The sequence below is a fragment of the Pseudomonas sp. 1L-C-7-B-C1 genome (assembly GCF_057291635.1).
The window spans coordinates 111327-168272 of the sequence record NZ_JBXAWH010000003.1 but is presented as its reverse complement, the minus strand read 5'-3'; the positions used below and the strand labels follow the sequence as shown (position 1 = coordinate 168272).

Sequence of the window (56946 nt, the reverse complement as noted above, 5' to 3'; positions counted from 1 at the left end):
CGAAACATGAACTTGTCGTTAAAAACCCTGATACGAATTAGCCTGAGAAGGGAGTGACACTATGTTCCTGCACAATAAGCGTCTTCAATACACCGTTCGCGTCGCGGAGCCTAATCCGGGTCTGGCCAATTTGCTCCTGGAGCAGTTTGGCGGCGCCCAGGGCGAGCTGGCCGCGGCCACCCGTTACTTCACCCAAGCGTTGGCCGAAGAAGATCCAGGTCGTAAGGATCTGTTGCTGGACATCGCGACCGAGGAGCTGAGCCACCTTGAGATTATTGGCTCGATCATCGTGATGCTCAACAAAGGCGCCAAGGGCAAACTGGCCGAAGGCGTGCAAGCCGAAGGCGAGTTGTACCGTGACATCAACGGTGCCGGCAATGATTCACACATCACCAGCCTGCTTTACGGCGGCGGTGCGCCGCTGGTCAACTCCGCCGGTGTGCCATGGACTGCGGCCTACATCGACACCATCGGTGAACCGACGGCGGACTTCCGTTCGAACATCGCTGCTGAAGCACGGGCGAAGATTGTCTACGAGCGCCTGATGAACGTGACCACCGATCCAGGCATCAAGGACGCGCTGGGCTTCCTGATGACCCGTGAAATCGCGCATCAGATTTCCTTCGAGAAAGCGCTGCACTCGATCCAGCCTAACTTCCCGCAAGGCAAGCTGCCAGGCATGCCAGAGTTCTCCCGGACTTACTTCAGTATGTCCAACGGCGAGCCGAACGTACGCGGGCCGTGGAACAGCGACGCTGATTTCGAATACGTCGAGAATCCCAAGCCGGCAGTAGACGGTGGTGATGGCACCGCTTCGGTCACGTTGAGCGAAGACGATTCGGTCACCCTGACTATGATGAAGGAGCGCCTGAAGTCTGACCTGGACGCTGACCCGATGACCGGTGCTGATCTCGGATCAGGTCTGGCACAGGGCAAAGCTGAGTAAACCTTGAGGGTAGGGCCGGTGCACAGCCGGCCCTCCGGTCTACGTGATCACAACCGCGTACAGCATGGAGAATTCTAATGAGCCGTTTATTAGAAGATTCGACGCTCAATGGAGTCAGCGAATTGTTCAGCGATAAAGCCCAGCCGGATTTCACTTCATGTTTGGTTCGCTTTGAAGCGGAAGCAGCGACGCTGGGGCGTGGATTCAGAACGGCGTTGTTCGTTCAGCAATTCAAAGCCGGACTCTTGCCGAAATCCGTGAAAGGGGTAGACAGACTTCATTGAGCCCCGGCGTTTCTGTGGCTATTTCACAGCAGCGCTTGCGGGCTGGACTGCTTCATCCCCTATGACTCCATCGGTTTTGCCCGCGAAAGCGGGCTTTTTTTGTGCCTGTCGAGGGCGCGGAACGGGATCCCGAATCAGCAGCGGCACCTCCCGCAATCGGCCGCATTGCGACACGCTGGACTGATCCGCGATTACCCGCCACTGTATCGGCCTTCGCGCGTGAGCAATGCGTATTTTCAGGCCTGATGCACATCGGGAAAGGGAGCGGATTTGAATCAGCTAAAACGCCTTGAAAGCGGGATCAAGGGCTTCGACGCACTGCTCAAAGGAGGCCTCGTTGCCGGCGCCTCGTACATCATTCAAGGGCGCCCGGGGTCGGGCAAGACAATCCTTGCCAACCAGTTGGGGTTCAACCATGTCAGGCAAAACGGCCGCGTGCTGTTCGCAACGTTGCTCGCCGAACCCCATGACCGCCTGTTTCACTTCCTCTCCACCCTGAGCTTCTTTGATCGCGCGGCGGTGGGCCAGAGCATCCAGTTCGTCAGCGCGTTCGACACCCTTGAGAACGATGGTCTGGACGAAGTCGTGAAGTTGCTGCGCCGCGAGATCACCCGCCAGCATTCCAGTCTGTTGATTCTGGACGGTCTGCTCAACGCGCGCTCCAGGGCAGAAACGCCTCTGGACACCAAACAATTCATCTCCGAGCTGCAGGGGCACGCCGCCTTCGCCGGCTGCACGGTGCTGTTCCTGACCAGCTCGCAACTGGACGATGGCAGTCCCGAGCACACCATGGTCGACGGCGTGATCGAGATGGGCGAAGACACGATCGGGTCGAGCACGGTACGTCGGATCAAGATGCGCAAGACGCGGGGCAGCGGCGCGATCCCGGGCGCTCATGAATTCGAAATCAACGAGCAGGGCATTTCCATTTACCCGCGTCTCGAATGCATGCTGACCCGACGCGACGCCATGCCCGAATACCCCCACGCCATTCTGAGCAGCGGCATCAAGGGGCTGGACGCCCACATCGGGGGCGGTCTGGTCCGGTCTTCGGTCACGCTGATCATGGGGCCTTCAGGGGCCGGCAAGACTTCACTGGGCATCCAGTTTCTGGGCGGCTGTTGCGCAGAGGAACCAGGGCTTTACTTGGGTTTTCACGAGTCGCCGCAACGGGCGATGAGCAAAGCGCGTTCTCTCGGCGTGGACTTCGCGGCACGGCAAGCGTCGGACGCGGTGCACATCGTCTGGTCCCCGGCCTCGGCAGGTCTGATTGATCGCGTCTGTTACGACTTGCTCGACAGGGTAGAGCGACTACAGATCAAGCGCGTGTTCATCGACAGCCTCAACGCCCTGGGCCGGGCGGCCGCCGATCAGAGTCGGGTGCCAGACGTGCTTGACGCCTTGCTCAGCGAACTTCGCGCCCGCGGCGTGACGGTGATGGCGTCCTGGGAAGCGCAGCGATGGTTCGACCACCCCGTGAGCCTTTCTGCACCAGACATCTCCGGCGTGGTGGATAACCTGCTGCTCGTCCAGTTCGTACAGCATCGGACTGAACTTCAACGGCAGGTTTCGATTCTGAAGATCAGAGACAATGCCTACGATCCCTCGCCACTTGAAGTCGTGATGAGCAACGCTGGAATCACCATGAAGAAGGTCTGAGATATGCGATTCGCAACGTGGGGGTGGTCACTACCAGTGAGTTGTTCACGCAGGCGCCTGACCCTCGCGACAGTGTGGGACGTGCTCATCTGATGCCGACCATTCTGATCATTGATGACGAATACCTGATTGCCGATATCCTCAGCTTCGCACTGGAGGACGAGGGCTTTCAGACGGTGGTGGCCGGCAGCGGGCACAAGGCGCTGGACATTCTCGACCGCGAGCGGCCCGACCTGATAATCACCGATTTCATGATGCCGGGCATGACCGGTCTGGAACTCGCCGAGAGCATCAAGGCCCGCGAGATGCACACGTCGACGCCTATCATGCTCATGAGTGGCGCTCAGGCTTACATGGGGGCCGAGCGGCCAGACCTGTTTGACGAAGTGATTGAAAAGCCATTTGATATCGACCAGGTCATCGACAAGATCCACGCCCTGTTTCAAGCTCGCCTGTGACGTTCTCCCAGTCCATCGTCATTGCCGTTGAACGAATCGATTCAGCCCAGGGTCGATACTGATAACGCTTACGAGATGGGCAGTGCAATGAATACCTGGTACAGCAGATCGTTGGGCGAAGGCACCGTTGTCTACCGCCGCTTGCGCGTGTTGAACGAACTTCGTCATCACGTCTGTCCGGATGTCCCCTGTCCGTACTCGCTGTATATGGATGCGGACAGCGGAGAAACCATTGTGCTGTTTGACCCCGAGCAGATTGTGCTGGCCACGGCATTTGGCGCATTGCCGCGTGAGCAGCCCCTGATCAACGGCGTTCGCCTGATCGATCTTGAGTATCGCCCGCTGCCTGTCACTGTTCACAGTGCACAGATGTTTAGCGCGTCACCGATACACCCTCAATCTCGGTCGTACGCTGAACACCGTGCGTGATGAGCGGCGTCCTTGAACCATAAAGCTGATAGTAGATGTGAAGGGGTTCCCGCGTGAGCGGGTCTGATTGCTGTCAGTATTGCTTACAGGAGAATCATAATGGCTGTGGCCGTTGTCAGACTGGAAGGTGAAGATATTCCGCTCGAACATCGGCAGTCGGGTGCGACTGCTGTCTTCCGCGTCAAAGATGATCAGGGCGCCGAACTGTATTTTGAGGATGAAGTTGAAGCGGCCAAGTCGGCCGTTGAGTTAAGCGACGCCGAGCAGTCCTGAATCACCAGACGTTCGGGCTAGCTGTACTCATTCTTTGATAAGCAGGCTTAATATCGCATCGGTAAATTCTGCCGGCGCTTCTTGCGGCACATTGTGGCCCACTCCCGCTATCACCAGCCGTCGTACTGGCCCTGCAAAGCCCTTCAGCGCAGAACGTTCATCGCGTTTCGATGAGACCCCATCGTCTGCCCCCGCCAAAATCACGGTTGGCACTGTGATCTGTGGCTTTTGCGCAAGCCGCTCCTGAATAAAGCTATAGCCGGGATCGCTCGGTGCCAGTCCATAGCGATGGCGATAGGAGTGCACCACGACGTCAACAAAGTCTGGGTTTTCGAACGACTGCGCGGTATGCGTGAAAGTGGATTCTGCGAATGGCCAAGTCGGAGACCAGAGCTTCCACAGCAACCGACAGAACTCGGCCCGATTGGCCGCAAGGCCCGCGCGGCCGCGTTCACCGTGGAGGTAAAACTGGTACCACAGGCGTCGCTCGGTTTCGGGCGATGCCGGGGTGTTTGCCGAGGCAATGTCTTGAATGTTGTAGCCAGGGTCGCAACTGACCAGCCCCGTCACCCGTTCCGGCCACAGCGCGGCTACCACACACGCGGCGCGCCCGCCCCAGTCATAACCGGCAAGAATCGCTTTCGGGATATTCAACGCATCCAGCAGCGCCAGCAGGTCTGCCCCCAGTGCCGCCTGTTCGCCCGAACGGGGCGTGGCTGCATCGAGAAAGCGGGTTGGGCCGTACCCCCTCAGGTAAGGCACGATGCAGCGACAGCCCGCCTGGACAAGCCGCGCCGACACTTCGTTGTATGCGTGAATGTCATAGGGAAATCCGTGGAGCAATACGACTACAGGGCCATCGCCAGGGCCCATGTCGCGATAGGAAACATTCAGCACGCCAGCCACTATGTTCTTCACGGGAGTACTCCAGCAGACAGTACACGCGAAGCCCTGGCGAATGCCGGGCTTATATATGAGGTGTATAGGTTCGAACGATTCAATTGCGCGATTGGCAATTGCAGACTAACGAGAGTGCGATCATCCAGTCACCGATGCCGCGCAACGGGCGCGAGCATCGGGAGAGCAACGGAGCGACGGTTTATATCCCGTTCCCCGTTGACAGGCCGATCAGGAAACCCAGGATTCGACCGTGTCGGAACCGTGTTCGGCTTTCCATTCTTTCAAGGTTTTGTGATTGCCACCTTTGGTCTCGACGACTTCACCGGTGTGCGGGTTTTTGTAGACTTTAACGGCGCGGGCTTTGCGAGTGGTCTTCTCGGGCGCGCTGGTGTGCTTGCCCTGCTTGGATCCGGTTGGGTGATCCAGGATCGAAATAATGTCTTTCAGGCTCTTGTTGTATTCGCCGAGCAGCGTACGCAATTTGCCTTCGAATTCGATTTCCTGTTCCAGGCCTTTATCACCTTTCATGGCTTCGAGGGCAGCGAGCTGGTCGGCAAGGTGACGTTCAAGCTGGCGGTATTCAGCAAGTTTTGACATTGGAACTCCATGTTTCGGTTTGTTGATACTGACGTGCGGCGTTAGCACTGGCGAACATTGGAGCGCACGGTGGTTACTGGTGTAACCGTAGACACTGTAGTGCGAGTGGGCGCATGGATGCCAGCACTAACAGCAAACTTTTCTGACTTAACTCCAGGGTTGTCGACGGCTGGGCCTCAGGTTGCTTTAAAACATGTGAGCCGATCAGAGTTGAGCCAGCGCTGCAGGCTGCACGGCCGGGTTCAATGCGGGTTTCAATGCCAGTCCGCCAAACGAGGTGGTGGGGTCTACATACCGCAAGGCCGACTTAATGTCTTTCCAGCCGACGTAATTCATCAGGCTTTTAATATCCCAGCCGTTGCCAGACGCCCAAGTTGCAAATCCTCGGCGCATGGAGTGGCTGCTGTAAAGGTCGTCGGGCAAACCGGCGTCTTTGAAGATGCGCCCCAACATCGGCACCAGGCTGTGTGAATTGATTGCCTCTACGGACAAGTTGCCCCAGCGGTCGATCCGCCGGAACACTGGCCCCTGAGTCAGGCCGGCCACGGTGATCCAGTTGATATAGGCATTGACCGGGCAGAGTGTCTTCAGCGCCGGGGTGCGGAACGTGGCGCCCTCATGCTGGCGATCACCTTTGCTGTACGGCAGGTAAAAGCTGATGCCTTCGCCGGCCTGCGCCTGGGTGTTGCCGATGTCCAGCCTGGCCAGCTCATCGCCGCGAAACCCTCGCCAGAAACCGATCAACACCAGGGCGATGGAGCGTCGATGGCGCATCAGCGTCTTGTGATCGCCGCGCTGCCAGGCGGCGTCGGCCTCGTTCTCCAGCCAGGCGACCGCTTGCTCAAGGTGGCGCAACAGCAACGGTGCCGCCTGTTTGGCCTGCGCCGGATGCACGACGCGGATGCCTTTGAGCAGTTGCCGTACGGTGGGCGTTTTGGTCGGGTCCGGGAATCCCTGGGTGACGTGCCATTGGGCGAGGGCCGCCAGACGCTGCTTCAGCGTGCTGATGGCGTGCTTGTCCGCGTACTCGGCGAGATAACGCACGATGCCATCGCCCGTGGTGGGCAGGTAACCGCCCCAGGCCACTTCGAAATGCTCGATCGCGGCCCGATAGCTGCGACGTGTGTTGGCTCGGGTGCCTGCTGACAGGTATCGATCTGCTTTTTCCATATATCCCTCGATCGGCGTGACACAGGCGCTTTGCTGGCTTTGGTCGCCGCTTAAACGTATGAGAGGCGATAAAGTACTATTATCGGCTGTTGGAAGAAACATTTCCACACAACGTTTTAGCTGATAACGTGGCCTGTAATAACGTGTTACGTAACACGGTACGAAACTGTAGGAGTGGAAATGGCACGCGGAGGCATCAACAAGGCGGTGGTAGAGCGCGCGCGACAGGCGTTGCTGAGCAAGGGCGCTTACCCGAGCATCGACGCAGTACGGGTGGAACTGGGTAACACCGGGTCGAAAACCACCATTGCCCGGTACTTGAAGGAACTGGACGTCCAGGCGCCGGCCGAGGTGTCGTCGCGGGAGCGCATGAGTGGGGAGCTGAAGGCGCTGGTTGAAAGCGTGCTTGACCGGCTGACGCAGGAGGGCGCGGAGGTCGTTGCCCAGGCGCAAGCTGACTTTGATCGCCAGCGGGAGGCCTGGGAAGCTCGACTGGAAACCCTTGAGTCGGAGCTGAGGTCAGCCCGCCACCAGTGCGAATCACAGCACTCCGCGTTGACCGAACAGGGCGCCCAACTGCACACCACGCACTCCTCCTGGCAATCGGAACTGACGCGAAATGCCGGTCTCAGTCAGCAGTGCCAGGACCTTGAGGTGCGGATACGGGACAGGGACGTGCAAATTCAGTCCCTCGAAGAAAAGCATGTGCACGCCCGGGCGGCGCTGGAGCACTACCGCGAGGCCATCAAGGAACAGCGCGAGCAGGATCAGCGTCGTCACGACGCCCAGCTTCAGCAGATTCAGCTTGAGCAACGAAAACTCCAGGAGACGCTGATCATCAAGCAGGATGAATCCACGCGCCTGAACCGCGACAACGAGCGCCTGCTCGGCGAGTTGCGCCAACAGGCGCGGGTGCTCACGGATCAGCAAGACCAGGCGCAGCGCCTCGCTGCGGAACTTCGCACTGCCCAAATGGCCACCGCGAAAGCCGACGGCGCCCGTGAGCAGCTGCAAGAGCAACTGGCGGCCATAAAAGCGGAAAGTAAATCCCTGGCGAAAGCGCTGGCATTGGCCAATGAGCAATGGGCGCAGGCCAATCAACGGCTTGCGGTTTTGAGCGAGGACAACGACAGCCTGCGCGCTCAGGTGCAGCTCAACATTGCCACACCGCCGCCGATACAGCCGTAAGCAGCCCACCGGTCTTCAGTTTGCGGAAATCCATGTCCTATCAGCCCAACCCCGATGTCATCAAGCCCGCCACGCCCTCTACCGTGGCCTTGGCGCGGGGCTCGTTGTTCAAGTTTGTGTTCCTGCTGGCAGGCGTGTTTCTGCTGGCCGCTTACTTGTTGATGTTCCTCGCCCATGACCTTGATCACACCGAGGAACTCGAAAGCGCGTTCTATACCGAAAAAGCGATGCGCTCCCTGCAGAAAACCCTGACCGTCACGGTCAAGGACTACGCCTTCTGGGGCGATGCCTACCGCTATCTGCATCTGAAGGTCGACCCCGACTGGGCATTTGTCCGTCAGAACATCGGATCGACGCTGTACAGCGATTTCGGGTTTCAAGGCGTGTTTGTCATTAATGACGCCGATCGCACGGTGTATGCCGTGGTTGAAGGCGAACTGGAAAAGGCCGATGCCGAGCCGTGGCTGGGCCCTGCCAAGGACCTGCTGCTGGCCAGGGCTCGGGAGGGTGCCGAGACAGAAACCCCGTTCACCGCTTTCATCGACCTGAACGGTACACCCGCGCTCGTCGCCGCAGCCGCCATCACGCCCGGCACCGACCCAAGCGTCAGCGCGGACGACCGGGTGCACTCGGTGTTGATCTTTGTCGACGTGCTGGACGACGCCAAGCTGGCCGTTCTGGGCAAGGAGTACGGCGTGGAGGGGCTGCACGTCGCCACGCCGGACGAGCGCCAGCAAGTGTCGATCTTCCCGCTGGGTGAAGGCGGGGCTGCGGGTGCTTTGCACTGGACGCCGCCCGCGCCGGGGCAGCGGTTGCTGGCCCTCGGTCTGCCACTGATCGGGCTGGCCGCCGCGCTGGTGTGCCTGATGACCTGGGCGATTTTGCGACGCACCACTGCTGCCGCGCTGTCCCTTGACGACAGCTATGCGTCCCTGCAGAAAAGCGAGAGCGCGCTCGCCACCAGTGAAGCGCGCTTTCGTGACGTGGTGGAGGCCAGTTCGGACTGGGTCTGGGAAATCGACAGCGAAGGCCGGTTCACTTACCTCTCTGACCGCTTCGAAAGCGTGACTGGCCTGCACCGTACACAGTAGATCGGTGCCCTGATGGACGACCTGCTGCAAACCGAACTCGGTCAGGTGTCCCAGTGGCTGGCGATCCCTAACCGTCGCCCTGACATCACCATCCAGTGCCGCTATCTGGAGACCTGCGGCCGCGAACGCATCAGCCGTCTCTCGGCGCGGGCTATGGTCGCAGGAGGCTTCCGCGGCACCGCAACCGATGTCACTGAGGAAGTGGAAGCCCGTCGACGCATCGAATTTCTCTCCCAGCACGACTCCCTGACCGGGCTGCCCAATCGGGTCCGGTTGCAGGAGTTTCTCGATGGCAAACTGAAAGCGCTGCCGACACTCGACTCGCCACTGGTGATGCTGAGCATCGACCTTGACCGCTTCAAGCCGGTGAATGACCTGCTCGGCCACGCCGCCGGCGATCGGGTGCTCAATGACGTGTCCAGTCGGCTGTCTGATTGCGTACGCCATGGCGATCTGGTCGCGCGGGTCGGCGGTGACGAATTCGTGCTGATCCTCAGCGAGGCCCAGACTCAGGACGAAGTCGAATCACTGTGCCGGCGGCTGATCGAGTCCATCGAACGCCCGGTGCTGATCGACGACCAGGAGATTTTCGTCAGCGCCAGCATTGGTATCGCCATGGCGCCCACCGATGCCCGCGAAGCTGCCGAACTGCTGCGGTACGCGGACATCGCGCTGTATGAGGCCAAGGCCGGCGGCCGTGGCACCTGGCGGTTCTACGCAGGCGACATGAACGCCAGGATCATCGAACGCCGCCGTCTTGAGAGCGACTTGCGCTACGCGATCAAACACAACGAGCTGCGTCTGCATTTCCAGCCACGCTTTCGCATTGCCGATGGCGAAATGGTCGGCGCCGAAGCGCTGGTGCGTTGGCAGCACCCGCAGCGCGGCCTGATTCCGCCGGACACCTTCATTCCCATCGCCGAAGAAAGCGGATTGATCATCCCCCTCAGCGACTGGGTCATGACCCAGGCATGCAGCGAAGCCGCGCGCTGGCCGAAACAGCTGTTCATTTCCATCAACCTGTCGCCTGCCGAGTTCAAGCGCGGCAACCTGCCGGCGCGGATTCAGTTCGCCCTCAAGGCCACCGGCATCGAACCGTCGCGGGTCGAACTGGAAATCACCGAAGGGGTGATGATCGAGGACGCTGTCGGCGCGCTGGACGTCATGCGGACGCTGAAGCAGCTGGGGGTGCGCATCGCCATGGATGACTTCGGCACCGGGTATTCGTCGTTGAGTTACCTGCGTACGTTCCCCTTCGACGGGCTGAAAATCGACCGCAGCTTCCTGACCCGGCTCAGCGAAAGCGAAGGCGACCGCTCCATCGTGCAGGCCATCGTTGGGCTGGGGCGCGCGCTCTCCCTCACGGTCACGGCCGAGGGCATTGAAACCGCCGAGCATGTGCAGTTGCTCAAGGAGGTGGAGTGTGAGGAGGGTCAGGGCTATTTCCTCAGTCGCCCGCTGACCACCTCGGACTTCCACGCGCTGTTGGCAGCGAGAAATACGGCGGCGCTGGGCACAAACGTATAAAGTGCGCGCGCTGTCCTCGCAGCGCTTGCATCACACCTGCTGCCGCACCCGGCCACTGTTTATTTCTGGAGTGTTCATGACCCGACCGCGCGCTGTTTTCACCGAAGGCTCGGTGGCCCGGCACGTGTTGGTGATGTCGAGCACCAGTGCGTTGAGCCTGCTCGCGGTGTTCCTGGTGGACATCTTCACGCTGCTCTATGTCTCGATGCTCCACGATCCGTTGCTGCTCGCCGCGACAGGGGTGGCGAAGGTGTTGATCTTCCTTAACAGCGCGGTGTCCAGCGGACTGATCATTGCCGCGGCGACGGTGCTGTCCGAGCGGATCGGCCATCGCGCCTCGAAAGCGTCATCCCGACTGATCACGCACTTGATGCTAATGGTGGTGATCGCGGCGGGCGCGGCGGCGGCGTTGCAACTGGCGCTGCTGGTGCCGCTGACCCATTGGCTCGGCGCGGACGCCAGTACCTACGAAGCCGCGCGAATTTTTATCTGGCTGACCCTGCCGTTCAGCGTGTTGCAGTCTGCCATGCAGATGTCGGCGCAGATCCTGCGCACCGCCGGCGACAGTCGCCGCGCCCTGTGCGTCGTATTGTCAGGCGCGGCAACCCTGGCCCTGGCGGACCCGCTGTTCATTTTCGGTTTTGGCCTCGGGCTTGAGGGCGCGGGAATTTCCTATGCGCTGTCGGCCCTGGTGTCCCTCGGACTAGGCATCTACTGGTTGCGCGCCCAACTGGCGATGCCGTTTTCCCTCCGCTGGCGGCTGCTACGCCTGCACACGCGCAAGGTCATGCAGGTCGGCTTGCCGGCGATGGTCGGTAATCTGGCCACGCCCGTGGGGCTGACCTATCTGGTCTCGTCCATAGGCGCCTACGGCACCTCGGCGCTTGCGGCCATGTCGGTGATGGACCGGGTCATGCAGTTCGCCTACTGCGTGTTCTTTTCCCTGCCCAGCGCACTGGCGCCGGTGCTGGGGCAGAACATCGGCGCCCAGCGCAACGCTCGCGTTGCCTCGGCCATCGGTTTCAGCCGCAAGCTGGTCATCGTCTATGGCCTGCTGGTCTGGGGCGTGCTGCTGCTGGCGGCCAATCCACTGGCCGACACCTACGAAATGGAAGGGGTCGGGCGAGCAATCTTTCTGGCGTTCTGCCACGTCGGTGGCGGGCTGTGGGCGCTGATCGGGCTGGACTTTGTCGCCATTGCGATGTTCGTCACCCTGGGCCGGCCATGGCTGGTGGCGCTGTTCGCCTGGCTGCGGGCGACGCTGGGCACCGTGCCGTTCGTGCTCGGCGGGATTCATCTGTTCGGCGCGGCCGGTGCGTTCCCGGCCATGCTGACCGGTAACGCATTGATCGCCGTGACTTCGATTACAATCGCGTCCCTGACCGCCAGACGGTTTTTCCAGCGCCGGGGCGACGCCCCGGCAGTGGCGTGAGCAGGCCATTGCCGCGCTCGGTCAGGCTTTATCCGAATTAACGAGACAAGGTGTTATGACAGACGACGAATCAGGGAATGACTCGCCCGAGGTGGCCTCGCCGAAACGGCGTCGTGCGCCCAAAGGTGAAATGCGTCGTGCCGCCTTGCTCGACGCGGCGACAGTGATCTTCGCCCGCAACGGTTATTCCAGCGCGTCGATGAAGGATGTCGCGCAGCTCGCCGGCATCACCACCGTCGGCCTGCTGCATCACTTTCCGAACAAGGAAGCGTTGCTCAATGCCCTTCTGGAGCGCAGGGATCAGCGGGTGGTGTCGCGGTTCAGTGAACTGACCATGGAGATGACGCTGGAGGGGTTCGTGCGCTTTCTGAAGCAAAGCATGAGCTTCAGTGTGGAGAGTGCCGGGGAGTGCCAGGCAGCGATGGTGCTGAACACGGAGAGCCTGTCGAATCTGCACCCTGCATTCAACTGGTACAAAGAGCGCTTTCACATCACTCATCATCACGCTCAGGGCCACCTGAAGGCGTTGATCGAGGCGAAAGAAATTCGTGAGGACATTGAGGTGAGCGCGCTGGCTCAGGAGATTTTCTCGGTGATGGATGGCTTGCAGATCCAGTGGCTGCGGGCGCCCGATGAAGTGGATGTAATGGCCGTGTTCGATATCTATCTACGGCGCCTGAAAGCGGATATTCAAGCTCGTCCCTGAGCTTGAATGGTGCGGCTTAGTAGGTCTGGGCGGTGCTGACCTGCACTGCTTTGCGCAGTGGTGACGGCAGCGGGTTGCTGTCGCGGGTGGTCAGGTGTTCCGGAAACAGCGTGATCAAGGTGCGATCCAGCGGCAGGTCCTCGGAATCAGGCCCTACGAGGATCTTGAACTTGCCGGCGTCGACATCCCAGCTGTCGGTTTTCTCGACGTAGTACGCCAGGGAGCGCGAATCGATCGGGATGCTCACGGTCTTGCTTTCGCCCGGTTGCAGGTAAACCTTGGTGAAGCCCTTCAACTCTTTCTCAGGACGGTCAACCGCAGGGTTTGCAGGGTGAACGTACAGCTGCGCGACCTCGAAACCGGCCTGGGAACCGCTGTTGGTGACGGTGAATTTCACGTCAATCGTGCTGCCCGGCGCCATCACGTTGGTCGACAGCTTTAGGTTGCTGTAGTCGAACGTGGTGTAGGACAGACCGTAGCCGAACGGATACAGCGGCTTGGCGTGCTTCTTGTCATAACCGCGATAGCCCAGGTAGATGCCTTCGCTGTAGTTCATCTCGGTCAGCGCGTTGTCACCCAGGTACTGCTTGGGATCGGAGTACGACGGGTAGCTCGGGTTGTCCTCGATCTTCTTGTCGATGGTGATCGGCAATTTGCCCGACGGGTTGACCTTGCCATAGAGAATCTCGGCCAGAGCCTGACCGCCTTGCTGACCCGGGAACCAGGCGTGCAGGCTGGCGCCCACTTTGTTCGCCCACGGCTGCATGTCCAGCGCGCCGCCGCTGTGCAAGACCACCACGGTGTTGGGGTTGGCCTTGGTGGCGTAGGTGATCAGGTCGGACTGGTACTCAGGCAACGCATAGTCGTGGTCGTTGGACTCGCCTTCGTACTCGAAATTGGTACCGGCAGCGATCACCACAGCATCGTACTTGGACAGGTCCTTCGGTGGACGCAGAGACGCCCAGCTCATTTGAACGCCCGCCATGCCGCCCAATACCGGCGTGAAGTTGCCTTGCAGGCGACGGTATTCCAGCTTGACCGTGTATTCCTTGCCCGCTTGCAGTCGCGTGGTTTTGCCGGAGGTGACCAGTGCGTTGATCAGGTCGAAAGACTTCTGGGTGCCGTCGTTTTCCAGCACCAGTTCGTCGTTGACCCACAACTTGAACGCACCGTCGGCACGCACTTTGAAGACCTGCTCGCCGGAAATGCTCGGTTTGATCTTCGAGGTGAAGCGTGCAGAGAACGCGCCTGGCGTGGTGTTGAAGCCAGACACCGCAGTGACGCCGCTATCGGTGGTGTTGGTGTTGGTGGTCCAGCTCAGATTGACGCCCGGCTCGACGCGGGTCGCGGCAGGAGAACCGGCCAGCTCGGTGTTGGAGAAGTATTCGGCCTTCACACCAGTGTTGCTGATGCCGTTCTGCCCGGTGCTCGGCTGATACCAGACGGATGCTTTGGGATTGAGGCTCATCTCGCGCAGGTACTCGACGTTCGCGCCCTTCGAGGCCAACTGCTGCAGGCCGCTAAGTTCGGTGACGTAGGTGTTCGGTGGCGAGTTGGGCGTGCCGAATGGCGAAGTCGGCGGCTGCAGGGCCAGGTCGCCGATCACGGCAATCTTCGCATCGCGTGCCAGCGGCAGCAGGGGCTTGCCCGCCGAGGTCTTCTCGTTGCGCAGCAGGACAATGGATTCGCGCGCCATGTTCAGCGCCGCACGTTGACCGTATTCCGGATGATCAAGTGTCTGGGCCTTGTTCAGTTGCTTGTCGAAACCGTAGCTCACCAGCGCGCGCAGGTTGCGCTTGACCTTGTCGTCGATGACGTTCTGGGTCAGCTGACCGCTCCACAGGTAAGGCAGCAGCTTGGCTTCGGTGAATTGCAGGCCTGACGGCATGTCGATGTCAGTCCCGGCCCAGGCGCCTTTGAACGCATCCTGCACCGAGTTGAAGTCGCTCATTACGTTGCCTTGATAGCCCCATTCACCCTTGAGCACTTCGGTCAGGAAATGATGGTTTTCACAGGCGTAATCGCCGTTGATCTTGTTATAGCCGCACATGATCGACGCGACGTTGGCGTTCTTGACCAGCGATTCGAAACCCGGCAGATACAGCTCGCGCAAGGTGCGCTCGTCGGCCTTGATGTTCACGTAGTGACGGTTGGCTTCCTGCTCGTTGGCCAGGAAATGCTTGCCCGCTGCCTGAATGCCCTGGGCCTGGATGCCGTTGGCAATGGCCGGGCCCATGACGGCGCCAAGGAACGGGTCCTCGCCACTGACGTATTCGGCGGAGCGACCGCCAAACGGTGTGCGGTACAGGTTAACGCCCGGGGAGAGCATTTGCTGACCGCCGGAGATCCGCGTTTCGTAACCGATTGCCAGACCGAATTCCTTGGCGCGGTTGATGCTCCAGGTCGCGGCCAGGGCAGACTGCGCCGGGTATTGCGCGCCGAACGTGGCGTTGTTGACGTGCACGCCCATCGACGAGTCGTAGGCGATGGTGCCTTCCATGCCCCACTTGGGCAGGCGGGGGATCATGTGGCCGTCGTCAACCCGGGTGAAGTTGATCTTCTCCGAGATGTTCATGTTGTCGAGCACCGCGCCAACGCGGGCTTCAACCTCGTTGCCCGTCATCGGCGTGGCGGCGTGAACGAGGGTGGCCTGGGCGACGCTGATGGCCAGCAGGCTCAACGCCATGGTCTGTTTGAAAGCTGACAAGGGCAACGTCCTCGTGGGCGGGTGGCAGTTCGTGATGTCGTGGCGGTCGGTCATGGCTTTTGCACCAGTACCGGCGCATCACCGGTGTCGACGGGAGCATCAAGCACCGCAGAGGAGGTCTTGGTGGTCGGCACGGCTACCTTGTCGACGCCAGAAAGCTGGTCGCGCTGTTTTTCAACCTGGGCGCGAACGGTTTCTGCAGAAGTTGCGTTTTGACTGGACGTAGAGTCCGCCGCAACAGCAGCAAAACTGCAGGCGCCGAAAAGCACGACGCTGCAAACAGACAGCAGGGGTCTATTCATCGATTGTTTCTCGATTGATGGGGTGTGGAAATTAAATAAACGTGAAAACCCGTCCAGAGGGGAACAGGACGAACGTTAAGTCCGGGGAATCTACTGATTAGTTCAGCGTTTGCAAGATTATTTTTTAATTAGACGACCGGTGATCGAAAAGGCACGTGTAGCGCGGCCTTGTAGCGGTGATTGGTGTTGAGGGGTGAGCGGATAGATGCTGTTTAACGCAATAAACAACCAATAAGACCGCCGTTGATGGCGGAAAACGCCTATGAAAAGGAGTCTTCATGTATTTTAATTGCAATCTCAAAAACCTAATTGCTATTAGGTTTAGCTTGCTGGTAAGCTCTCTCCGCGCTGAGGAATCCTCGACCAATCAGACGACTGCATAGCCGCCTTAGTTGTCGACGCACACTCGCCAACTTTGGCGGCTAATTGCAATCCGTGGTCCGCTAATAAGTCGTTAGATGCACTAAAGTTCAACGTCGCCTGTATGACAGCCGTGGGATTAATTGCTCACGGCCTATAACGCGTGGGCGCTATTAAACAGTCCGACTCCGTTATTAATTAGTCAACGCCGTACACCGTTATCCATCCAAGCCTTATCCATCCAGACCTCTAGCCACCATGCCGCTCAACCCGCTCGACGCCAGACAACTGAAGATTCCGGACGCCGAGCAGGTCTGCGCGTGGCTGTCGACGAACGCCGGGCTGAAGGCTGCTGATCTGGAGCGGGCGCGGCGCCTGATGGCCGAATCCGAAGGGTCCAGTCTGCTGGCCTTGCTGACCCGCCTGGGGCTGGTCTCGGAAACCGAGATGGCCCGGGCCTGGGCAGCGCTGCTGCAGACGCCACTGCTGGCCCTCGACGCTGCGGCCGACATGCTCGATCCGTTGCCGGCGTTGACCGAGCGCTTCATGCGGCATTTCCAGGTCGTGCCCCTGGCGTGGCGCGAAGACGGTCTGCACGTGGTGTCGGCCAACCCCTGCGAGCCCTATGCGTTTGAAGCCACTGCCTATTGCTGTCAGGTGCCGGTGTGGCTGTCGATCGGTTCGCGCAATGACGTCGACACGCTGATCGAGCGCTATTACGGCCAGGGCCGCAGCGCCATCGGCACGCTGATCGAATCCCTCGACGACCACAACGGCTCGCCCGAAGACATCGAACACCTGAAGGACCTGGCCTCGGAAGCACCGGTGATACGCCTGGTCAACCTGATCCTGCAGCGGGCCGTCGAGCAGCGCGCCTCGGACATTCACATCGAGCCCTTCGAGAGCCAGCTGAAAGTGCGTTATCGCATCGACGGCGTGCTCCACGAAGCCGAAGCGCCGCCGTCCAGTTCTTCGGCAGCGGTGATCTCCCGGCTGAAAATCATGGCGCGCCTCGACATCGCCGAGCGGCGCTTGCCCCAGGATGGCCGGATCATGCTGCGTATTCAGGGCAAGGAGCTGGACCTGCGGGTGAGCACCGTCCCCACCAGTTTTGGCGAGTCGGTGGTCATGCGTCTGCTGGATCGGCAAACCATCAATTTCGACTTCCCCAGCCTGGGTTTCGACGGCGAGCGCCTCGATGCCTTTCTGGCGGTGCTCGAACGGCCCCACGGCATTCTGCTGGTGACCGGGCCGACCGGCTCCGGCAAAACCACCACGCTGTACACCGCGCTGTCGCGGCTCAACACCGCCGAACGCAAGATCATCACCGTCGAAGACCCGGTGGAATACCAGCTCGAAGGGATCAACCAGATTCAGGTCAAGCCGGCCATCGGCCTGGACTTCGCCGGGGCGCTGCGCTCCATCGTGCGGCAAGACCCGGACGTGATCATGATCGGTGAAATGCGCGATCTGGAAACCTGCCGCATCGCCATTCAGTCTTCGCTGACCGGGCACCTGGTGCTGTCGACGCTGCACACCAATAGCGCGGCGGCAAGTATCACGCGCTTGCTGGACATGGGTGTCGAGAGCTACCTCATCGCCTCGACGGTCAACGGGATTCTCGCCCAGCGCCTGGTGCGCCGCCTCGATCCGCTCACCCGCGAAGCCTTCGAAGCACCCCAGGCGCTGATCGACGAGCACGAACTGGAGCGCTTCACCGACGAGCGTCCGATTCTTCTCTACCGCCCGCGCAGCGACGCGCCGGGCGGCGGATATCGCGGCCGCAGTGCAATCACTGAATTGCTGGTGATGAACGAAGAACTGCGCAGCCTGCTGATGAGCCGCGCCGATGCCTCGACCCTTGAGCACGCCGCGCGGCGCGCCGGGTTGCGCACCTTGCACGAGGAGGGTTTGCGGCAGGCGGTGGCGGGGATTACCTCGCTCGAAGAAGTCCTGCGCGTGACCCGAGGCGAATGACATGACCCCGTTCAAATACCGCGCGCTGGACGCACAGGGCGCTGAGCAAAATGGTTTGCTGGACGCCGCCGACCGTGACGCCGCCATCGCCTTGCTGCACAAGCGCGGCTTGATGGTCCTGCAGATCGACCCGTCGAATCTGGGCGGTCTGCGTCAGGCCCTCGGCCGCGGCGCATTGAGCGGCGCCGCGCTGATGAGCTTCACCCAGCAACTGGCGACCCTGCTCGGTGCCGGCCAGCCGCTGGAACGCTCGCTGACCATTCTGCTGCGCCAACCCGGCCAGTCCCGGAACCAGATTCAGACCCGCGCGCTGATCGAGCGCATTCGCGAGCAGGTCAAGGCCGGCAAGCCGCTGTCCGTGGCGCTGGAAGAAGAGGGCCGGCAGTTTTCGCCGCTGTACATCAGCATGGTCCGCGCCGGGGAAGCCGGCGGCGCGCTGGAAAACACCCTGCGTCAGCTCAGCGAGTACCTGGAGCGCAGCCAGATGCTGCGCGGCGAGGTGATCAACGCGCTGATCTACCCGGCGTTTCTGGTGGTCGGCGTGCTCGGCTCCCTGGCGCTGCTGCTCGCGTATGTCGTGCCGCAATTCGTGCCGATCTTCCGCGACCTCGGCGTGCCGATTCCCTTCATCACCCAGGCGATTCTCTGGCTCGGGCAGTTCCTCAGTGAATACGGGCTGATGCTGCTGGCCGGCAGCATCGCGCTGATCTGGGGCATCGCGTTGCGCGCCCGCGATCCGCAACGGCGCTTGCGACGTGACCGGCGTCTGTTGCGCATGCGTGTGATCGGCCCGTTGCTGCAGCGCATCGAAGCGGCCCGGCTGGCGCGCACCCTCGGCACCTTGCTGAACAACGGCGTGGCGCTGTTGCAGGCGCTGGTCATCGCCCGGCAAGTCTGCAGCAACCGAGCGTTGCAGCAGCAGGTCGAGCAGGCCAGTGAATCGGTGAAAGGCGGCGGCACCCTGGCCAGTGCGTTCGGCGAGCAACCGCTGCTGCCGGACCTGGCCCTGCAAATGATCGAAGTCGGCGAACAGGCCGGCGAACTGGACACCATGTTGCTGAAGGTGGCCGACGTGTTCGACGTCGAGGCCAAACGCGGCATCGACCGCATGCTCGCCGCGCTGGTGCCGACCCTGACCGTGGTCATGGCGGTGCTGGTGGCGGTGATCATGCTGGCCATCATGCTGCCGCTGATGAGCCTGACCAGCAATATTTGAAGCCCACCCCCTTTCAAACAGAGAACCAGACCGATGCGCCGCACGCCGTTCACCGCTGCAACCCCCCGCCAGCGCGGCTTCACCCTGTTGGAGATGCTCGCGGTCATCGTGCTGCTGGGCATCGTGGCGACCATCGTCGTGCGCCAGGTCGGCGGCAACGTCGACAAGGGCAAATACGGTGCCGGCAAGGCGCAACTGGCGAGCCTTAGCATGAAGATTGAAAGCTATGGCCTGGACCTGGGTTCGCCGCCAAAAACCCTGCAACAACTGGTGGAAAAACCGGCCAACGCCTCAGGCTGGGCCGGGCCGTACGCCAAGCCGTCGGACCTCAAGGACCCGTTCGGTCATGCCTTCGGCTACCGTTCCCCGGGTCAGCACGGCCCGTTCGACCTGATTTTCTACGGTCAGGACGGCCAGCCCGGCGGCGAAGGCTACAACGCCGATCTGGGCAACTGGGAGTAATCGGCGAGCATGAACGCGCCTGGGGCAAGCCGTGGTTTTACCCTGCTGGAGATGCTGGTGGTCATCGTCTTGATGAGCATCGGCATCGGCGTGGTCGGGTTTGGCTTGCACAAGGGTTTGCAGCAGGCGGCTGATCGCCAGTTGCTCGAGCAAATGGTTCAGGCCCTGCGCACAACCCGCAGCGCGGCGATTATCAGCGGCCAGACTCGCGAGACCTCTTTCGATCTTGAGCGCCGCACCTTTCAGGCCCCCGGCAGACGGCCGCAACAATGGCCCGCCGAGGTGGGCGTGCAGCTGAACACGGCGGCGGATCTGAATGCAGCGTTTGCGTTTTACCCGGACGGCGGTTCCAGCGGCGGCAATCTGCAGGTGTTCCAGGGCGAGCAGCGTTGGCGCATCGACGTTGGCTGGCTGACCGGCAGCGTCAAGAGCCGCGCGTTGCCATGAAGGCCCACATCGGTCAGGCCGGTTTCACGCTGCTGGAAATGCTCGCCGCGCTGGTGGTCATGGCCCTGTGCAGTGGCGTGCTGCTGATGGCGTTCGGGCAAAGCGCTCGCTCGTTGCAGCAGGTTGATCGCGCGGACCGGCTCAGCCAGGCGGCGCGTTCGGTGCTCGATGATCAGGCCGTCGGCGCCTTGCAACCGGGGCTGAGCAATGGCGTGATGGACGATGGCATTGAATGGGCAATGAACGTCTGGGCGTTGCCCACCGCCGCCGGCCAGCCGCGAATGTTGCGGGTGAATGTGATCGTCAGCGAAGGCCGGCGTGAGGCGCGGTTCAGCACCCTGCGGCTGGTCAGTCCGGCCAGGACGAGCACCCAATGAGCAAACGCCAAGCCGGTTTCACACTGCTGGAAATCATGATCGTGCTGAGCCTGCTGGCGGTGCTTCTGACCCTGGTCGGCGGCGCGCTGGTGGGTGCCAACCGCGCGGTGATCAAGGCCGATCACTACACCTCACGCCTGGATGAGCGGCGGGCTGCCCAAAGCTTTTTGCGCCAGGCCATCAGCCAGGCGCTGCCGCTGGATTTGGCGGAAAACGACCATTCCGGCGCAGGGCTGTTCGTGGGTACGGCGCAACGCATGCAGTTTGCAGCGACCCTGCCGGGCAACCTGGGGGGCGGCATTCAGCGGCACACCGTGGAAGTGTCCGGTCCGCCAGCGGACCGTCGCTTGCAGATCGCGTTCGCCCAGGTCCAGGACAATGTATTGCGCGCCTGGGGCGAGCCGCAGGTGCTGCTTCACGGCGTGAAAGGCTTGTCTTTGAGCTATCGCGGCATGACGCCAAAAGGTGAGGCCACCAGCTGGCTGAATGAATGGCCGTGGCCCAACCGTTTGCCTCACGCCGTGCGCGTCGAGGTGCAGATAGACGGCCCGGTGAACTGGCCCGGCGAAGTGATTGCCCTGCGCCTGGACCTGTCCGGCGGGGCTTCCGGTGCTGCGTCAGCTGCGGGAGGCGGGCAATGAATCGGCAGCGCGGCGTGGCCCTGTTGCTGGTGCTCTGGGCCGTGGCGACGCTGAGCCTGTTGCTCGGCGGTCTGGCCGGCTGGGTACAGCTCGAAACGCGCCAGGCGTTATGGCAGCGACAGCATACCCAGGCGCTGCTGGCCGCCCAGGCCGGCATGAATCTGGCGTTGCAGGCATTGCTGGACGGGAATCACCGAGCGCGCTGGATCGCCGATGGCCGCGCCGTGCCGCTGGCATTCGACGACGCGCGGATTGTGCTCAGCGTCAGCAGCGAGCGCGGCAAGCTCGATCTGAATGCGGCCAGCAACGAGGACATCGCCCGCGTCGCCCAGGCCTGCGGCGCTGATCGCGATCGAGCGACGCAGCTGACCCGAGGCTTGCAGGCACGTCGCGATGGCAGCGCCGCGCCGTTGCGGGTTATCGAAGAACTGCGCCAGGTCCCGGGGATGACCCAACACCTGTACCAGCGCATGGCGCCAGAAGTGACGCTGTGGAGTGGCCTGTCGCGGCCGGACGCCGCATTCGCCTCGCCATTGCTGCGCAGCGCCCTGGACCTGCCAAAACAGACAGCCACGGGCACCGACCCCGGCAGCGTGCTGAGCATCGACAGCCAGGCACAACTGCCGGACGGCGTCATCGCCCGGCTTCAGACCACCGTTCTACTGTCCCCATCGGAGGGTAACGCTCTGCCGTATCGGGTGCTGCGTTGGCAAGAATGAATTCACTCTTTTCAGTCCCTGCGCCGCTTCGGGCGTACCTGGCCAGTGGCGAACAGCGCTGGCAGGGCAGCGTGGCGCAACGGTTCTGGCAGCGTTGGCTGGCGGAATTGCGCGGCTGCGTGCCGGTGCGGTGGCGTAATCGGCTCAGTCCCGAGATAGCCGTGCAGACCCATCGCTGGCCAATCGTGACGCCTACGTCTGAAATCCAGGTCGGCGCCCGCCAAGTGCTGATGCTGCCGACCACTGTGGTGATGATCCATCGCCTGCAATTGCCGACAGCGGCCGCGCGGGATCTCACTGCCGTGGTCGGCTATGAGCTGGACAAATACACGCCGTATCCCCGCGATCAATTGTTCTACGTCGTGCGCCAGGACGGCCGCAGCGCAGGCGGGTTGCAGATCACCCTGATCGCCATCCTCCGCGAGCGCATGCACGCGATTCTGGCGGAGTGCGCCGCCCAGGGCCTGACGCCGCAACGGGTGGACGTCTGCTCAGAGGACGGCACGCCGCTGGGGATCGATCTGCTGCCCGAGTCCGCGCGACCGGTAAACCACCGCGGGGGGGTGGACCGGCGTCGTATGCTTGTCGGCTTATGCGCGGTGCTGCTCGTCACGCTGATGGGCCTTTGGCTGCACGATCGTCAGCAACGCCTGGAAGGCATGCGCGCGACAGTGCAGTCGCTGAAAGGCCAGGTGGCGCAGGTCCAGCAGCTGCGTCAGCAACTGACCAATACCCTCGGCGCCGCCGATTACCTGACGCGGCACAAGGCCGCGCGCCCGACCATGGCTGCGCTGATGAGTGAATTGACCGCCTGCCTGCCCGACGACACTTGGCTGGAGCAACTGGAAATCGACGCTGACGACGTGTCGTTTTCCGGCCAGAGCGTGCGCGCCAGTGCGCTGATCAGCCATTTGAAAGACTGCCCAAGCCTGGAAAACCCGCAGTTTCAGGGCGTCATTCAGGCCGACGCCGACAGCGGCAAAGAGCGCTTTTCCCTCCACGCACGCTTGCATCAGGAGGCCGTCGATGCGCCGAACGCTGACACCCCGTGAATTGACGCCCCGTGAGCGTCGCGGCGCTGCGTTGATCGTCCTCGCCCTGGTGATGGGCGCAGGCTACTGGCTGCTCATCGACAGCTGGTTCGCCGGCCCGCTGCGGGACATGGGCGAAGAGACCGAGCAGCTCAGGTCCCAACAACAACACTACGTTGGCCTGGTGCAACAGCGCGAAAGCCTGAGCGCAGCGCTGGAAAGCGCCGAGCAGGACCCGGCCAGCAGCGCGAGCCTGTTGACCGGCGAAGACCCCAGCGCGGTTGCCGCCGATCTCATGCAGCACGTCGCGGACGTCATCCCGGCCCAAGGCGCGAAAGGCGCCGGTTGCACGCTCACTCAACGGATGCCGATCACCCCGGAGCAGGACGGCAGCGAGCCGTTTCGCCAGGTCAAGGTCAGCGTCACCGTGGAATGCGCGATTGAGCCATTGATGGCGGTGTTGCACGGGCTGGAATATCAGCGGCCGTTGCTGTTCATCGATCACATGAGCGTGCGTCGCGCGAGCAATGCGCCGGGCAAAGGCGGGGCAGGGCGACTGACTGTGCAACTGCTGATTCGCGGCTATCTGCAGCCGGTTGCTTCGAAGGCAACGGCCGATCAAACCGACCCAGCGCAGGCCGCCCCATGACGCGCTCCCCGATCACGGTCGAGCGCGTGCTGATGGCCGTCGCCCTCGTACTGCTGGCGCTGATCGCCCTGGTGCTTAACGGCACCTGGCAATCGGCGGATTGGCTGCCTGCCGAACCGAATCATCGCCCGGCCGTCGTGGCAAAAACGCCTTCTTTATCGCGCGTGGAATTGCCCAGCCTGGCCAACAGCTGGCAGACCCCGCTGTTCAGCGTCGATCGCCGTCCGGACCTGCAACAGTCCGGCACTCAGGCAGCGTCCAGCCTGGCCGGGCTGACCCTGACCGGCGTGCTGCTCGACGGCACGGTGCAGCTGGCGTTCATCAAACCGGCCTCCGGCCCCGCGCTGAAAGTCCGCCTCAACGGGCCGCTGCCCAACGGCTGGACCCTGCGCGCGATCAGCCCGACGAGTGCCACGTTCGGCCTCGGCGAGCGCAACGAAACCCTGACTGTTCGGCGCCTGCGATTGCCAACGCCGTCGACTCAACCACCGCTTTCCCTTTCCCGTGAAGACCTCCATGAACCTGCCCCGTAATCCTTCCCTGCGCCGTGCCTCTAGCACGAAACCCGTCGCGACGCTGCGTTCGCCCTTGCTGTGCCTGGCAGCGGCCGTTGCCTTGAGCGGCTGCACCACTGCGCCGACGGCCCTTGAGCCGGACAACGGCATGCTGCGCGAGGCGCTGGACGGAACCGGCACCCAGCGGCGGCCGGTCGACCCGCGCAGCGAGCAAATGCCGGTCCAGGCACAAGCCAATCCTGCGGACGGCTCAACGGCGACTACCGGCACACGGCAGATCATCCGGGGCACCCAGCGCTTCGTGAAAACACCGGCGCCGACAGCCGCAACGCCCCGGGCGGCGGAAGGCGATATCGTCTTCAACTTCGCCAACCAGCCCATCGAAGCGGTGGTCAACAGCATCCTCGGCGACATGCTTCACGAGAGCTACACCATTGCCCAAGGGGTGAAGGGCGAGGTGAGCTTCTCCACGTCCCGGCCGGTCAACCCGCAGCAGGCGCTGTCGATTCTGGAGACCCTGCTGTCATGGACCGACAACGCGATGATTCGTCAGGGCAATCGCTACGTCATCCTCCCGGCCAGCCAGGCGATTGCCGGCAAGCTGGTGCCGGAAATGGCCGTGGCCCAGCCGTCTGCCGGGTTGTCGGCGCGGCTGTTCCCGCTGCGCTACATCTCCGCCACGGAAATGCAGAAACTGCTCAAGCCATTTGCCCGGGAGAACGCGTTCCTGCTGGTGGACCCGGCGCGCAATGTGCTGAGCCTGGCGGGCACCACCGAGGAGCTGGCGAACTATCAGCAGACCATCGACACCTTCGACGTCGACTGGCTCAAGGGCATGTCGGTGGGCGTGTTCGGCCTGCAACGGGCCTCGGTCAGCGAGCTGATGCCGGAGCTGCAGAAGCTGTTCGGACCGGACAGCGGCATGCCGTTGGCAGGGATGGTGCGCTTCCTGCCCATTGAGCGGACCAACTCGGTGGTGGCGTTTTCTTCCCAGCCGGAATACCTGAACGAGGTGGGCACGTGGATTCGCACCATTGACGAAGGCGGCGGCAACGAGCCGCAGTTGTACGTGTACGACGTGCGCAACATGAAGGCCACCGACCTGGCGAAATACCTCAAGCAGATCTACGGCACGGGCGCGGTACAAGAGGAAAGCGCTGCCAAGGTGGCGCCGGGATTGCGCACACGGTCGATGTCGTCGCTGACAGGCGGCACGTCTGGCGGTACCTCTGGAGGGCTGGGTTCGGGCAGCGGATTGAGTGGCAGCGCCGGTTTGAACAGCAGCGGCCAGGTCGGGATGTCCCAAAGCGGGCTTCAAAGCACGGCAACTTCGGACGACGAGCAGGAACAAGACGCGGACGCCAGCAGTGACAGCGGTGCCGACGACAGCAGCTCATCGGCCACTGCTGCCTCGGGTAATGGGCAGAAAGGCCTCGACTCAACCACGCGCATTTCGGCGCAGAAAAGCAGCAACCAATTGCTGGTGCGTACGCGCCCGGCGCAGTGGAAGGAGATCGAAGCAGCGATCAAGCGCCTGGACAATGCGCCGCTGCAAGTGCAGATCGAAACGCGGATTCTCGAAGTCAAGCTGACCGGCGAGCTGGATCAGGGCGTTCAGTGGTACCTCGGCCGCCTGGCCGGCAATTCCACCAGCACCACCGTCGCTAACACCGCCGGCAGTCAAGGTGCGCTCGGTGGCGGCGGGGCAGGTCTCGGGGCCACTGATTCGCTGTTCTATTCCTTTGTCAGCACCAACCTGCAAGTGGCGATTCATGCCCTGGAAACCAACGGCCGCACCCAGGTGCTGTCGGCGCCGTCGCTGGTGGTGATGAACAACGAAAATGCGCAGATCCAGGTCGGCGACAACATCCCCATCAGTCAAACGACGGTCAACACCGGCGTCTCGAACACCACCCTGAGCAGTGTCGAGTACCTGCAGACCGGCGTGATCCTCAATGTCGTGCCGCGCATCAACCCGGGCGGGCTGGTGTACATGGACATTCAGCAGCAGGTCAGCGACGCCGACGGCACGGTGACGGTGAACGGCAACCCGCGCATTTCGACGCGCTCGGTGTCGACCCAGGTGGCGGCGCAAAGCGGGCAGACCGTGTTGCTCGGCGGGCTGATCAAGCAGGACAACAGCGACAGCGTCAGCGCCGTGCCCTATCTGGGCCGGGTGCCCGGGCTGGGCTGGTTGTTCGGCAATCGCAGCAGATCCAAAGACCGCACCGAGTTGCTGGTGCTGATTACCCCGCGGGTCATCAACAGCAGCAGCCAGGCGCGCCAGGTCACCGACGATTATCGTCAGCAGATGCAGCTGTTGAACGGCGCCGGTGCCCCACAAGCCCTGCGCTAGACGCTTGCAAAGGTGTAACAAAGTTTTCCGGGGCGCGGGGTGCGGGCGTTAATATGGGCGGGAACGCTTGCGAACGGGTGGCTCGGACCTCCCGCTTTCGCCCACTTACCACCCGGGCGCCATCACCGGCCCCCACACGGAAAACCAACAATGATCTTGAGAGTGACTGGGGTGGTGATGGCGATTTTCGCCATTGCCCTGTTGTACATGGGTGCGCAACTGGTGGCCGCCGGCGGCTCGGCGGCGTACTCGATTATCGCCCTGGCGGTATTGGCCTCGGCGGTGCTGCTGATGCTGAAAAAGAAGTCGGCGCTGACGGTGTATGCGCTGCTGATGTGGGCGATTCTGATCTGGATCCTCTACGAGGTCGGCTTCGACAAATGGCAGTGGATTCCGCGCGGCGACCTGTTCGCACTGCTGGGTCTGTGGCTGGCGCTGCCGTGGGTGGTGCGTCCGCTGTACAAGGCACAGAACCCGGGCGACACGCGCCGCTTTCATCCGTTTCTGGGTGGCACTGTCGGGGTGATGATGCTGATCGTGCTGGCGGTGATGTTTTACGACCCGTACCCGGTAGCCGGCAAAATCGACGCCCCGCAGGCAGCGCGCAGCACGGGCGAAGCCGGTGATGACTGGGTCGCCTACGGCGGCACCAACAGCGGTCAGCGTTTCTCCAGCCTCGACCAGATCAACGCCGGCAACGTGAAGAAGCTTTCCGTGGCGTGGGAATACCACACCGGCGACCTGCGTGATGCCGCCAAAGACGCCGGTGAGTACACCTTCGAAGCCACGCCACTGAAGGTCAACAACCGGGTCTACTTCTGCACCGCGCACAACGAAGTGCACGCGCTGAACCCTGAAACCGGCACGCTGGACTGGAAGTGGGCGCCGGAGAAGAACCGCTCGTACCTGCAGCAGCACCAGACCTGCCGTGGCGTCAGCTACTACGCGCCGGCGGCAACCGCTGCGGCCGATTCCTCACCGAGCCAATGCGCCAAGCGCATCATCACCGCCACCGCAGACGCAAAACTGGTGGCCCTGGACGCTGACACCGGCACGCTGTGCAGCGATTTCGGCAACAACGGCGTGGTCGATCTCAGCGCCAACATGGGCGAGATCCGTCCCCATGCACTGATGCAGACCGCCGCGCCGCTGATCGCCGGCGACTTGGTCATCGTCGGCGGTTCGGTGATGGACAACGGCTACAACGACGGCAACCCGTCGGGTGTGATCCGTGCCTACAACGCCGTGACCGGTAAGCTGGTGTGGAATTTCGATCCGGCCAATCCTGAGGTGACCCAACCGATCGCAGCCGACCAGAACTACCCGCAGGACACGCCAGTGGCATGGGGCACGCTGAGCGCCGACATGAAAAATGGCCTGGTGTTTGTGCCGTTCGGCAACGCCTCGCCGGACGAACTCGGCATCAACCGTGATCCGAACAGCAACACGGAAAAATTCCGTGACACGCTGGTGGCGCTGGACCTGAACACCGGTGCGTTCAAGTGGAAATTCCAGTCCTCGAACAACGACCTCTGGGACCGAGATAACCCGTCGCAGCCGACCTTGATGGACGTGGGCAAGGAGGGCAGCAAGCAGCCAGCGCTGCTGTTGCCGACCAAAGTGGGCAACATTTTCGTGCTGAACCGACTGACCGGCGAGCCGATTGTCCCGGTCGATCAGGTCAAGGTGTCGACCCAGGGCGGCGTGCCGGGCGAGCATTTCGCGCCGACTCAACCGGTGTCGAAGATCAACTTCATCCCGGGAGCGCTGAGCGAAAAATCCATGTGGGGCCTGACGCCGTTCGATCAGATGTCCTGCCGGACCACTTATAACAAGCTGCGCTACGACGGTAATCCGTGGACGCCGAGCACCGAGCAAGGCTCGATTATCTTCCCGGGCAACATCGGGGCGTTCAACTGGGGCTCGGTGGCGGTTGATCCGGATCGGCAAATCCTCATCGCTGCGCCGGTGCGTCTGGCCTACACCTACAACCTGATCAAGCGCACTCCGGAAACCGCCGAGAAGCGGCTGTTCACCCAAGACGGCACGCCGTACTGGAACGAGAACTTCAAGGGCGATTACGCGATTCGCATCAAGCAATTCGCCTCGGAGCTGGGCGTGCCGTGCATCGCGCCGCCGTGGGGCCGCATGGTCGGGGTTGACCTGACCACCGGCAAAACCGAGTGGATGCGCCGCACCGGCACCACTAAAAACCTCAAGACCGCCTTCCTGCCGGGCCGCTTCCCGATTGGCTTCCCGATGGGCATGGTCGCCCACGGCGGTCCGCTGGTGACGGCGGGCGGCGTGGTGTTCCATGGCGCCACGGCGGACAACTTCATCCGCGCGTACGACATCAACACCGGTGACGTGCTCTGGGAGAAGGAGCTGCCAGCCGGCGGTCAGGCCACGCCTTCGACCTACCTGGGCAGCGACGGCAAGCAGTACGTCGTCATCTCGGCCGGCGGGCACGGCTCGCTCGGCACCACGTTAGGCGACAGCGTGATCGCGTTTCGTCTGGATTGATGGGCTGATCGTGTGACCAGGGCCGTGACGCAGTGGTGCGTCACGGCTTTTTTTGTGATGGCATCCCGCACATTCGAGGGTGCTCACACCGGCGTCTTCCCGGCTGAAGCCGGTCCTACAAAACTAATATTCAGCAGCATCCCCGTCAGCCCTAAAAAACAATGTTCCGGTAGAACGCCTTCAGCGTATCAACGAATTCTTCGGACAATTTCGTCCGCGTCTGGGCCGGTGCCCACATGACGTAGGTGGGGAAGAGGATCTGTGGCACGAACGGGCGGATGACGATGTCGCGGTGGCGGAAATCCCGGGCCACCAGCGGGTGGGCGAGGGTGATGCCCATGCCCAATGCCACCATCTCGCAATTGATCGCGCTGTACTGCGCCTCCACGGTCATGACCCGCTCCACGCCGGCCTGCTCGAACAGGCCGTCCACCAGCGCCCGGGTGCCGTCGCCGTGGCACAGCGAAACAAAGGTTTCGCCTTCCAGGTCGGTGAAGGTGATCTCTTTTTGGCTTGCCAATGGATGAGCCGCCGGCAGCACGCAGACCGCCGCCACTTCGCTGAGCAGCTCGATCTGCTGGCTGTCGACATCGCCGGGGTGCACCACAATCCCCACGTCGCAGAACTGCGACTTCACCCACTGCTCCACGGTGGGCGAGGAGTTCACGTGGAGGGAGACGGTCAGCTCCGGTCGCGTCTCGGTGAACGCCTTCAGCACTCGGGGAATCATGCTCAGCCCGGTCGACGGCACCGCCGCCACCCGCAAGCGCCCCGTCCCCAGGTTGCGGATGTTCTTCGCCGACAGCTTGAGGCTGTCCAGCCCGACGTAGGCCCGCTCGACCTCCTGAAAAAACGCCTGGCCCTCCTGGGTCGGAATCAACCTCACGCCGGCGCGCTTGAACAGGGTCAGCCCGGTGCTCAGTTCCAGCTGGGCGATCAGCCGGCTGATGTTGGGCTGAGAGGTAAACAGCACCTCCGCGGCAGCGGTCATGGAGCCTAGGCGCATGACGCTGCGGAAGGCTTCGATCTGTCTCAGGTTCATGGCGCGCTCCATATCAAATATGAATAACTAAGGCGGATATCCGTATTTGACCATATGAAGGAGCCGTCGCAATACTCGAACCCGCCACCCATAGCGCACATGAAGATGCGCCACCCCGCGATGGACTCGCCGGGAGCATGCACGCTGCATGCAAGGCTTCGGTTCATGCCGAAGCGACTGACGCATTGTTCGATCTGCCCCCATGCACTTCGGAGATAGTCTGTGAATAGCCTTGACCTTCCCTCAGCAGCACGACCGTTTCGTCCCTTCCATCGCAGTGCCGTGGCCATTGCCCTGACGCTCGCCGCCATGGGCAGTGCGCCGGCCTTCGCCGAGGCCACGCTGTACGTGGCCGGCGTCGGTGGCTCCACCGAGCAGATGTACAAGAACCGCGTCATCCCGGCCTTCGAAAAACAGCACAACGTCAAGGTCGTCTACGTCGCCGGCAACTCCACGGAAACCCTGGCCAAGCTGCAGGCGCAGAAGGGCCGTCAGCAGATCAACGTCGCGATGATGGACGACGGACCGATGTATCAGGCGTTGCAGATGGGCTTGTGCGAGAAGCTCACTGACGCGCCGATCTACAAGGACCTTTATCCGCTGGCGCGGCTGAGCCCTGAGGCCACGGGGATTGGCGTGGTGGCCACCGGCATCGGCTACAACGAAGAGGCCTTCAAGAAGCGCGGCTGGGCGGCACCGGATTCCTGGGAAAACCTCACCGACCCACGCTTCAAGCAATTGCTCGGCATGCCGCCGGTGACCAATACCTATGGCCTGCACACGCTGGTGGAAATGGCCCGGCTGAGGGGCGGCGGCGAGAAAAACATCGACCCCGGCTTCAAGGCGCTGAAGGATGAAATCGGCCCCAACGTGCTGGCGTGGGTCTCGGCCCCGGGCGAGATGGACGGCATGATGCAGAACGGCGACATCGTCATGGCGGTGTACGGCAGCGGTCGAGCCGTGGCGTTGCAGGGCACCGGCTTTCCGCTCAAATTCATCTACCCGAAGGAAGGCGGCATCGCCTTGCAGGTCGCCGCGTGCAGCGTGACCCCCAACGCGCAATCCGAACTGGCCCAGGCGTTCATTCAGTACGTGCTGTCACCAGAAGTGCAGGAAATCCAGGCGCGGGAGAATGGTTTTGCGCCGGTGAACCAGACCGTCAAGCTGCCGGATGATGTCGCCGCGCGCATGCCGTACGGGCCGGAGAAGGTCAACGCGCTGATCAAGGTCGATTGGGAAACGATCAACCCGCAGCGCAGCGAGTGGACCACGCGCTGGAACCGCACCGTCGAGCGCTAGCGTCACCGATCGCTTGCGCTGACTGACAGTCGCTGATCGACCTACGCGCCGATCTTCCCGAGCACCCTTCTGGAGACGCAGGTCCGCCTGCGTGGCACGCCCATGGCATTTCTCACCCTCGAAGGCATCGTCAAGACCTACGGCACATTCAGGGCCATTGACGGTTTAAACCTGGAAGTCCGGCACGGCGAGTTCATCGCCTTGCTCGGCCCGTCCGGGTGCGGCAAGACCACCACCCTGCAGTCCATCGCAGGCTTCGTGCAGCCCACCGAAGGCCGCATCGTCCTCGACGGCCGCGACATCACCCACGTGCGCCCCGAACAGCGCGGGCTGGGCATCGTCTTCCAGAGCTATGCGTTGTTTCCGCACATGACCGTGGCGCAGAACATCAGCTTCGGCCTGGAAATGCGCGGCGTGCCCAAGGCCGGGCGCAGCAAGCGGGTCGACGAGGCACTGGACCTGGTGCGGCTGGCCGGCCTCGGTGAGCGCTACCCGAAAGCCCTGTCGGGCGGTCAGCGCCAGCGTGTGGCGATTGCCCGCGCCCTGGCGATCCGGCCGAACCTGCTGCTGCTCGACGAGCCGATGTCCAACCTCGACGCCAAGCTGCGCGAAGAGATGCACATCGAGCTGCGGGCGATTCAGCGCGAGCTGGGCATCACCACCATTCTGGTGACCCACGATCAGGTCGAAGCGATGACCATGAGCGATCGCATCGCGGTGATGCAGAAGGGCCGCATCGTGCAGATCGACACGCCGTTCGAAGCCTACGAGCGGCCCCATTCGCCCTTCGCGTCGGCGTTCCTCGGCAAGACCAACGCTTTCGCCGGCGCGGTGCAATTGCGCAACGACCGATGCTGCCATGTGCAGGTCCACGACACACTGATGCACGTGCCCCACGAAGACCGCGCGCTGGGCAATGAGGTCAACGTCTACATTCGCCCGGAAAAAATCCGCTTGGTCGCGGTGGGCAGCGGGCGGTTTTCCGGGCGCGTCCGGCTGCGGGTGTTCCTCGGCAACCTATGGTTGATGGCGGTGGAAAGCCGCCTGGGGCTGGTGCACATGACCCTGCCGAACCTCGGCACGCCGCCGCCGGAGGAGGGCAGCGAGGTCGGGCTGGACTGGTCCGACGATGACCTGCGTCTGCTGGACCGGGAGGTCGCCCATGGCCAGGTATGACGCCGAACGGGTGGGCGTGGCGCCCTGGCTACTCAGCGGGCCGGCGTTACTGGTGTTCATCGCGCTGTTGCTGGCGCCTTTGCTGCTGACCGCCGTGCTGTCGTTGAACCTGTTCAGCGACACCGACGGCGTAGTCCCGAGCTACAGCCTTGGCAATTACCTGGAGGTGTTCAAGGACGATTACTTTCACGAGATTTTCCTGCGCACCGGCGGCATGGCGCTGGCCGTCACGGTCTTGTGCGTGCTGCTGGGCATCCCGGAAACCATCATCATTGCGCGCATGGCCCCGCGCTGGCGGTCGCTGTTCCTGCTGGTGGTGCTGGGGCCGCTGCTGATTTCCGTGGTGGTGCGGACCCTGGGCTGGGCGATTCTGCTGGGCAACAACGGCCTGATCAACGATGCGCTGCAAGCCCTGGGCATCACCGATCAACCGGTGAAAATGCTGTTCACTCAGGTCGGTGTGATCATTGCGCTGACCCACGTGCTGGTGCCGTTCATGGTCATTGCGGTCTGGGCAACCCTGCAACGGCTGGACCTTCAGGTCGAGTGGGCGGGCCTGTCCCTCGGCGCGTCGCGGCTGACGGTGTTCCGCCGGATCATCCTGCCGCAGATCATGCCCGGCGTTTTGTCCGGCTCGATCATCGTCTTCGCCCTGGCCGCTTCGGCCTTCGCCACCCCGGCGATCATCGGCGGTCGGCGCCTGAAAGTGGTGGCCACGGCCGCCTACGACGAGTTCCTCGGCACCCTCAACTGGCCCCTCGGCGCGGCCATCGCGATGCTCCTGCTGCTGGCGAATCTGATCATCATTCTGGGTTGCAGCAAACTGGCCGAGCGCCGGTTCAAGCAAGTCTTCGAGTAGCCGACCATGCACAAGAACGGATTTTTCTCGCTGCTGTTCCATGCCCTGTTCGTCACCTTCATCGTCGCGCCGCTGGTAGTGGTGATGGCCATGGCGTTCACCAGCAAGGGCTACCTGTCACTGCCCACTGACGGCCTGTCACTGCGCTGGTTTCGGGCGCTGGCGGACAACCAGGAAATGCTCGACGCCTTCGCCTTGTCGATCAAACTCGGCCTGGCGTCGGCGACCATTGCTGCACTGCTGGCGATTCCGGCGGCGCTGGCCATCAGCCGTTATGACTTTCCCGGCCGCGGCGCGGTGACCGGGTTTCTACTGTCGCCGCTGATGATTCCGTCGGTGGTGCTGGGCATCGCGTTCCTGCGCTTCTTTTCCCTGGCGCAGATCGGCGGCTCGTTTTGGGCACTGACCCTGACCCACGTGATTGTCGTGCTGCCCTATGCGCTGCGCCTGACGCTGGCCTCCACCATCGGTCTTGAGCGCGACATCGAGCAAGCGGCGCTGTCCCTGGGCGCCAGTCGCTGGACGGCGTTTTACCGGGTGGTGCTGCCGCGGATTCGCACCGGCGTGGTCGGTGGCTGGATGCTCGCATTCATCCAGAGCTTCGACGAACTGACCATGACCGTGTTCGTCGCAACCCCCGGTACCACCACGCTGCCGGTGGCGATGTACAACCAGATTTCCCAGACCATCGACCCTCTTATTACCGCGGTTTCAACGGTGCTGATCGTCGGCACCTTGCTGCTGATGCTGATATTGGACCGAATGGTCGGATTGGACCGGGTGTTGATTGGAGAAGGCAAATGAGCCAGGGCACACAGAGGGACACTCAGTCGGACGTGATCGTTATCGGCGGCGGGCTGGTGGGCACGGCAGTCGCCTACGGCCTGGCCCGCAGCGGTGCCGACACCGTGGTGCTGGACCAGGGCGACGATGCGTTTCGCGCCTCGCGGGGCAATTTCGGGCTGGTCTGGGTCCAGGGCAAGGGCCACGACCTGCCGGATTATTCGCGCTGGACGCAGTCGTCGGCGACCCGCTGGCCTGACTTCGCTCGGGCCCTGATGGCCGACAGCGGCGTAGACGTGCAGCTCCACCAGCCCGGTGGCTTCCATATGTGCTTCAACGACGAGGAGTTGATCGAGCGGCAATCGCGTCTGCAAACCCTGCAGGACGCCCTTGGCGATTACCCGTTCCAGATGCTCGACGCCGCTGAGCTCAAAGCGCGCCTGCCGTTGATCGGCCCGTCTGTGGTGGGCGCCAGCTACACACCCCTGGACGGCCACGTCAATCCATTGAAGCTGTTGCGCGCGCTGCACACCTCGGCCCAAGCCAAAGGCGCGCGGTTTTACGGCGGCATTCAGGTGGATCGCATCGACGGCGCCACCGGTGAGTTCTGCGTCACCGCCGGACATCAACGCTTCATCGCGCCAAGAGTGGTGCTCGCTGCCGGGCTGGGCAATCCAGGGCTGGCCCGGCAAGTGGGCCTGCATGCGCCGGTGGCGCCCAATCGTGGCCAGGTCCTGGTGAGCGAGCGGGTCCGGCCGTTTCTCGACCACCCGACGGTCCATGTCCGGCAAACCGACGAAGGCACCGTTCAGCTGGGCGACTCCATGGAGGAGGTGGGCTACGACGACAGCACCTCCACCCAGGTGCTCGAAGCCATCGCCCGGCGTGGGGTCGCGACGTTTCCGCTGTTGCGGGAGGTGCGGCTCATCCGGGCCTGGGCGGCGCTGCGCGTCCTGAGCCCCGACGGCTTCCCCATTTATCAGCAATCGGCCAGCCACCCCGGCGCCTTCGTGGTGACCTGCCACAGTGGCGTGACCCTGGCCGCTGCCCACGCCCTGCGCATCGCGCCGTGGGTGATGGGTGGCGCCATGCCTGACGAACTCGGCGCGTTCGCCGGCGAGCGTTTCCTGACTGACAAGGTGTTTTCCCATGCGCACTGATCCGCTGTTTCAACCGGTCACGAGTGAAGTCAGGTCGACGCGAACTGTCAGCCTCAGCTTCAACGATCAAGCCTTTGAGGTGCCGGCGGGCATCAGCGTCGCGGCGGCACTGCTCATGTCGGGCATCAACCGTTTCCGCGCGACGCCGGTGAGCGAATCGCCCCGGGCGCCGTATTGCATGATGGGCGTGTGCTTCGAGTGCCTGGTGGACATCGACGGCGTGCCCAATCGCCAGAGCTGCCTGATCGAAGTGGCGGAGGGCATGCGCATCCGCTCCCAGGAAGGCGCACGGGACCTGATTTTTCAGGCCGGCAACGTGCAAACCGGCAATGAGCAAACCGCCAGTGTGCAGACCGTCGAGGTGCAGTCATGAATGATCATTTTGGAGGTGGCGTGGAGGCTGTGGACGTGGTGGTCGTGGGCGCAGGTGCCGCCGGCATGGCAGGCGCCGTGGCCCTGGCCGGGCTTGGCTTGCAGGTGGTGTTGCTCGACGAGCAGGGCAGCCCGGGCGGGCAGATCTATCGCGGCATCACCCTCGCGCCGCTGTCGCGAAGGGACCTTCTCGGCGCGGATTACGCCCATGGCAACGTGTTGGCTCAGGCCCTGGCGTCGTCATCGGTGCGCTATGAACAAGCCGCGGCGGTCTGGCAGGTGACCCGGGATCATCAGGTCAGCTACCTGCGCGACGGGCGTCTGCGCACCCTGCAAGCCAAGGCCGTTTTGCTCGCCACTGGCGCCATGGAACGACCGTTTCCGATTCCGGGCTGGACCCTGCCCGGCGTCATGAGCGCAGGCGCCGCGCAGATTCTGCTGAAAAGCGCAGGTCTCGCGCCGACCGAGCCGGTGGTACTGGCCGGGTGCGGCCCGCTGTTGTACCTGCTGGGCTGGCAATACCTGCGCGCGGGCGTGCCGATCAAGGCCTTGGTCGACACCACGCGCCCCGAAGATTACTGGCGCGCACGGCGGCATCTGTTCGCAGCGTTGCGTGCCTGGCCGTATTTGCGCAAGGGCCTGGAGCTGATGCGCAGTCTGCGCAGCGCGCGCATCCCGCACCACACCGGCGCCGAGCAACTGGCGATCGAGGGTGACGAAGCCGCCACTGTGTTGACCTTCACCGTCGGCGGCCAGGCTCAGCGTATCGCCGCGCGCTGCATACTGCTGCATCAAGGCGTGGTGCCGAACATTCAATTCAGTCAGTCGTTGCGCGCACGCCATCACTGGGATGTGGACCAACTGTGCTTCAGTCCGGTGATCGATCCCTGGGGTGAGCTGGACGTGCCGGGGATGTTCGTCGCCGGTGACGGCGCCGGCATCGGCGGGGCTCAGGCCGCGGCCGTGCAGGGCGAGTTGGCGGCGCTGGGCATTGCCCGACGGCTGGGCACGCTGGATGCGGGTCAGCGTGATCAGCGAGCCGATGGATTGCGCGAGAAGCTGGCGTTGAACCTGCGTATTCGGCCGTTTCTCGATGCGCTGTATCAGCCGAAGGAAGCGAACCGCATTCCCGCCGATGAGGTCATCGTCTGCCGCTGCGAGGAAGTCACGGCGGGGGACCTGCGTAAGTTCGTCGCCCTGGGCTGCGCCGGCCCCAATCAGGCCAAATCCTTCGGCCGCTGTGGCATGGGGCCCTGTCAGGGCAGGATGTGCGGGCTGACGGTGACGGAGGTGATCGCCAAGGCTCGCGCCGTGTCGGCGGCGGAAGTGGGTTATTACCGCATTCGTCCGCCGATCAAGCCCATCACGCTGGGGGAACTGGCTGGTGAGTGAGGCGCGGGCAAGACACAGCGACGTGCTGGTGATAGGCGGCGGCATCCATGGCTTGAGCACCGCACTGCATCTGGCTCAGCGTGGCGTTGAGGTCACGGTGCTCGAGGCTGATTACTGCGGCCGTCATGCCTCCGGGGTCAACGCGGGCGGAGTACGAACCCTGGGCCGTCACGAGGCAGAAATCCCGCTGGCGCTGTCGTCCCGCGAACTCTGGCACGACCTTGTCCAGACGCTGGGCGACGACGGCGGTTTCGTGCCCAGCGGCCAGCTCAAGCTTGCGGAAACCGCTGCAGAACTCGACGAGTGCCGCCAGCGCGTCGAGCACTTGCAGCGTCTGGGTTTCACCCACGAAGTACTGATCGACGCTCAACAGGTGTTCGAGATCATTCCCACCGTCGCCCGGCATGTGGTGGGCGGCATCTGGGTCAAGGGTGACGGCTACGCCATTCCCTACAAAACCGTGACGAGTTTTCGGCTGGCCGCAGAGAAGCTCGGCGTGAAAGTGCTTGAAACGACGCCGGCGCAGCGCATCGAGCAACGCGGCAGCGGCTGGCAGGTCACCACGCCCGCCGGGGTTTTCAGCGCCGGGCACCTGGTGATCACCGCCGGTGCCTGGGCGAGGGAGATGGCAGAGCAAGTTGGTGAATCGGTGCCGGCACACCCCGAAGGCCTGATGCTGATGGTGACCCACCGCGTAGCGCCGTTCTGCGCGCCAGTGCTGGGGGCGACCGGTCGCTCGCTGTCGTTCAAGCAATTCGCCAACGGCACGGTGGTGATTGGCGGCAAGCTGATTGGCAGTGTGGATTTCCCGGCGCGCCATGGTGAAGTGGATCTGGCGCGCCTGGGCATCAGCGCGAGGACCGTCACCGACCTGTTTCCCCACCTCAAGCACCTGGGCGTCAACCGTGTCTGGGCTGGCGTCGAAGCGTTTACCGCTGACGACTTGCCGGTGATTGGCGCCAGCCGCAAAGCCAGCCATCTCAGTTATTCGTTCGGCTTCTGCGGCAGCGGTTTCCAGATGGGCCCCGGCACCGGCAAGCGTCTGGCGCAGCAGATCCTTGGCGAGCACTCGGACATTTCGCTGGAGGCGTTCGACATAGGACGTTTTGATACCGCAGGGCTCGATGAGACGCGTTCAAGCGGCTCCCACATCCCGACACACTTACCTTTAGTTGCCCGTTAATTCCTCACACCCTCCCAACACATCAGGAGTTCACATGCTGGAAATCAATCGTATCGAAACCAACCAACGCATGAGCCGTGTCGTGCAGTGCAATGGCTTTACCTTCCTCGGCGGCCAGACCGCAACGGACCGCTCCCTCGACATCAAAGGGCAGACCGCGCAAGTGCTGGAGAAAATTGACAACTACCTGGCCAAGGCAGGCCTGGACAAGACGCGGATTCTCACCGCCCAGGTCTGGCTCTCGGACATCGCGGCGAATTTCGCGGGTATGAATGAAGTCTGGGACGCTTGGGCACCGGAAGGGCACGCACCCGCGCGGGCCACGGTGGAATCACGTCTGGCAGCGCCGGATTTGCTGGTGGAAATCACAGTGGTTGCGGCGGGCTGAATCAGCTGCTGCAGGAATGAACAGCGCCGGGCCGGGTTATCCCCGGCCCGGCGCTGTCGCTCAAGGGCGGACAGACGCTTCGGCGGAGTTCGTTACCAGGTGGTTCTGGGTAGCGCGGCGCTGCTGGGTGATCAACACCTGTGGCACCGACGAACAGCGGTATTTGATGCCCTTTCGGGTCGGCATCACGGCAACACTCTCCATGCACTCCGCCCGGCTCGAATACGCGGTCGGCTGGCTCTCGTCCAGACATCCTTCCGCACCGGAACACATCGTCATTACAACCACAAAAATGCTCTTCATTGCTCACATTCCTTTTAGGCAAATCACGGCGCGGGACAGCGGGTGTGTGGCGATTTTGAGGGGTGGTGATGGCAGAAGGCAATGGCGGTTCAGTGCATTTCGTCGGGAATATGACGCTTTTGGATTTTTTGTGGATTAGCACCTCGCTTGGTAGTCGGTAAATTGACGTCACGTTTTTTAAAAGGGTTCGATTTGTTTAAACCTGCAGCCAGTTCTTCGGCGGTTCCAGAGCATTAAGCAGGTCAGATCCCCTCAAACATCTTTAAACTTCAGCCAGTTTTTTCGCCGAGGGGGGCTCACATGCAGCGGGTCATGATTGTGGGGCAGCCGGGGTCTGGCAAAAGCACGTTGGCCCTGAGATTGGGCCAGCTGACCGGGATTCCCGTCGTTCACATCGACACCATTCATTGGCAACCTCGGTGGGTCGAGCGGAGCGCGGCGGAGAAGACTCGCCTGTGTCTTGAGGTTGAAGCCCGCGATCAGTGGATTTTTGAAGGGGGACACTCGATCACGTGGCCCCACCGCGTTGGCCGGGCGGATCTATTGGTATGGATTGATCGTTCAACGGCGCTGCGATTCTGGCGCGTGCTGGTCCGCGCCGTGAGGCACCTGGGACGGACTCGGCCAGACCTTCCCGAGGATTGCCCGGAGCAGCTTGGCAAACTTGGAGAGTTATTCCGGTTCATGTGGACGACCCGCAAGGTGTCGCGGGCAAAGATGCAGAAACTCGCAGCAACGGCGCCACCGGGATGCCGAGTAGTCCGACTGCGCTCAAACCGACAGACCCGCAGGTTTCTCACGACAATAGAGGCAGGGGGTGCTTACTCTCTCAATGGGTTCTGATTCATGCGCGCAGCGGCGGGTATTCAGTGCCGAACCGCGCAGCGAACCACAGGTGCGCACGCGCCTGGTTGTCGCGTAAGGCCAGATCGATGAGGGCGGAGGCGGTCAGGTTCCATTTCCGAACAGGGATTCATGAGCATCGCTCACTGCTGTTTGTCACAGGGCCCTGTAGTACATCGGTAACGCGTGAATTAGGTTGAAGGCTAAACCTCTTTCACCCAGGAGCTCGCCCATGAACGCAGTTGCAGCACTCTCGACACTGGTGATGATGCTGATGGTCGCCAACGCTCAGGCGGACGGCAGCACGCCCGCCATGACGCTGGTCCCGAACGGCTCGCAAGCCTCGATTCTCGGGAGCCCGGCGATGTTTGTCGGCACGGTGCGCATCGATCCATTGGTCTCCGCGAATGAGCCGTCCCGGGTCTCGGCGGCCTATGTCACGTTCGGGCCCGGCGCGCGTTCCGCCTGGCACACGCACCCGTTGGGGCAAACGCTGGTGGTGACCGCAGGCACGGGCTGGGTTCAGCAGCAAGGCGGGGAGAAACAGGTGATTCGTCCGGGGGACGTAATCTGGACGCCGCCGGGCGTCAAGCATTGGCACGGCGCCACGGCACAGACAGGCATGACCCACATGGCGATCCAGGAATTTCTCGATGGCAAGAATGTGGAATGGATGGAGCCCGTTTACGATGCCCAGTACGAGGCCTCCCGGTGATCCTTGCCCGACACGCGTTGACTGCTGAGTGATGCTCAGCTCACTTATGACCTGCGCTCATCCAAAGAACGCAGCGAACGCGGATATACTCCGCCCAATCCGCGTGTTCGGGATCAACCCGTCCCTTGCCGTTCGAGACGCCCTTGCGTAGGTAGATGATGCAGCTCACCCGTGCCAACCTCGCCGATTTCATGTACTTCCTGGCCGTTGCCCGGCATTTGAGTTTCAGCCGTGCGGGATTAGAGGTCGGCATCAGCCCGTCGGCCCTCAGTCATGCGATTAAGGCGCTGGAAGCCAGGCTTGGCGTGCGCCTGTTGAACCGGACCACCCGCAATGTCACCTTGACCGCTGCCGGTCAGGAGCTGCTGGCGTCGATTCGTGAACCCATCGACCGCATCGACCAGGCGATGGACGTGCTCAACCGCTATCGGGACGAGCCGACGGGGAGGATCAGGCTGAATGTGTTCAGCGATGCCGCGCTGTTGCTGCTGGCGCCGGTATTACCGCTGTTCGGTGAGCGTTACCCGGACATCGAAGTGGATATTTCGATCTCCAACAGCATGGTCGATGTCGTGGAAGGCGGCTTCGACGCCGGCATGCGCTTTGGCGCAACGGTGCCTGAAGGGATGATCGCGCACCGCCTGTCCCCGGACGTGCGCTGGGTGGTCGCCGGCACGTCCGACTACCTGCGCAAATGGGGCACCCCCGTTCACCCTGAAGACCTGAAGCAACATCGCTGCCTCAAGTTCAAGGTCGGCACCGGCAAGATATACGACTGGGAGTTCGAAAAAGAGGGCGTGCAGCTCGCGGTCCCGGTGTTCGGTGGCGTGATTCTCGACGAGACGCGGATAGCGATTGCACTGGCCTGCGAAGGCAGTGGACTGATATACGCCGCTGAACCGATCCTCGCGCCTTACGTGAAAAGCGGTTCCCTCGAGTTGGTGCTCGAGGACTGGGCGTGCGTGAGTCCGGGTTTCCACATCTACTACTCCAGCTATCGCCAGCAACCGCTGGGGCTGCGCCTCCTGATCGACATGATCCGGGATATTGCCCCGCTGGGTTGATCCGCAACGGCTCAAACCGGGACGCCTGACGCTTTCCCGGCTAAAGCCGGTCTAACAGGGTGCTCTCGATTCCCGTCATTAATGAGTAATGCTCATCACCGCATCACACGCACCCCGATAGGCGAGGGCTGACGTCGCCTGTACCGTGACGCCACTCAATCCATCAAAACCGGCGCTCGTCGCACATCACCCTGGCGTGAGGCGATTGCACGGGCCGGACACGTGTCGAGGGCATCAATGCGTACTGCTGAGCTACAAAGAGCCGAGCCTGAAATAGCCAGGCCTGATCGAGGTGTGTGGAGCGCCGTAGGGGCAATGGCCATGTGTGTGGCCATGCTCATCTCATCCGAATTCATGCCGGTCAGCCTGCTGACACCGATTGCCTCCGACCTCGGCGCGACCCAGGGGATGGCCGGCCAGGCGATCTCGATTTCGGGACTGTTTGCCGTCTTCACCAGCCTGTTCATGTCGGTCATCGCCGGGCGCATTGATCGTCGGTACGTGTTGATCGGCTTGACCAGTCTGATGCTGGCCTCGCTGATCCTGATTGCCGAGGCGCCGAGCTTCCTGGTCCTGATGATTGCGCGCGCCGTGCTGGGGATCGCCATCGGCGGGTTCTGGGCACTGTCGACGGCGACCGTCATGCGGCTCGTCCCGTCCGACACCGTGCCCAAAGCCCTCGGCATCATTTTCACCGGCAACGCCATTGCCACGGCATTTGCGGCACCCATCGGCAGCTACCTGGGCGGCATCATCGGCTGGAGAGGCGTGTTCTGGGGGCTGGTCCCGCTGGTGCTGATCAACCTGCTGTGGCAGTGGATCAGCCTTCCGTCGATGCCGCCCAAGTCGGCGGGCTCGGTCCGTCAACTGTTCGCGCTGCTGCGTCGTCGCCACGTGGCGTTCGGCATGATGGCGGTGATGTTGACCTTCGCAGGTGCGTTCTCTGCGTTCACCTACTTTCGGCCGTTCCTTGAAACCTACACGCACGCGACCACCCCGCAGCTGTCGCTGTTCTTGCTGGGGCTCGGTGTCGCGGGTTTTGCCGGCACCTATGCGGGTACGGCGCTGGTGAACGAGCGGATGTATGCGCTGTTGCGATGGCTGCCATTGCTGCTGGCGGCGGTGACGCTGTTGATGCTGCTGTTCGGCCACCTCAAGCCTGGCGTCGCCGTGGCGATGATTTGCTGGGGCGGGCTGAACGCCGCGATTCCAGTGGCCTGGTCAACCTGGCTCAGCAAAAGCGTCAGTGATGACCCGGAAAGTGGCGGCGGCTTGCTGGTTGCGGCGATTCAGCTGTCGATCATGGTCGGTGGCGCCTTGGGTGGCTTGCTGCTGGATCACGTTTCCATTGCCGCGACATTCATTGGCGCGGCCGCATTGCTGGTGCTGGGCGCCTTGATCGTCGGTAACGGCAATCGCTTGCGCGGCTGAATCCGGCTGCGAAGCCCAGCCCAGCCTCGACCGCAGCACAACAGACCATCACAGACAGGCACATCATGCGCATGGAAAACAGAACAGCCCGACTCTTCAGGCAGGGCGTTGGCGGGTTATTGGCTATTTTGGGTGTCGCCATGACGCTGGGCGGTGCCGTGTTGCTCAGTGACGGCGGATCTGCCTGGTACGGGGTGGCAGGCATCGTCTGGGTGATCTGCGCCATCGGCGTGTTCCGGCGCGACCATCGCGTCATCCCGTTCTACGGAATGTTGCTTGCCGCGACGGTGGCATGGAGTGTCTGGGAGGTCGGGTTCGAGGGCTGGCAATTACTCCCAAGGCTCGGACTGCCTGTGCTGCTCGCCGTTCTGCTGGTGGCCAGCACCGTGGGGCTTCGAGCTCTGCGCCGATCGGCCTGGCTCGGCTCGCTGGCAGTGTTGACCGTGAGCGTGGCGGTGGGCGCTGTGCTGCATGGCCCGTCGGGCGACGCGTCCGATCCGCTGCTGCGCGCAGGTGTATCGAGCAGTTATCCCCCGGCGAACGGCATGACCGAGGCGGCCGCTCGCCAGGATTGGCCCGTTTTCGGCAATGATCAGGGCGGCACACGGTTCAGCCCGCTGACGCAGATCACGCCCGACAACGTCCAGCAATTGCAAGTCGCCTGGGAAGCTGAGACAGGCCCTATGGGGCCGGGACCGGAGGGTGGTCTGGAAGTGGTGCCGATCATGGTCGGCGATACGCTTTATGCCTGTAACGATCAGAATCGCGTCACTGCCCTTGATGCGGAAACCGGCAACGAGCGCTGGCATCAGGACATTTCAGGCGGCACGGCGGCATCCGGCAAACCCTGCCGAGGCGTCGCCTATTACCAGGTGCCTAATGCCGAGGGACCCTGCGCTCAACGGATCATCGCACCCAATCAAATGCCCGGGCTGGTGGCCCTTGATGCGCGTACTGGCGAGTTCTGCGAGCACTTCGGCGACAAGGGTTTCGTCGACCTGCGAGAGGGCATCAAGGCCTACCCCCACGGCCTGTATTACGTCAGCTCGGCGCCGCAAATCATTCGCGGCAAGGTGGTCGTCGGGGGCGGAATTCCGGACGGTCAGTACTGGGGCGGGCCGTCCGGAGTCATCCGCGCTTTCGATGCCGAGACCGGCCAACTGGCATGGGCCTACGACTCCGAGCAGCCTGATCGTAAGGGTGCTCCGCCCAGTGGCGAGGTTTACTCACCGTCCTCACCGAACAGCTGGGCACCAATCAGCGCCGATGAAACCCTCGGCCTGGTCTATCTGCCCATGGGCAATGCAACCCCCGACAACTTTGGCGGTTTGCGTCGGCCGGGTGACGATCAGGTCTCCAGCTCCGTCATTGCGCTGGACGCTGAAACCGGTCGGTTGCGCTGGGATTTCCAGACCACCCATCACGACATCTGGGATTACGACGTGCCGGCTCAGCCGACCCTGGTGGATTTGCCCGTGGACGGCGTCATCCGCCATGCGCTGATTCAGGCGACCAAGCGAGGCGAGGTCTTCGTTCTCGATCGAGAGACGGGCACACCGATTGCGCCCGTTCAAGAGCAGGCAGTGCCTCAGGGCGGGATAGCAGAGGGCGAGCGGTTGTCGGCGACTCAGCCTGCGTCGATCGGCCTGCCGGCGTTTCGCCAGCCGACGCTGCAGGAACGTGACATGTGGGGCATTACCCCGCTGGACCAGATGCTGTGCCGGATTCAGTTTCGCCAGTCTCGCTACGAGGGGCACATGACGCCGATTACCCTGGGCAAGCCCGTGCTGATCGCGCCAGGTTCGGCCGGAGGGATCAATTGGGGCGGTGTGTCGGTGGACCTCGACCATGGCGTGATGGTCGTCAACTGGCTGCGAATGGTGGACCGCGTCGAACTGGTCAGCCGGGAGGAGGCGGTTAAACGCAAGTTCAGGCTGTCGGACGGCCAGAGCCCGGGCGGTGATGCCCAGCGGCCCATGCTCAACACGCCTTACGGCGCGTACGGCACCACTTTCCTGTCCGTACTCGGCACGCCCTGCAATGCGCCGCCGTGGGGACTGATTTCGGCAGTGGACCTGGCCAGCGGCAAACTGCTCTGGTCCAGACCGCTGGGGACGGCAAGAGACACCGGCCCGCTGGGCATCCCGTCGATGTTGCCCGTGACGGTGGGTACGCCGATGACCGGCGGCTCGGTCAGCACCCGCAGTGGTCTGATCTTCATTGCAGCGACCGCCGAACGCACGATTCGCGCACTGGATGTGCACAGCGGTGAAGAGCTCTGGTCGGCGCGGCTGCCGGGCGCAGGCAATGCGAGCCCCGTGACTTATATCGGCCCCCACAGCGGCAGGCAGTTCGTGGTGATTGCGGCAGGGGGCAAGAAGTCGCTCAAAACGCGGCTGAGCAACACGATTGTGGCGTTCGCATTGCCGGCGCCCAAACCCTGAAACGGCAGCGTGGCACCCACACATTTGCTGGGTGCCACGCTCGACGGGTTCAGTTCCTAGTGCCTGCCGGACCGATTGGCTGGATTGGCTGATTAAAGGCAAGGCACCTTGCCGGCTTGAGCCACCGCAACGCCTCGACTGTCCAGCAGCGACACCGTGACCTCTGCATCCGCTCGGCTCTGTACCAACGTGTAGCGCTCATCGGCCGCAAATCCGTCGTAGTCCAGCGTTGCCGTGCAGCGACGATGACTGTTCTGATACCCGATCATCACAATCCCCAGTTCCATCGAATGCCTGCCTGGCGAAACAATGATGTGATTCAAACTGTTGACCTGATTTCCGTTGAGACGTCTTGCGATCATGTCGTCTCCTGCGTGGGCCTCAATGTGGACGATGGACTTTCCAGGTTCAGCGCGCGGTGTTCCAGTGGTACAGCCGGCTATGACCGCGACAGACACTAAGGTTGTCGCAAAAGTAGGTAATTTCATGGGATGGCCGTTCATTAATTGGTTAATGTCTTTAAATATTTAACGCGCACAACGCTTCGCCCGCGGCGCTCGACATGACGGCAGGCGCCGTCACTCAAGAATCGCAACGTGAGTGCTTTCGTTATAAAAACGATATCCACCGGTGGGCCGTCAAAAAGCGCAGCCGTTTGAGAAAAATCGTCTGACGTTATTGTTTTGAAAAAGTGATGCGTACTGCATCGCTGCCAAAGACGCGGGCCAGTTCGGCGGCATTGTCGATGCGGCCCAAACGAGTGTAGGAATAGGGCGATGAGAAAGTAGCGTAGAACGCGACCAGCGTGCGTGACCCGTACAGCATCAGATCGCCGCTGTGGATCGTGCCGGGGCGAATCGTACTTGTCGGCAGCGATGTCGGCAGTTCGGCGTGTTTCTCGTTGTTGTTCAGATCAGGCATGTCGATGGAGAATGGGAGCAGGGCGGCAAATGCCCGTGCCGCTTGTGTATCCGCCAGGGTGATCGCGAAGCGCGTGTCGCGAACCGTCATCCAGATACGGGATGCTGGAAGCTGCGTGGTGGCTGACGTGGCCGCGGGAGCAGGGCCCACGGGGGTCGCAGGCGAGGCATTGCTGTCGCTCAACGCTGTCAGGCCCAACAGCATTCCGAAGGCCCGCGTCAGTTCCCTCGCGCCCCCGACATGAGCTTGGGTGAATAGGGCGAATCGTTTGTCGCGCATCCTGTGGGCACCTTATGCAGTAGGGTGATTCGGAGAAAGTTAATCAGCCGTGATGGAGTAAGTGGTCAGCGATCTCATTGCTTTCGCGTCCAATCCCCATCGGATACCTGCCGTCACAACACTCTACGTCGGGGTATTGGCCTGAACCATACGGCTCTCCAGAATGCTTTTATGAACAAACTTCACCAATGCCGGAAAGTTGCAGGGCAGGGCTCGCCAGTTGCCCGGGGAAGCGCGTTTCAATCTCCAGACTTTTATATAAGTCTTAATCAGGATGTTGACGATGGTCGATCTTTGCCGGGCCCTCATCCCATCATCCTGCCAATGCGATAGCAGGGAGTTCGGACACTCCGCGCATCGTGCCGCAACAAAAAAGTCTACGATTTTGCACGTTGGAATTACTCTCAATCGGGTCATCGTGGCCGGCGGTTACAAGGAGCGCAGGCATCTTCAGCGTCACGCGACGGTCATAAACCGGACGGAAGGCAGAGGGGGATGACTCAAGTTGTGACGCACTGGGCAGATAACCGTGATGTCAGTTACATAAGCAAGTTTGTTCAAGGATCGAACCCATGACCCAGCGTCAATCCATTCGCATTGCCCCTTCTCTTCATCCGCGTGTTCTCTGGTTCGCTTTGATTCCGGTCGTGCCTGCCGTTGCATGGATACTCGCCCAGTCAACCTCTCTCCCCAACCTCATCGCGTGCGCAGCGCTGGTTCTGATCGGCCTCGGCGCAGGTGCCTGGAGTGCTGCTTCCCAGCGTAACGTGGTGCTGCGAGCCACGGCTCGGGCGCAGGCGGAGCAGTCAGAGGCGGACGCGGCGAGCAACGGCATGACCTCGGCCGTACAACTCAATGAGGTGTTGCTGGGCGCCATGCCGATCTGGGCCCGGCAAGTGGAAAGCTCTCGGTATCAGACCGAAGAAGCGATTGTGAATCTGACCAACCGGTTCATCGGCATCGCCGCGCGATTGCAGGAAACGGTTCAGGCGTCCCAGCGCGCTGCTGGCGAACTCGACGGGCAAACCGCAGACGGGGCGCTTGAAGTGCTGTCCCTCAGCGAAAGCGATTTAAGCCAAGTGATCAATTCGCTCAAGGCCGCTCAGACCAGCCGTGACCAGACCCTGGCCCAGGTGCGCGGCCTCACGGCCTACACCGGCGAACTGCGCACCATGGCCGCGGACGTAGCGGCGATCGCCGCGCAGACAAACCTCCTGGCCCTCAACGCAGCCATTGAAGCGGCGCGTGCCGGTGAAGCCGGTCGCGGCTTTGCCGTGGTGGCCGACGCAGTGCGCAGCCTGTCGAGCAAATCCAGTGAAACCGGCCAGCAGATGTCGGCCAAGGTCGACATCATCAATAACGGCATCACCCAGTTGGTGCACGCCGCATCGAGCAGCGCCGATCAGGACAGCCAATCGGTGGCGGCGTCAGAAAACAGCATTCAAGTCGTGCTCGAGCGCTTCCATAACATCACCGGGCGCCTGGCCGAATCGGCGGACCTGCTCAAGCAGGAAAGCCGTGGCATTGGCGATGAGATGACGCAGGTGCTGGTCGACCTGCAATTCCAGGACCGTGTGAGCCAGATCCTCAGCCACGTGCGGGACAACATGGAAGATTTGCATGGCCACCTGCTCCAGGCGAACGAGACCCCGGACCAGGCGACGTCCCTTGATGCCCGCCAATGGCTGGCGCGCATGGACGCCACCTACGCCACTGACGAGCAGCGGCGCACCCACCGTGGCGAGACGCCCGTGCAGCAGAACTCTCAAGACATCACCTTCTTTTAGGAGCTCATCATGGCGAAGAATGTATTAGTGGTCGACGACTCCAGCAGCGTGCGGCAAGTGGTAGGCATTGCCTTGAAAAGCGCCGGTTACGACGTGATCGAGGCGTGCGACGGCAAGGATGCGCTGGGCAAGCTCACCGGGCAGAAAGTGCACCTGATCATCAGCGACGTGAACATGCCCAACATGGACGGCATCACCTTCGTCAAGGAGGTCAAGAAACTGGCCAGCTACAGGTTCACGCCGATCATCATGCTGACCACCGAATCCCAGGAATCAAAAAAGGCCGAGGGGCAGGCGGCGGGCGCAAAAGCGTGGGTGGTCAAGCCGTTTCAGCCCGCACAGATGCTGGCAGCCGTGTCGAAACTGATCCTGCCCTGAATCCTTGCGCGGAGGAGGCTGCGATGCCGATCACCCTCGAAACACTCGACGACAGCACCTGCGTCAGCATTGACGGGGAGCTGACGATCTACACCGTCGCCGAGCTGGCGGGCGAGCTGTTGCCGCAGATGGGCGGCGCGCCGCGCCTGATGCTGGACCTCTCGCAGGTCACAGAAATGGATGGCGCGGGGCTGCAGTTGCTCGCGGTCATCCAGCGTGAAGCCGAGACCGCTGGCACCGCCTTAAATGTCATCGGCCAGAGCCTGGCGGTCACGCAGGCCCTTGAGCTGTGTCGCAAAGCGGCCTCATAGCCAGGCCGCCACCGCGCCAACCCCAGCCACGTTCATTGCACGTTCATTGATAGACAAGGAAGGTCCAGGTGAGCATCAATCTCGACCAGGCATTGCAGACATTCATCGTCGAGGCCCACGAACTGTTGCAGGTCATGGAGCAATCCCTGCTGCAACTGGAAACCGAACCTGACGACCAGGATGCCATCGGTGCGATTTTTCGTGCCGCGCACACCATCAAGGGTTCGGCAGGCCTGTTCGGCCTGCACCCGGTGGTCAGCTTCACGCACATCGTCGAGGACGTACTCGACCGACTGCGCGACGGCAGTGTGGCAGTCGACTCTAGGCTGATCGCGGTGCTGCTCAAGTGCGGCGATCATATGCTGGAGCTGATCAACGTTGTCGCCAGTCGCGGAGAGGCGCTTGAGCCTGCGGCCCTGGAGCGTGAAGCGGCGTTGCGCGAGGCGTTGAGCAGCTATCAGGCGGCGCACCCTGTCCCCGATGCCAGCGCTCAAGACACTCAAGAAAGCGTTGACGGCGGCGCAGACACGTCCGCCGAGGTGCTCTGGCATATCTCCCTGCGCTTCGGCGTGGAGGTGTTTCGCAATGGGATGGACCCGCTGTCGTTCCTGCGCTACCTGGAGACTTTGGGGCAGATAACGCAAGTCACGACCCTCACCGACACTATTCCGGCACTGGACAGCTGGGACCCGGAAAGCTGCTATCTGGGTTTCGAGATCGACCTGCGCTCGACGGCCAGCCACGCCACCCTCAACGAAGTATTCGACTTTGTGCGGGACGACTGTGAGGTGCGCATCGAGGCCATCGACGAAGCGCCCCACAGCGCTGTGTCCATCGGCAGCGAGCTGGTTGCTCAGGCAGAGCTGGGCCCACTGACCGCTCCGGTGCAACGTCTGCCGGCGGCCAGTGAACCGAAAGCCCGGGACGGCAACTACGTGCGCGTCAATGCCGACAAGCTGGACGAACTGATCAACCTGGTCGGCGAACTGGTGATAGCGAGCGCGGGTGCCAGCCTGTTGGCCCGTTCCTGTCACAACGACCCGCTGCAAGAGGCGACGTCGACGGTCTCGGGACTGGTGGAGGAGATCCTCGATGGCGCACTGCACCTGCGCATGATTCCCATCGGCGACACGTTTAACCGCTTCCGCCGCGTGGTGCGCGACATCAGCCAGGAGCTGGGCAAGGACATCGAGCTGAGCATCAGCGGTGCCGAAACCGAACTGGACAAGACCGTCGTCGAGAAAATCGGCGACCCCTTGATGCACCTGCTGCGCAACGCCATGGACCACGGCATCGAAAGCGCCGATGCCCGGCGCGCTGCCGGCAAGGCGGGGAAGGGCCATCTGAGCCTGAATGCCTACCATGACTCGGGAAGCATCGTCATCGAAATCGCCGACGACGGCAACGGACTCAACCGCGAACGAATCCTGGAGAAGGCTCAAGAGCGCGGGCTGGTCGCCAGCGGTGCGGTGCTCTCAGATCAGGAGATCTACAACCTGATCTTCGAGCCGGGTTTCTCAACCGCCGAGGCGGTGACCAATCTGTCGGGCCGTGGCGTCGGCATGGACGTGGTCAAGCGCAACATCACGCTGCTGCGCGGCACCGTCGATCTGGACAGTCGCCCGGGGCAGGGCACCGTGGTGCGCATTCGTTTGCCGCTGACCCTGGCGATCATCAATGGGTTTCTGGTCGGCATCGATGCATCGACCTACGTGATTCCGCTGGACATGGTTCAGGAATGCATCGAGCTGGACGAACACCAGCGCCAGTCAAGCCGTGACAAGGGCTACCTCGACCTGCGTGGCGAGGTGTTGCCACTGGTGGACCTGCGCGACCACTTCAGCCACGAAGGCAGCGCCGGCCGACGCCAGAATGTGGTGGTGGTGCGCTACGCCGAGCACAAGGCCGGGCTGGTCGTCGATGACCTGCTCGGAGAATTCCAGACCGTGATCAAACCGTTGGGCAAGTTGTTTGGCGCACTGCGCGGCATCAGCGGCTCGACCATATTGGGCAGTGGCGCGGTGGCCCTGATCCTCGACATACCGGCATTGCTCAATCAAATCGTACAACTGGAAGCCCGCACGACCCAGGCCTCTTATTCGCCGACCGTTGTCGCTCGCTGACGTATTTGCAACACCATGGAGGTTTCACGATGAAATGGTTCTACGATCTAAAGATTTCCACCAAGTTGATCAGCTCATTCCTGGTGGTCCTGGCCCTCACTGCCGCAATGGGCGTCTTCGCCATTCATCAGCTAGGGGGCGTCAACCAGGCTGCTCAGGACATCCGGGGTAACTGGATGCCGTCCATGCGCGCAGCGGCAGGCATGCGTTTTTTTGCCGCCAGCTATCGCCTGAAAGAAAATCGCTCCATCGGTACCGAGGTCGCCGAAGAGAAGGCCCAGGCCGAGCGGGAAGCCACCGAAGCCCGCCAGCAGTTTGAAACCCGCATGGGCACCTATGAGAATCTGCTCTCGAACGAGGAAGATCGTCAGCTTCTGGCGGCAGCGAAAGGCGCTTGGGCTACCTACCTCGCAACCAGCAATCAGCTGTTCGAACTGTCCCGGCAGAACCAGGAGGACCAGGCGCGCAGCTTGCTCAGGGGTGAGTCGAAGGTGCGTTTCGAAGACCTGACCAACCGCCTGCAGAAAATGGTCGAGCTCAATGAGGCTGGCGCGACGGCTGCCGGTGACAAGGGCTCTGCGCTGTACGAAGGCGCCCGCTGGGCGATCATTGCGGCGCTGATCGCTGCGTTAGTGATCGGTCTGGGCCTCGCCGTGTTCATCGCGCGCATCATCTCGCGTCCGCTGAGACAAGCCGCCACCGCCGCCGAGCAATTGGCTGAAGGTAATCTCAGTACGCCCATCGAACCGGGGACGAAAGATGAAACCGGCATGGTGCTCAACGCCATGCGCAACATGGTCGGCAAGCTGGGACACATCATCGGCGAAGTGCGCAACGCCGCAGACAACCTGGCCAGCGCCTCCGAGCAGGTCAGCGCCACCGCGCAATCGATGAGCCAGGCGACCAGTGAACAGGCCGCCAGCGTCGAGGAAACCAGTGCCTCGATCGAGCAGATGAGCGCCAGCATCAACCAGAACACCGAAAACGCCAAAGTGACCGATGGCATGGCCAGCAAGGCCGCCAAGGAAGCCACCGAAGGTGGCGATTCGGTGCAGCAGACCGTCGTGGCGATGAAGAAAATCGCCCAGCGCATCAGCATCATCGATGACATCGCCTACCAGACCAACCTGCTGGCCCTCAACGCCGCTATCGAGGCCGCTCGGGCCGGTGAGCATGGCAAGGGGTTCGCGGTGGTCGCGGCCGAAGTGCGCAAGCTGGCCGAACGCAGCCAGGTCGCCGCCCAGGAAATCGGCGAGCTGTCTTCCAGCAGCGTCGACATGGCGGAGAAGGCCGGCAAGTTGCTCGGTGAGATGGTGCCGTCCATCAACAAGACCAGCGACCTGGTGCAGGAAATCAGCGCGGCCTCCGAAGAGCAGGCCGCCGGCGTCGCGCAGATCAATACGGCGATGACCCAGCTCAACCAAGTGACCCAGCAGAATGCGTCGAGCAGCGAGGAGCTGGCCGCCACCGCCGAAGAAATGAGCAGTCAGGCCGAACAGCTGCAACAGGCGATGAGTTTCTTCGTGCTGGATTCAACGCCCAGGCCTGCCGCCCAAAGCAGCAGCGTGGACAACGCCGGCAGCAAGCCGAGCCATCAGCCGCCACGGGTGAAACCGCAGCCGCCGCGCAAAGCGTTTGCGTACAGCATGGCCAGCGCCCCGGATGAATCGGAATTCACCCGCTTCTGATCACAAGCATCAATGCGGGATTACAGGGAGAACGACATGGGCGCAGTGACGACCACTCGGCAAACCGCGGTTGCGGTGGATGAGGACGCGCAGTACCTGACCTTCATGCTCGGCGGCGAAATGTTTGCCATCGGCATTCTGGGGATCAAGGAAATTATCGAATACGGCAGCCTGACCGTGGTGCCCATGATGCCCGCCTTTGTGCGCGGGGTGATCAATCTGCGCGGCGCGGTGGTGCCGGTGGTTGATCTGTCGGCGCGCTTCGGACGGGCCAACTCTGCAATCACCCGGCGCTCCTGCGTCATCATCATTGAGGCGAGCACCGACGAGGGGCAGGCGCAGGACATCGGTTTGCTGGTCGACACCGTGGCTGCGGTGCAGGAGATTCCGTCCACACAGATTGAGCCGCCGCCCAGCTTTGGCGCGCGTATTCGATCCGATTTCATCAGCGGCATGGCCAAAGTCGATGGCAAGTTCGTGATTGTGCTGGACGTGGACAACGTGCTGTCCATCGATGAGATGTCCAGCCTTGCCGAAGCCGGCCAGGCTCCGGCCCTTGATCTCGACCCACGTTGAGGCCCGAACATGGCAGATACCGCTACCATCGATGATCGTGAGTTCGGTCAGTTCCAGAGCTGGCTGTATCGCGCGGCCGGCATCAACCTGTCGCCCGCCAAGAAAGCACTCGTGGCAGGGCGCCTGTTCAAGCGCCTCAAGCATTACGAGCTGCAGAGCTATGGCGAGTACTTCAAGCTGATCATGAAGGACGAACCCAAGGGCGAACTGCAGGTTGCCCTGGATTTGCTGACCACCAACGAGACTTATTTCTTCCGCGAGCCCAAGCACTTCGACTTCCTGCGTCAGCAGGTGCTGCCCAAAGCCGCGCCGGGCAAGGTGTTTCGGGTATGGAGTGCGGCCAGTTCCTCGGGTGAAGAGCCCTACAGCCTGGCGATGACCCTGGCCGAAGGCCTGGGGACCACGCCCTGGGAGGTGGTCGGCTCGGACATCAGTACCCAAGTGCTGGCAAAAGCGCGCAGCGGCCATTACGCCATGGGCCGTGCCGAGACGTTGCCTCAGCCGCTGCTGGTCAAGTACTGCCTGAAAGGCATCGGGCGCCAGGAGGGCACCTTCCTGGTCGACAAGGCATTGCGCAGCCGCGTCAATTTTGTCCAGGTCAACCTCAACGAAGCGCTGCCCGCCCTCGGTGAATTCGAGGTGATCTTCCTGCGCAATGTGATGATTTATTTCGATCAGCTGACCAAGACCCAGGTCGTCGCACGAATGCTGCCGCTGCTTAAATCGGGCGGCTACTTGATCATCAGTCATTCAGAAAGCCTCAACGGTGTTAACGACATCTTGAAGCTGGTGGCGCCCTCGATTTATCGAAAGCCATGAAAATGCCTGTCGGCGCCGCCGAAGTGGTATTGGCCCCTGGCCAGGTCAGTTTCGCGACGCGTCCCACGCGCTTGCGCACACTGCTCGGTTCCTGCGTGGCGATCACTTTCTGGCACCCGCAACGGCTGATCGGCGGCATGTGTCACTTCATGCTGCCAGGACGCCCGCGTCACGATCAGCCGCTGGACGGCCGATATGGCGATGAGGCGCTGGAGTTGCTGCTTCGACACGCGCTTATCAACGGTACTCAGGTTCAGGATTACCAGATCAAGCTGTTCGGCGGCGGCAGAATGTTTCCCGATCAGCCGCGCGACCTGCGCACGCAAGATGTGGCCAGCCTGAATATTCGCGCAGCGCTGGACCTGGCCGAGCGTTACCACCTGCACCTGACGGCTCAGGACATGGGCAGCACCGGTCACCGCACGATCATGTTCGACCTGTGGAACGGCAACGTCTGGGTTCGGCACCAACCAATGGGAACACTTCAACACGATGCCTACCAAAAAAATCAGCGTTCTGCTGGTCGATGACTCGGCCGTGGTGCGCCAGGTGCTGATGGCCATCCTCAGCGACACACCCGATATCCATGTCATGGGCGCGGCGTCCGACCCGATTTTCGCCATGGACAAGCTCGCCCGGGAATGGCCCGACGTGATCGTGCTGGACGTGGAAATGCCACGGATGGACGGGATCACCTTTCTCAAGAAAATCATGAGCGAGCGGCCAACGCCAGTTGTGATCTGCTCCTCGCTGACTCAGAAAGGCGCTGAAACCTCTCTGCAGGCGCTGTCGGCAGGCGCAGTCGAAATCATCACCAAACCCACGACCGGGTTGAAGAATTTCCTGATCGAATCGGCGGCCGAGCTCGTCGCAGCGATACGTGCTGCTGCACATTCCAACGTCAGAAACCTGGGAAAGCGCAGCGCCAGCCCGGCGCCGTTAGCCGCGCCGGCAGGGAAGTTGACTGCCGACGCCATCCTCCCGGCCGCCAGTGGTCACGCCATGGCACAGACCACCGAACGCATCGTCGCCATCGGCACCTCCACCGGCGGGACCCAGGCGCTGGAAGCCGTGCTCAAGGCTCTGCCAAGGGTCTGCCCGGGCATTGTGATCGTGCAGCACATGCCCGAGAAGTTCACGGCCTCCTTTGCCGAGCGGCTCAACAGCATCTGCGCGATCGAGGTGCGCGAAGCACGTAACAACGACCGCATCCTGCCCGGCCTGGCGCTGATCGCACCCGGTGGCAAGCACCTGATGGTCACCCGCAGTGGCGCTTATTACCACGCCCAGGTCATCGACGGCCCTCAGGTGAATCGCCATCGACCTTCAGTGGATGTGCTGTTTCGGTCGGTAGCCAAGTTCGCCGGCAAGAACGCCACCGGCATCATCATGACCGGCATGGGCGACGACGGCGCGCGCGGTCTTAAGGAGATGCTCGACGCCGGCGCCGCCACCGTTGCCCAGGATGAGGCGAGCTGCGTCGTGTTCGGCATGCCCAAGGAGGCCATCAAGCTCAACGCTGCCCAGCGGATCATGCCGCTGGAGCATATTCATCAGGCGATACTGAACGGCTAGCCTGGCCGCCGGCCTTCAGTTTCCGGCCAGGCAATGAACGATCACGATCGTTCTTTCATGGGCAGACGCTTGACCGAGTACGCCCGCTTTTCGTCCTCGGAGTTGTAGTAGACGTTCTGCGTCGTGCTGAGGCTGTTATGGCGCAGATCGACTTGCAGATCCTTCATGTCGCGGTGCGGCGCGTCGAAGGTGGCCGAAGTGTGCCGCAGCCAGTGCAAGGACGCAGCGCGCAGACGGCCGACGTCTTCATCCGGCCAATGCTCTGCTTGCATGCGCTGCAACGCGCGATCGAATACTTCCTGCAGCAACACGCGGATATGCCGGTCCGACAGCCCGGCGCGACCGCGCTGCGTGGCGATCAGCGGCGTGCTTTCACGGAAGCCGGGCAGGGGAGACAGCCCCTGATGCAGGCGCCAGCGCTTGAGGTAGTTTTCGACATAATCGTCGCGCACGCTGATTTTGCCGGCTTTATTGCCTTTGCCCACCACGTGGTACCACCAGTTGCCGGCGCTGTCCTTGCGCAGATCGCCCATGGTCGGTTTCCAGTTGTCGCGGCCCACCAGATCGGACACCCGCAGGTACATGGCAAAGATCGTCGCCACGATGAACAGCGTGCGCTCGTACTTGGTGTCTTCGGCGGCGAGCAACTCGGCGGTCTCCAGCACGAAATCCCATTGCAGCGAGGTCAGGATGCGCGTGTCCTGATTATCGGTGTTGCGCTCCTTGTATTTGCTCTTTTGCTTCACCGCGCGAAACGGGTTCTGCTCACAGAAACCTTCGTCGATCGCGTGCTGAAAAAAACTGCCGCATACGGCGAAGATCTGCGCGACAGAGCCTTGGGCCAGCCGATACGTGTCCTGAAGGGCGGGCCGGTTTTCTTCCTGCGCGCGCTTGCGTTCTTCCTTGGCGACGGTCTGGCTGAACGGCCGCCAGTCGGGGTTGAGCACGTAGGTGTCTGTTGCGGTTTTCTTGCGTGCACCCAGGCGGGTGAAGCGGGATTTGACCACCGGGCCCACCCAGGCGGGGTCAGGCGCCAGGCAGAACTCCATGAAGCTCTCGGCCTGAGTGCGGCGCATGGCGAGGAGGGGCGTCC

54 protein-coding genes and 1 pseudogene (1 of these 55 cut by a window edge) are annotated in these 56946 nt (G+C 62.3%); 45 read left to right on the top strand and 10 right to left on the bottom strand.

All coding sequences use genetic code 11. From position 1 onward, the window contains the following. Window positions 1-61: 61 nt before the first annotated feature. The 6 genes from AC0Z8Z_RS06330 (at window position 62) to AC0Z8Z_RS06305 (ending at window position 4049) form a co-directional block, all read left to right on the top strand. Window positions 62-946: a manganese catalase family protein gene (locus tag AC0Z8Z_RS06330; RefSeq protein WP_485618459.1), complete on the top strand. Its 885-nt coding sequence runs from the start codon at window positions 62-64 to the stop codon at window positions 944-946. A 77-nt stretch (window positions 947-1023) separates the two neighbouring features. Then, window positions 1024-1230 carry a hypothetical protein gene (locus tag AC0Z8Z_RS06325; RefSeq protein ID WP_172612217.1) on the top strand — a complete coding sequence of 69 codons (207 nt, stop codon included), beginning with the start codon at window positions 1024-1026 and terminating at the stop codon, window positions 1228-1230. 270 nt (window positions 1231-1500) lie between these two features. Beyond that, complete coding sequence (locus tag AC0Z8Z_RS06320) at window positions 1501-2889, top strand: ATPase domain-containing protein (protein ID WP_485618458.1); 1389 nt, start codon at window positions 1501-1503, stop codon at window positions 2887-2889. 92 nt (window positions 2890-2981) lie between these two features. Then, complete coding sequence (locus tag AC0Z8Z_RS06315) at window positions 2982-3347, top strand: response regulator (RefSeq protein WP_485618457.1); 366 nt, start codon at window positions 2982-2984, stop codon at window positions 3345-3347. Between the two features lie 87 nt (window positions 3348-3434). Further along, window positions 3435-3776 carry a hypothetical protein gene (locus AC0Z8Z_RS06310; protein ID WP_485618456.1) on the top strand — a complete coding sequence of 114 codons (342 nt, stop codon included), beginning with the start codon at window positions 3435-3437 and terminating at the stop codon, window positions 3774-3776. A gap of 99 nt (window positions 3777-3875) precedes the next feature. Beyond that, entirely contained in the window at window positions 3876-4049 is a 174-nt protein-coding gene (locus AC0Z8Z_RS06305; protein ID WP_172612214.1) for a hypothetical protein, read from the top strand. Between the two features lie 27 nt (window positions 4050-4076). Here AC0Z8Z_RS06305 and AC0Z8Z_RS06300 read toward each other — a convergent pair whose 3' ends face one another. The 3 genes from AC0Z8Z_RS06300 to AC0Z8Z_RS06290 form a co-directional block, all read right to left on the bottom strand. Further along, entirely contained in the window at window positions 4077-4922 is an 846-nt protein-coding gene (locus AC0Z8Z_RS06300; RefSeq protein WP_485618679.1) for an alpha/beta fold hydrolase, read from the bottom strand. Window positions 4923-5177: 255 nt separating this feature from the next. After that, window positions 5178-5546 carry a histone-like nucleoid-structuring protein, MvaT/MvaU family gene (locus AC0Z8Z_RS06295; RefSeq protein WP_122537008.1) on the bottom strand — a complete coding sequence of 123 codons (369 nt, stop codon included), beginning with the start codon at window positions 5544-5546 and terminating at the stop codon, window positions 5178-5180. A 204-nt stretch (window positions 5547-5750) separates the two neighbouring features. Next, a complete protein-coding gene (locus AC0Z8Z_RS06290) occupies window positions 5751-6716 on the bottom strand; it encodes a tyrosine-type recombinase/integrase (protein WP_485618454.1) in 966 nt (321 codons plus the stop codon). A 180-nt stretch (window positions 6717-6896) separates the two neighbouring features. Between AC0Z8Z_RS06290 and AC0Z8Z_RS06285 the strand changes: the two genes are divergently transcribed. From AC0Z8Z_RS06285 to AC0Z8Z_RS06270, 4 genes and pseudogenes are all read left to right on the top strand, one after another. Further along, on the top strand, window positions 6897-7904 hold the full coding sequence (locus tag AC0Z8Z_RS06285; protein WP_485618453.1) for a DNA-binding protein: 1008 nt from the start codon (window positions 6897-6899) through the stop codon (window positions 7902-7904). Between the two features lie 32 nt (window positions 7905-7936). Continuing rightward, window positions 7937-10522: pseudogene (locus tag AC0Z8Z_RS06280) on the top strand (bifunctional diguanylate cyclase/phosphodiesterase). 76 nt (window positions 10523-10598) lie between these two features. Further along, window positions 10599-11954 carry an MATE family efflux transporter gene (locus AC0Z8Z_RS06275; protein WP_485618452.1) on the top strand — a complete coding sequence of 452 codons (1356 nt, stop codon included), beginning with the start codon at window positions 10599-10601 and terminating at the stop codon, window positions 11952-11954. Window positions 11955-12009: 55 nt separating this feature from the next. Next, window positions 12010-12660 (top strand): TetR/AcrR family transcriptional regulator, encoded by a 651-nt coding sequence (locus AC0Z8Z_RS06270; RefSeq protein WP_122537013.1) that lies wholly within the window; start codon window positions 12010-12012, stop codon window positions 12658-12660. Window positions 12661-12676: 16 nt separating this feature from the next. On the opposite strand, the gene AC0Z8Z_RS06265 is transcribed toward AC0Z8Z_RS06270, so the two are convergent. Both AC0Z8Z_RS06265 and AC0Z8Z_RS06260 read right to left on the bottom strand, forming a co-directional pair. Continuing rightward, window positions 12677-15346, bottom strand: a complete 2670-nt coding sequence (locus AC0Z8Z_RS06265; protein ID WP_485618678.1) for a beta-glucosidase — start codon at window positions 15344-15346, stop codon at window positions 12677-12679. Window positions 15347-15417: 71 nt separating this feature from the next. Then, on the bottom strand, window positions 15418-15669 hold the full coding sequence (locus AC0Z8Z_RS06260; RefSeq protein WP_122624976.1) for a hypothetical protein: 252 nt from the start codon (window positions 15667-15669) through the stop codon (window positions 15418-15420). 618 nt (window positions 15670-16287) lie between these two features. Between AC0Z8Z_RS06260 and gspE the strand changes: the two genes are divergently transcribed. From gspE to AC0Z8Z_RS06200, 12 genes are all read left to right on the top strand, one after another. Next, a complete protein-coding gene (gene gspE / locus AC0Z8Z_RS06255) occupies window positions 16288-18006 on the top strand; it encodes a type II secretion system ATPase GspE (protein WP_485618451.1) in 1719 nt (572 codons plus the stop codon). A gap of 1 nt (window position 18007) precedes the next feature. Further along, window positions 18008-19222, top strand: coding sequence for a type II secretion system inner membrane protein GspF (gene gspF / locus AC0Z8Z_RS06250; protein ID WP_485618449.1), 1215 nt, complete (start codon window positions 18008-18010; stop codon window positions 19220-19222). 33 nt (window positions 19223-19255) lie between these two features. Continuing rightward, a complete protein-coding gene (gspG, locus tag AC0Z8Z_RS06245; RefSeq protein WP_485618447.1) occupies window positions 19256-19684 on the top strand; it encodes a type II secretion system major pseudopilin GspG in 429 nt (142 codons plus the stop codon). Between the two features lie 9 nt (window positions 19685-19693). After that, entirely contained in the window at window positions 19694-20131 is a 438-nt protein-coding gene (locus tag AC0Z8Z_RS06240; RefSeq protein WP_485618446.1) for a GspH/FimT family pseudopilin, read from the top strand. Then, complete coding sequence (locus tag AC0Z8Z_RS06235; protein ID WP_485618445.1) at window positions 20128-20508, top strand: PulJ/GspJ family protein; 381 nt, start codon at window positions 20128-20130, stop codon at window positions 20506-20508. Before AC0Z8Z_RS06240 ends, AC0Z8Z_RS06235 begins: the two co-directional genes overlap by 4 nt. Next, window positions 20505-21149, top strand: a complete 645-nt coding sequence (locus AC0Z8Z_RS06230; protein ID WP_485618443.1) for a prepilin-type N-terminal cleavage/methylation domain-containing protein — start codon at window positions 20505-20507, stop codon at window positions 21147-21149. The genes AC0Z8Z_RS06235 and AC0Z8Z_RS06230 overlap by 4 nt, the downstream gene beginning before the upstream one ends. Continuing rightward, complete coding sequence (locus AC0Z8Z_RS06225; protein ID WP_485618442.1) at window positions 21146-21868, top strand: type II secretion system minor pseudopilin; 723 nt, start codon at window positions 21146-21148, stop codon at window positions 21866-21868. The genes AC0Z8Z_RS06230 and AC0Z8Z_RS06225 overlap by 4 nt, the downstream gene beginning before the upstream one ends. After that, window positions 21865-22920 (top strand): PilN domain-containing protein, encoded by a 1056-nt coding sequence (locus AC0Z8Z_RS06220; RefSeq protein WP_485618441.1) that lies wholly within the window; start codon window positions 21865-21867, stop codon window positions 22918-22920. Before AC0Z8Z_RS06225 ends, AC0Z8Z_RS06220 begins: the two co-directional genes overlap by 4 nt. Next, entirely contained in the window at window positions 22895-23548 is a 654-nt protein-coding gene (gspM, locus tag AC0Z8Z_RS06215) for a type II secretion system protein GspM (RefSeq protein ID WP_485618440.1), read from the top strand. Before AC0Z8Z_RS06220 ends, gspM begins: the two co-directional genes overlap by 26 nt. Beyond that, a complete protein-coding gene (locus AC0Z8Z_RS06210; RefSeq protein WP_485618439.1) occupies window positions 23545-24081 on the top strand; it encodes a hypothetical protein in 537 nt (178 codons plus the stop codon). Before gspM ends, AC0Z8Z_RS06210 begins: the two co-directional genes overlap by 4 nt. Continuing rightward, window positions 24065-26419 carry a type II secretion system secretin GspD gene (gene gspD / locus AC0Z8Z_RS06205; protein WP_485618437.1) on the top strand — a complete coding sequence of 785 codons (2355 nt, stop codon included), beginning with the start codon at window positions 24065-24067 and terminating at the stop codon, window positions 26417-26419. Before AC0Z8Z_RS06210 ends, gspD begins: the two co-directional genes overlap by 17 nt. Before the next feature lie 150 nt (window positions 26420-26569). Beyond that, complete coding sequence (locus tag AC0Z8Z_RS06200; RefSeq protein ID WP_485618436.1) at window positions 26570-28942, top strand: membrane-bound PQQ-dependent dehydrogenase, glucose/quinate/shikimate family; 2373 nt, start codon at window positions 26570-26572, stop codon at window positions 28940-28942. Between the two features lie 151 nt (window positions 28943-29093). Here the strand turns inward: AC0Z8Z_RS06200 and AC0Z8Z_RS06195 are convergent, their stop codons facing one another. Continuing rightward, entirely contained in the window at window positions 29094-29984 is an 891-nt protein-coding gene (locus AC0Z8Z_RS06195) for a LysR substrate-binding domain-containing protein (RefSeq protein ID WP_122537025.1), read from the bottom strand. 222 nt (window positions 29985-30206) lie between these two features. Between AC0Z8Z_RS06195 and AC0Z8Z_RS06190 the strand changes: the two genes are divergently transcribed. The 9 genes from AC0Z8Z_RS06190 to AC0Z8Z_RS06150 all read left to right on the top strand — a co-directional run bounded on the left by AC0Z8Z_RS06190 (window position 30207) and on the right by AC0Z8Z_RS06150 (window position 38596). Further along, window positions 30207-31283: an ABC transporter substrate-binding protein gene (locus AC0Z8Z_RS06190; RefSeq protein ID WP_485618435.1), complete on the top strand. Its 1077-nt coding sequence runs from the start codon at window positions 30207-30209 to the stop codon at window positions 31281-31283. Between the two features lie 102 nt (window positions 31284-31385). Continuing rightward, on the top strand, window positions 31386-32459 hold the full coding sequence (locus tag AC0Z8Z_RS06185) for an ABC transporter ATP-binding protein (protein WP_485618434.1): 1074 nt from the start codon (window positions 31386-31388) through the stop codon (window positions 32457-32459). Beyond that, window positions 32446-33318, top strand: a complete 873-nt coding sequence (locus tag AC0Z8Z_RS06180) for an ABC transporter permease (protein WP_485618433.1) — start codon at window positions 32446-32448, stop codon at window positions 33316-33318. The genes AC0Z8Z_RS06185 and AC0Z8Z_RS06180 overlap by 14 nt, the downstream gene beginning before the upstream one ends. A gap of 6 nt (window positions 33319-33324) precedes the next feature. Then, the gene (locus tag AC0Z8Z_RS06175) at window positions 33325-34122 is read left to right on the top strand and encodes an ABC transporter permease (RefSeq protein ID WP_122537028.1); all 798 of its coding nucleotides are present in this window, start codon (window positions 33325-33327) and stop codon (window positions 34120-34122) included. Then, entirely contained in the window at window positions 34119-35261 is a 1143-nt protein-coding gene (locus AC0Z8Z_RS06170; RefSeq protein ID WP_485618432.1) for an NAD(P)/FAD-dependent oxidoreductase, read from the top strand. The genes AC0Z8Z_RS06175 and AC0Z8Z_RS06170 overlap by 4 nt, the downstream gene beginning before the upstream one ends. Further along, entirely contained in the window at window positions 35251-35634 is a 384-nt protein-coding gene (locus AC0Z8Z_RS06165) for a (2Fe-2S)-binding protein (RefSeq protein WP_205483393.1), read from the top strand. Before AC0Z8Z_RS06170 ends, AC0Z8Z_RS06165 begins: the two co-directional genes overlap by 11 nt. Further along, window positions 35631-37025 carry an FAD/NAD(P)-dependent oxidoreductase gene (locus AC0Z8Z_RS06160; RefSeq protein WP_485618431.1) on the top strand — a complete coding sequence of 465 codons (1395 nt, stop codon included), beginning with the start codon at window positions 35631-35633 and terminating at the stop codon, window positions 37023-37025. Before AC0Z8Z_RS06165 ends, AC0Z8Z_RS06160 begins: the two co-directional genes overlap by 4 nt. Window positions 37026-37047: 22 nt before the next feature. After that, on the top strand, window positions 37048-38208 hold the full coding sequence (locus AC0Z8Z_RS06155) for an NAD(P)/FAD-dependent oxidoreductase (RefSeq protein WP_485618430.1): 1161 nt from the start codon (window positions 37048-37050) through the stop codon (window positions 38206-38208). 37 nt (window positions 38209-38245) lie between these two features. Beyond that, window positions 38246-38596 (top strand): RidA family protein, encoded by a 351-nt coding sequence (locus AC0Z8Z_RS06150; RefSeq protein ID WP_420793043.1) that lies wholly within the window; start codon window positions 38246-38248, stop codon window positions 38594-38596. 60 nt (window positions 38597-38656) lie between these two features. Here AC0Z8Z_RS06150 and AC0Z8Z_RS06145 read toward each other — a convergent pair whose 3' ends face one another. Further along, entirely contained in the window at window positions 38657-38899 is a 243-nt protein-coding gene (locus AC0Z8Z_RS06145) for a hypothetical protein (RefSeq protein WP_172612191.1), read from the bottom strand. 300 nt (window positions 38900-39199) lie between these two features. On the opposite strand from AC0Z8Z_RS06145, the gene AC0Z8Z_RS06140 reads away from it, so the two are divergent. From AC0Z8Z_RS06140 to AC0Z8Z_RS06120, 5 genes are all read left to right on the top strand, one after another. Next, the gene (locus AC0Z8Z_RS06140) at window positions 39200-39742 is read left to right on the top strand and encodes a P-loop NTPase family protein (RefSeq protein WP_485618429.1); all 543 of its coding nucleotides are present in this window, start codon (window positions 39200-39202) and stop codon (window positions 39740-39742) included. Window positions 39743-39974: 232 nt separating this feature from the next. Beyond that, window positions 39975-40457: a (R)-mandelonitrile lyase gene (locus tag AC0Z8Z_RS06135; RefSeq protein WP_485618428.1), complete on the top strand. Its 483-nt coding sequence runs from the start codon at window positions 39975-39977 to the stop codon at window positions 40455-40457. Between the two features lie 158 nt (window positions 40458-40615). After that, a complete protein-coding gene (locus AC0Z8Z_RS06130; protein WP_485618427.1) occupies window positions 40616-41521 on the top strand; it encodes a LysR family transcriptional regulator in 906 nt (301 codons plus the stop codon). A 237-nt stretch (window positions 41522-41758) separates the two neighbouring features. Then, window positions 41759-42952: an MFS transporter gene (locus tag AC0Z8Z_RS06125; protein WP_485618426.1), complete on the top strand. Its 1194-nt coding sequence runs from the start codon at window positions 41759-41761 to the stop codon at window positions 42950-42952. Between the two features lie 71 nt (window positions 42953-43023). Next, the gene (locus AC0Z8Z_RS06120; protein WP_485618425.1) at window positions 43024-45396 is read left to right on the top strand and encodes a pyrroloquinoline quinone-dependent dehydrogenase; all 2373 of its coding nucleotides are present in this window, start codon (window positions 43024-43026) and stop codon (window positions 45394-45396) included. Window positions 45397-45488: 92 nt separating this feature from the next. Here the strand turns inward: AC0Z8Z_RS06120 and AC0Z8Z_RS06115 are convergent, their stop codons facing one another. Both AC0Z8Z_RS06115 and AC0Z8Z_RS06110 read right to left on the bottom strand, forming a co-directional pair. Continuing rightward, a complete protein-coding gene (locus tag AC0Z8Z_RS06115; RefSeq protein WP_485618424.1) occupies window positions 45489-45884 on the bottom strand; it encodes a PA0061/PA0062 family lipoprotein in 396 nt (131 codons plus the stop codon). Between the two features lie 187 nt (window positions 45885-46071). Next, window positions 46072-46596, bottom strand: a complete 525-nt coding sequence (locus AC0Z8Z_RS06110) for a cyclophilin-like fold protein (RefSeq protein ID WP_485618422.1) — start codon at window positions 46594-46596, stop codon at window positions 46072-46074. 572 nt (window positions 46597-47168) lie between these two features. Between AC0Z8Z_RS06110 and AC0Z8Z_RS06105 the strand changes: the two genes are divergently transcribed. From AC0Z8Z_RS06105 to AC0Z8Z_RS06065, 9 genes are all read left to right on the top strand, one after another. After that, entirely contained in the window at window positions 47169-48383 is a 1215-nt protein-coding gene (locus AC0Z8Z_RS06105) for a methyl-accepting chemotaxis protein (RefSeq protein ID WP_485618420.1), read from the top strand. Between the two features lie 9 nt (window positions 48384-48392). After that, on the top strand, window positions 48393-48761 hold the full coding sequence (locus tag AC0Z8Z_RS06100) for a response regulator (protein WP_122537040.1): 369 nt from the start codon (window positions 48393-48395) through the stop codon (window positions 48759-48761). 23 nt (window positions 48762-48784) lie between these two features. Continuing rightward, the gene (locus AC0Z8Z_RS06095) at window positions 48785-49072 is read left to right on the top strand and encodes an STAS domain-containing protein (protein WP_485618419.1); all 288 of its coding nucleotides are present in this window, start codon (window positions 48785-48787) and stop codon (window positions 49070-49072) included. Between the two features lie 68 nt (window positions 49073-49140). Beyond that, on the top strand, window positions 49141-51195 hold the full coding sequence (locus AC0Z8Z_RS06090) for a chemotaxis protein CheA (RefSeq protein WP_485618417.1): 2055 nt from the start codon (window positions 49141-49143) through the stop codon (window positions 51193-51195). Window positions 51196-51224: 29 nt separating this feature from the next. Next, entirely contained in the window at window positions 51225-52883 is a 1659-nt protein-coding gene (locus AC0Z8Z_RS06085; RefSeq protein WP_485618415.1) for a methyl-accepting chemotaxis protein, read from the top strand. Window positions 52884-52919: 36 nt separating this feature from the next. After that, window positions 52920-53459 (top strand): chemotaxis protein CheW, encoded by a 540-nt coding sequence (locus tag AC0Z8Z_RS06080; protein ID WP_485618413.1) that lies wholly within the window; start codon window positions 52920-52922, stop codon window positions 53457-53459. A 9-nt stretch (window positions 53460-53468) separates the two neighbouring features. Next, complete coding sequence (locus AC0Z8Z_RS06075; protein WP_485618411.1) at window positions 53469-54278, top strand: CheR family methyltransferase; 810 nt, start codon at window positions 53469-53471, stop codon at window positions 54276-54278. Beyond that, window positions 54275-54808, top strand: a complete 534-nt coding sequence (cheD, locus tag AC0Z8Z_RS06070) for a chemoreceptor glutamine deamidase CheD (RefSeq protein WP_485618409.1) — start codon at window positions 54275-54277, stop codon at window positions 54806-54808. The genes AC0Z8Z_RS06075 and cheD overlap by 4 nt, the downstream gene beginning before the upstream one ends. After that, a complete protein-coding gene (locus tag AC0Z8Z_RS06065) occupies window positions 54771-55853 on the top strand; it encodes a protein-glutamate methylesterase/protein-glutamine glutaminase (RefSeq protein ID WP_172612177.1) in 1083 nt (360 codons plus the stop codon). Before cheD ends, AC0Z8Z_RS06065 begins: the two co-directional genes overlap by 38 nt. 41 nt (window positions 55854-55894) lie before the next feature. Here AC0Z8Z_RS06065 and AC0Z8Z_RS06060 read toward each other — a convergent pair whose 3' ends face one another. Continuing rightward, window positions 55895-56946: the 3' portion of a tyrosine-type recombinase/integrase gene (locus AC0Z8Z_RS06060; RefSeq protein ID WP_485618406.1), read on the bottom strand. The gene runs 253 nt beyond the window's last position; 1052 of the gene's 1305 nt are visible here — the last part of the coding sequence; its start codon lies beyond the right edge, outside the window; the stop codon is at window positions 55895-55897.

Coding starts and splice junctions, on each gene's coding strand:
- AC0Z8Z_RS06330 (WP_485618459.1), top strand. CDS start 62: ATGTTCCTGCACAATAAGCGTCTTCAATACACCGTTCGCGTCGCGGAG.
- AC0Z8Z_RS06325 (WP_172612217.1), top strand. CDS start 1,024: ATGAGCCGTTTATTAGAAGATTCGACGCTCAATGGAGTCAGCGAATTG.
- AC0Z8Z_RS06315 (WP_485618457.1), top strand. CDS start 2,982: ATGCCGACCATTCTGATCATTGATGACGAATACCTGATTGCCGATATC.
- AC0Z8Z_RS06310 (WP_485618456.1), top strand. CDS start 3,435: ATGAATACCTGGTACAGCAGATCGTTGGGCGAAGGCACCGTTGTCTAC.
- AC0Z8Z_RS06305 (WP_172612214.1), top strand. CDS start 3,876: ATGGCTGTGGCCGTTGTCAGACTGGAAGGTGAAGATATTCCGCTCGAA.
- AC0Z8Z_RS06300 (WP_485618679.1), bottom strand. CDS start 4,922: ATGGGCCCTGGCGATGGCCCTGTAGTCGTATTGCTCCACGGATTTCCC.
- AC0Z8Z_RS06295 (WP_122537008.1), bottom strand. CDS start 5,546: ATGTCAAAACTTGCTGAATACCGCCAGCTTGAACGTCACCTTGCCGAC.
- AC0Z8Z_RS06290 (WP_485618454.1), bottom strand. CDS start 6,716: ATGGAAAAAGCAGATCGATACCTGTCAGCAGGCACCCGAGCCAACACA.
- AC0Z8Z_RS06285 (WP_485618453.1), top strand. CDS start 6,897: ATGGCACGCGGAGGCATCAACAAGGCGGTGGTAGAGCGCGCGCGACAG.
- AC0Z8Z_RS06275 (WP_485618452.1), top strand. CDS start 10,599: ATGACCCGACCGCGCGCTGTTTTCACCGAAGGCTCGGTGGCCCGGCAC.
- AC0Z8Z_RS06270 (WP_122537013.1), top strand. CDS start 12,010: ATGACAGACGACGAATCAGGGAATGACTCGCCCGAGGTGGCCTCGCCG.
- AC0Z8Z_RS06265 (WP_485618678.1), bottom strand. CDS start 15,346: ATGGCGTTGAGCCTGCTGGCCATCAGCGTCGCCCAGGCCACCCTCGTT.
- AC0Z8Z_RS06260 (WP_122624976.1), bottom strand. CDS start 15,669: ATGAATAGACCCCTGCTGTCTGTTTGCAGCGTCGTGCTTTTCGGCGCC.
- gspE (WP_485618451.1), top strand. CDS start 16,288: ATGCCGCTCAACCCGCTCGACGCCAGACAACTGAAGATTCCGGACGCC.
- gspF (WP_485618449.1), top strand. CDS start 18,008: ATGACCCCGTTCAAATACCGCGCGCTGGACGCACAGGGCGCTGAGCAA.
- gspG (WP_485618447.1), top strand. CDS start 19,256: ATGCGCCGCACGCCGTTCACCGCTGCAACCCCCCGCCAGCGCGGCTTC.
- AC0Z8Z_RS06240 (WP_485618446.1), top strand. CDS start 19,694: ATGAACGCGCCTGGGGCAAGCCGTGGTTTTACCCTGCTGGAGATGCTG.
- AC0Z8Z_RS06235 (WP_485618445.1), top strand. CDS start 20,128: ATGAAGGCCCACATCGGTCAGGCCGGTTTCACGCTGCTGGAAATGCTC.
- AC0Z8Z_RS06230 (WP_485618443.1), top strand. CDS start 20,505: ATGAGCAAACGCCAAGCCGGTTTCACACTGCTGGAAATCATGATCGTG.
- AC0Z8Z_RS06225 (WP_485618442.1), top strand. CDS start 21,146: ATGAATCGGCAGCGCGGCGTGGCCCTGTTGCTGGTGCTCTGGGCCGTG.
- AC0Z8Z_RS06220 (WP_485618441.1), top strand. CDS start 21,865: ATGAATTCACTCTTTTCAGTCCCTGCGCCGCTTCGGGCGTACCTGGCC.
- gspM (WP_485618440.1), top strand. CDS start 22,895: ATGCGCCGAACGCTGACACCCCGTGAATTGACGCCCCGTGAGCGTCGC.
- AC0Z8Z_RS06210 (WP_485618439.1), top strand. CDS start 23,545: ATGACGCGCTCCCCGATCACGGTCGAGCGCGTGCTGATGGCCGTCGCC.
- gspD (WP_485618437.1), top strand. CDS start 24,065: ATGAACCTGCCCCGTAATCCTTCCCTGCGCCGTGCCTCTAGCACGAAA.
- AC0Z8Z_RS06200 (WP_485618436.1), top strand. CDS start 26,570: ATGATCTTGAGAGTGACTGGGGTGGTGATGGCGATTTTCGCCATTGCC.
- AC0Z8Z_RS06195 (WP_122537025.1), bottom strand. CDS start 29,984: ATGAACCTGAGACAGATCGAAGCCTTCCGCAGCGTCATGCGCCTAGGC.
- AC0Z8Z_RS06185 (WP_485618434.1), top strand. CDS start 31,386: ATGGCATTTCTCACCCTCGAAGGCATCGTCAAGACCTACGGCACATTC.
- AC0Z8Z_RS06180 (WP_485618433.1), top strand. CDS start 32,446: ATGGCCAGGTATGACGCCGAACGGGTGGGCGTGGCGCCCTGGCTACTC.
- AC0Z8Z_RS06175 (WP_122537028.1), top strand. CDS start 33,325: ATGCACAAGAACGGATTTTTCTCGCTGCTGTTCCATGCCCTGTTCGTC.
- AC0Z8Z_RS06170 (WP_485618432.1), top strand. CDS start 34,119: ATGAGCCAGGGCACACAGAGGGACACTCAGTCGGACGTGATCGTTATC.
- AC0Z8Z_RS06165 (WP_205483393.1), top strand. CDS start 35,251: ATGCGCACTGATCCGCTGTTTCAACCGGTCACGAGTGAAGTCAGGTCG.
- AC0Z8Z_RS06160 (WP_485618431.1), top strand. CDS start 35,631: ATGAATGATCATTTTGGAGGTGGCGTGGAGGCTGTGGACGTGGTGGTC.
- AC0Z8Z_RS06145 (WP_172612191.1), bottom strand. CDS start 38,899: ATGAAGAGCATTTTTGTGGTTGTAATGACGATGTGTTCCGGTGCGGAA.
- AC0Z8Z_RS06140 (WP_485618429.1), top strand. CDS start 39,200: ATGCAGCGGGTCATGATTGTGGGGCAGCCGGGGTCTGGCAAAAGCACG.
- AC0Z8Z_RS06135 (WP_485618428.1), top strand. CDS start 39,975: ATGAACGCAGTTGCAGCACTCTCGACACTGGTGATGATGCTGATGGTC.
- AC0Z8Z_RS06130 (WP_485618427.1), top strand. CDS start 40,616: ATGCAGCTCACCCGTGCCAACCTCGCCGATTTCATGTACTTCCTGGCC.
- AC0Z8Z_RS06125 (WP_485618426.1), top strand. CDS start 41,759: ATGCGTACTGCTGAGCTACAAAGAGCCGAGCCTGAAATAGCCAGGCCT.
- AC0Z8Z_RS06120 (WP_485618425.1), top strand. CDS start 43,024: ATGGAAAACAGAACAGCCCGACTCTTCAGGCAGGGCGTTGGCGGGTTA.
- AC0Z8Z_RS06115 (WP_485618424.1), bottom strand. CDS start 45,884: ATGAAATTACCTACTTTTGCGACAACCTTAGTGTCTGTCGCGGTCATA.
- AC0Z8Z_RS06110 (WP_485618422.1), bottom strand. CDS start 46,596: ATGCGCGACAAACGATTCGCCCTATTCACCCAAGCTCATGTCGGGGGC.
- AC0Z8Z_RS06105 (WP_485618420.1), top strand. CDS start 47,169: ATGACCCAGCGTCAATCCATTCGCATTGCCCCTTCTCTTCATCCGCGT.
- AC0Z8Z_RS06100 (WP_122537040.1), top strand. CDS start 48,393: ATGGCGAAGAATGTATTAGTGGTCGACGACTCCAGCAGCGTGCGGCAA.
- AC0Z8Z_RS06095 (WP_485618419.1), top strand. CDS start 48,785: ATGCCGATCACCCTCGAAACACTCGACGACAGCACCTGCGTCAGCATT.
- AC0Z8Z_RS06085 (WP_485618415.1), top strand. CDS start 51,225: ATGAAATGGTTCTACGATCTAAAGATTTCCACCAAGTTGATCAGCTCA.
- AC0Z8Z_RS06080 (WP_485618413.1), top strand. CDS start 52,920: ATGGGCGCAGTGACGACCACTCGGCAAACCGCGGTTGCGGTGGATGAG.
- AC0Z8Z_RS06075 (WP_485618411.1), top strand. CDS start 53,469: ATGGCAGATACCGCTACCATCGATGATCGTGAGTTCGGTCAGTTCCAG.
- cheD (WP_485618409.1), top strand. CDS start 54,275: ATGAAAATGCCTGTCGGCGCCGCCGAAGTGGTATTGGCCCCTGGCCAG.
- AC0Z8Z_RS06065 (WP_172612177.1), top strand. CDS start 54,771: ATGCCTACCAAAAAAATCAGCGTTCTGCTGGTCGATGACTCGGCCGTG.